Source organism: Streptomyces sp. NPDC052236 (genome assembly GCF_044548015.1).
GTDB lineage: Bacteria > Actinomycetota > Actinomycetes > Streptomycetales > Streptomycetaceae > Streptomyces.
This window is the reverse complement of record NZ_JBIUBL010000006.1, coordinates 112861-169872: the sequence shown is the minus strand read 5'-3', so window position 1 is coordinate 169872 and position 57012 is coordinate 112861. Positions and strand designations below refer to the sequence as shown.

Genomic DNA, 57012 nt, shown 5'->3' with positions numbered 1-57012 from the left:
GTCATCAGGCGCACGTCGCCGGTCTCCAGCCGCACCATGCGCGGGGTGAGTGCCTTGTCACCGGTGAGGACGTCCTTGTCCAGCCAGGCGAGCGGGATGCGCTCCCCACGGGCGGCGAGTACCTTGCCGCTCTCCAGGTCCAGCACCGTGGTGCCGGTCCACTTCTGGTACGCCTTGCTCAGGTCCGACAGAACGCGCTCGGGGTCCGCCGGACGGCCCGCGTTCAGCGCGGTGGCGGTGCGTTCGAGGTCCGTGACCCGCTCGTCGATCGAGGCGCGCAGGGCGATGGCGCCGTCCTGGGCGAAGTACTGCTGCGAGGAGAGCACCGCCTTCGGCACGACCGGTTCCGTGTCCGGCCCCAGCACCTTGGCCGTGAGGCCCGCGAGGGCGAGGATCAGCACGCACAGCAGCGCGATCGGCGGCCGGATGCCGCCCAGCAGCGGCATGTCCGCGCGTCTGCGGTTGCGCCGTCGGCCTTTCGGCACGAGGGGCGCGGCAGGAGTCGATGTCACCGGTCTTCTTCCTTGGTCGCTGCGGGTGCTCAGCGCCCTGAGGAGAACCGCTGTCGCTCGGCTGTGAGACGCCGTCACAGAGCAGACTGATAAACGCCGACAAGCTTGTATCCGTCGGCACGCAGGGGGTGTGTGGGCCTGGTCACTTCTCCAGCGACAGCCGCTTCAGGCCGTCGCCGCCCGGCGCTCCCCGGTTGTAGAGGAAGCCGCGCGTGCGGTCCTCGGCCAGCCGGTAGCGGGCGATCCGGTCGTCGGACAGCCCTTCGGGGTTCTCCAGCGCCTGCTGGACGTCCACCACCCGGAGGTCCTCGACTGCGCCCTTGATCGCCTTCTCCCCGGCCTCGATCTCGGGCGGGATGTCCACCTGTGTCGTGCGGTAGCGGGCGGAGACGTCCCAGCCGTCGGCGGTCTCGCGGAACTCGAACCAGCCGATGGCCCCCTCCTCGGTGAGGCCGGTCGGCGAGGAGTGCCGGGCCACCTGGTTGCCGAGGCTGTAGGCGATCCAGGTGCCGTTGACCTTCTGGATCGGCTGGACCACGTGGGCGTGGTGCCCGATCACCAGGTCGACCCCGGTCTCCTTGGTGATCCGCTGGGCCATGTCCAGCTGCGGGACGCTCGGCTCGTTGTAATGTTCCAGGCCCCAGTGCATGGAGAGGATCACCACCTCGGCGCCCTTGTCGCGGGCCCGCTTCTCGGTCTTCTTGACCTCGTCCGTACTGGAGCGGTTGAAGGCCCAGCGCTCCTTCTTGGGCGTGGGGTTGAGGAAGGACTCCCAGGAGTAGGAGAGGTGGGCGACCTTGACGCCGTTGACGTCACGGATGTTGATCTGCTCTGCTTCCTCCGGCGTCCGCGCCGACCCGGTGTGCCCGAGGCCCACCTCGTCCATGGCGTCCAGCGTGCGCCGCACAGCTTTCAGTCCGTGGTCGTAGGTGTGATTGGAGGCCGTCGAGCAGGTGTCGTACCCCACGTCTTTCAGGGTGGTCAGGATCTGCGGCGGAACCAGGAACTCCGGGTATCCCTGGAACGGTCCTTCGGGCTTCCCGACGGGCGTCTCCATGTGACAGATCGCCAGGTCGGCCTTGCTGATCACGGGCTTCACCCCGGCGAGCAGCGGCCCGAAGTCCAGTCCGGCCTCTCCCTGCCCGTTCTCCTCGGCATCCTTGGCGGCCTGCTCGACCAGCTCGGGGTGGATGAGGACATCGCCGGCCGCGGCGACGGTGAAACTGCGGCCGCCGGCCTTGGCCTGGGGCTGCACGGCCTCGGAGCCGCACGACACGGTCAGGCCGGTGGCTATCGCCAGTACTGCCAGCGAACGACCTTTACCGAGAGATTTACGGAATGTCACCGAGCCATAGTTACACGAGTAATTACATGAACCTTACAAGCGACCATGGGGTTTTCGTCACGGGATGGTCACGTTTTCTACGATTTTTCGTCCCGGTAGGTTTGCTGCTGACTCTGGTCGGTTGCCAGGCCGATACGTCCCCGACCTCGGAGAACTCCGTTCCGCGCGCCCGGGAACTGGTCGACCTGCGCAGCCGCATCCTCGGATACACAGCGAAGTTCCGCGCCGACTCCCCCTACGCTCCGCCCGGCAAGGCACAGCGCGCGCGGCTGGCGAAGGCCGTCGGGAGCCTGTTGTCGGGCGACGTCCAGGAGGCGGAACGGCAGCTCGCCCCGCTCGGCCTCGGCCTCACCCGACTCACCGACACCGACTCCGGCCGCCGCTACGACGAGATCGCCGCCACCGGAACCGGCGAGAGCACCCGCTGGGGCCGCCTGTACCTGAACGCCGACTCCGCCGTCCGCTGGAACGTCCAGGTCCCGCACCCCGTCTCCGACCGCGACACCGAGGCCCTCGGCATCCGGCTCCTGGAGCAGAATCCCGGCGGCGCCCTCGTCCTCGCCGGCACGCACCGCCGGGCCGGCGAGGACGACGCGGCCGATGTCGCCCACCGCGAGGACAGCGCCTTCCATACGGTCGTCGTGGAACTGCAGAAGCGCGGGGTGCCCGGCGTTCAGCTGCACGGTTTCACCGACTCCTCCGACCGCCCCTACGACGCCGTCGTCTCCACCGGCGCCGTCGAGACCGCGCCCGCCGAGGTGGCTGCCATGGCCGACCGCATGGACAACGACGGGCTGCGGGTCTGCCGGGCGTGGGCGGCACGCTGCCCGCTGGAGGGCACGACCAACGTCCAGGGCCGCTCGGCGCAGCGCGAACACGCCGGCTTCGTCCACGTCGAGCTGGCCCGGCACGCCCGCGCGGACGACGGCCGCGACACCGAGGAGGCCGCCGACGCCCTTGCCGGGCTGGTCACGGCGTGGAAATCCAGTAGTCCGTCATGGGGTTAGCTGTCGGACGCTCGTTTGACGCTCCGAGTGTGGGATGTCGCAGAGGGCGACGGTTCCGGGCGGCCGTGATCGCCCGGACCCCGGCGGAGAGGGGATCGGCAACAAGGGCCTCGGTTTCCGCAGCGTGCTGCAACTGACGGACTGGCCGCGGGAGGGGACGAGGAAACGTCCCTGTTGGAAAGCGGCGGTACGCGGGTCACTGGCCGGTTGAGAAGCGCTTGGGCTCCGCCAGAACAGCGCGTGCGCCGTCGAAGTCGGTGAGTCGCGCCGACAGGGTGGCCACAGCCAGTCGTTGGGGGAGCGCTGCTGAGAACTTCAGGCCGCGTACCGCCCGCTGGTCGACGTCGGGCAGGACGAGTGCCGGCCCGGCCTGTGCGGCGTCGAGTGCTGCGCGCCACATGTCCGGGCTCAGATCCTCCCGTAGCCGCAGGTAGCAGTCCGTCGGCCGCTGGACCGGGTCGGCGATCGAGGACAGTGTCGCGCCCAACGTCGCATTGGCCCGGTACCCCGCCCACGTCCACCAGCGGACGTCGTTCCCGCGCCGCGCGATCAACGTCCCGCCGGGATGGACGAGGTGCGGGGCGTCCTCGTCACGCCACTCCTGGAGGCAGACCTGGGCTCGTCGGGTGAGTGTGACTGGCGGGTCGGCGCCCAGGAGGACATCGCGCATGGCTCGCGTCAGCGCGTACGAGAGTCCGATGAGTGTGCCTCCGGACCACTTGGCGATCCCGCCGCTCTCGACCGGCTCCACGAAGACCCGCTTGCGCCCCCAGTCGATGAACGTTACCTGCCAGCTGCGGCCCGCCAGCAGCAGTCGTCGCGGGCCTGGACGCTCCTCGGTGAGTACGGACGGGTCCATCCGGCCGATCTCGGTGCGGCCGGACAGGACGGTGAACTGCGGTGGGGCGGTGAAGGATGCGGTCAGCTCGATGAAGTGGCGTCGTCCGAAACGGCGTTCGGCCTCGGGGCCGATGAACAGCATGCCTCCGTCGGTGTCGAGGAAGCCTTCCTCCGTCAGGTGACGCAGGATGGGAGCGGCGGAGCGGTCGAAGGGCGCCAAGCCGTTCCACTGCTCAGGCCACACCTGATCGCCCAGCTTGTGCTCCTGGAGCGTGGCGGCGAGCAGTTGCTGTGCGACGAGATGGCGTGGCTCGGGCGGTGCGACGACCGGTTCGACCCAGCCGCGGCCCCAGAGCAGCAGCAAAGCCGCGGCCTGCAACAGGGTGTCCTTCCGGGTGGCCAGGAACAGGCAGTTCCGGGGGCTTCCCGCCCGACGCCCTGTACGGCCGATGCGCTGGAGGAACGAGGCGACGGTGCCGGGCGCGTCGATCTGGACCACTCGGTCGAGGTCGCCGACGTCGATTCCCAGTTCCAGGGTGGACGTGGCCACGATGACACAGTCACGCGCCTCGGCGAACGCCTGCTCGGACCGGGCCCGCTCGTCGGCCGAGAGGGAGGCGTGCGAGAGGAACACCGTGACGTCACGTGCCCGCAGTGCCGCGCCCAGCTCTTCGACCTGCCGCCGGGAGTCGCAGAACACCAGCCGCTTCTCGCCCTTGTGCAGCGCCGCGATGACCTTGGCGGCGTTGGACAGAGAGCCCACGTAGTCGAGTTCGATCTCTCCGGGTGGAGGCCCGGTCGGGTCGTCCGCGGGCGCCCGGCCGGACGATTCCCCCGAGGGGGCCATGGGTTCCGGGGTGACGACCTGCCCCGTGCGCCGGCTGGCGCCGGACCCTTGCAGCCAGGTGAGCAGTTGTTGGGGATTGCCGACGGTCGCCGACAATCCGATCCGCTGAATGGGATGCCCGGTGACCCGTTGGAGGCGTTCGAGGACTGCCAGGAGATGCCAGCCCCGGTCGTCGCCCGCGAACGCGTGCACCTCGTCGACGACGACCGCCCGGACACCCCCCAGCAGGTGCGCGTGATCCGTCTTCACCCCGATCAGCATGGCTTCCAGCGACTCGGGCGTCGTCAGCAGGATGTCGGGCCTGTCGGTACGGATGCGCTGACGCTGCGACTCCTTCGTGTCCCCGTGCCACAGAGCCGCGCGGCGTCCCAGCCATTGCGCGTAACCGTCGACGCGGGTCACCAGGTTGTTGAGGAGCGCCTTGAGCGGGCAGAGGTAGAGGACCGAGGTGCCGGTCCAGCCCTGTGCGGACATGGCCGACAGGATCGGCAAGCAGGCTGCCTCGGTCTTGCCGCCGGCGGTGGGAGCGAGGAGTAGGACGTCCTCGCCGTCCATCACCGGGTTGATCGCGGCCCGCTGCAGGGGCCGCAGATCCGGCCAGCCGAGCGTGTTGACCACATGGTGCAGGATGACGGGGTCGAGCCGGTCGACGGGGTCCGTGGCCGACGTCATCACAGCTCCAGGTCGACGTCATCGGCCGACGACGATCCGGCCAGGTTCCGCTCGACGTCGGTGAGTTCACTGCCGCCCACCGTGAGCCGGTAGTGCTGTCGCGGATCGAAGTCCGGGAACTGGTCGATACGGTCGAGGACGTCGCCGACCAGCTTCTTGAGGAAGAGCCGGGGGGCGACACCCACCTTGCCGCCGAGGGCACCGCCCACCGCACGGGCCAGATCGGCGACGTACGCGTCGTCCGCCAGCGCTTTGATCCGGTCGGGTGAGTCCGCCCCGGACGCGTAGAGATCACGGATGGTCACCCCGAGGCCGGTCAGCGATTCCAGGGTGAATCCGGACAGGCGCAGCTGGACCGCCCGCGGGTTGTCGAATCGAGGATCGGTCGTGAAGTCGGTGGCGAGTCGTTGGGCGAGCGGCGGAAGTCGCTGCACGCCCTGCTGGCCGTCGTAGAAGGCGGGTGTGCCGGTGATTTGCCGGGCAAGCTGGTTCACCATGCGGCCACGCCGCAGCGTGGGGGCAGGATCGCCGAAGACCGCGGTGAACCTCTGCCGGGCGGCCGACCAGTCCTCCTCGGAGGGCAGCGGCTGGCTGCGCAGCGCGTCATGGTCCTTGATCTCGTTCAGCGCGGGTGCCGGGTCGAGCGGCGTCCCCGCGCGCACCCACACCCGGTCGTCCATCTCGGCGAACGAGGCCACGACGAGGCGGGCGAGGAAGCCCGGCAGACCGCGCGGTGTGGGCCGGTCCGTCCAGTCGGTGAGGGTGATCAGGCTGAGGTCGCCGGTCACGCCCTGCCCGCTGGCGAGCTGCCGGAAATGCTCCGCCCAGTACTCCGACACCTCGAAGTACGCCTCCTTCTGCTGTCCCAGCCGCAACGGAGTGGCCACCCGGCGCATCAGGTTCCGGTCGGGGGCGGGGACTTCGGCGCGTCCGTCGCGGGCCTCGGCGGCGGCCCGTACGTGCGTGAACACCTTCTTGGCGTCGGCGGGCCGGACGACGCTGCCGTTGCCGTCGGGGTCGAGATTCGGGTGGTCCGGGTACTGGCTCGCGAGCAGTTTGCCGGCGATGTGCCGGATGCCGTCCCGCAGCGACTGGCCGAAGGACAGGGTGAGACCCGCGACCTCGCGCAGCGACTGCAGATGGTCGCCGAAGCCGAGCTCCACGTCGGTGGCCTTCTTGTCCGACAGGCCGTACGCCTGCTTGAAGGCGGCCTTCACGTTCTTGAGCAGCGACTCCCGCTGGGTCTCCAGGAGTCCCTTGGCGCGGGCCCGGTTGTCGGGGCTCAGGTGGCCCGCGTACTGGCCGTCGAACCGCTGGCTGTCGGACAGGGCCTTGTCGATGACGACGAGGCGGCGGAAGTCGCCGTACCGCTGGCTGGAGAGGTGCGTGGGCAGCCAGGCGACGCTGCGGGACGGCTCGCCCTGCCGCTCCCGCAGCCGCTGCATCCGCATGGCGTCCTCGCGCGGCCCCCACTCGCTCTCGTCGAAGGGGAGGTCGATCACGATCCGCCAGTGCCCGTCCTGCTGGGGCATGAGGTCGTGGTCCGGCAGCGCGTCCTCGTCGGCGACATTGCCGAACACCACCTCGACACCGCGCTCCGTGCCCCGCCACGCGAAGCGCAGCTCGTTGATCAACTGCTCCTGGTCGATGCCGAGTTCCTCGACGAGGAGCCGCTTGGCGAGGGCCTCGCGGTTGCCGGGGTTGTCGTTGACGTTGGCGTTGGCGATCACCGAGTCGACGTCGACGCCGGACAGTTCGAGCCGGACACCGAGGTTGGTCTCGGTGCCGGTCTCCTTGATCTCTGGGAAGCGGCCCGCCCACTCGCCGATCTTGCTCTTCAGGATGCCGTACTCGCGGCCCGGGATCGGGGCGACCACCGAGCCGTAGTTGAGCGCGGACAGGCGGCGGATGGTCAGGTCGGACAGGGCGGGGACGCTCGGGGCGAGCGCCGACAGCAGCAGCGTGCCGACGATCCGGTTGTCTCCGACGAACTGTTTGATCCGGGTGCGCAGGTCCGGGTCAGTGATGCTCTCGGGCCGGTGGGCGTACTGCTCGATGACCTCCTCCGACACGTTGTGAGTGAGGATGAGGTACGGCCGCAGCTTGGTCCGGTACAGCTTGTCGGCCGCCTCGAAGACCACCTTCAGACTGTCGGTGAACGGCTTGTCGCCGCCCGCAGTGATCAGCGGGTACAGGTCGCCGACCGGGATCAGGTCTCCCAGCCGCAGCTCGGCCCGGTGGTCGGCGAGCAGCTGCCCCATCAGCTTCATGCCGGTCCTGTTGCGCTGGAGCGCGGACGACACGTGCACGAGGGTGTCCATGAAGGCCGGCGAGAAGGGGTACGTCAGCCGGAAGCTCTCCTCGTCCGCGCCCACGCCGTCCGCACCGCGGTCGGAGCCCAGGAGCGTGTCCCACACCTCCTGACGGATCCTGCGGGTCTTCTCGAACTCGGCGTCGACGAGGGCGGCGGCCTCCTCGTTCTTGGGCCGGAGCAGGCGGGCGTGGGCGACCTGCGGGAGGTTGCGGTCCTCCAGCGTGATCTTGTCGAACCGGCCCGAGGCCAGGTTGAGGGTGTCCTGGATGGACGACTCGGCCGCCCCGGACACCTCCTCGCCGACCAGCTCGCGCAGGTCGCGCTGACGTGCGATGAACGAGATCACCGGCACAGCACGGCGGGCGTCGCCGCCCTCCACGAAGTTGGTGATCTTGCCGGCTTCCCGGGCCACGAACTTCTGGTCGTGGATGAGGGTCGCGAGCCACAGGATCAGCTCGTCCATCCGATATCTAGCGAGGGGACCCGCGCCTTTAGGCGTGGGGGGAATCGCTTCTCTGGGCTGCTCTGACCTCAACTTTGCCTATGGATCCGCACTGTTGGCCTGGCTATATGTGCGCCGCGTGTATAGTGATCGCGTGACTGCGACGCGTAAGGTTCGCCGGTACTCCGGTGGCGTGTACGACTTGGGGCTGCACGTGGTGTGGTGCCCGAAGTACCGCCGCCGGGTCCTCGGCGGCCGGGTCGCAGTCCGACTGCGTGAGCTGATCGAGCAGAAGGCCGCAGAGAAGGGCTGGGAGATCATCGCCCTTGAGGTGATGCCCGATCACGTGCACCTGTTCGTCAAACACGAGCCGAAGGCGTCCGCCTCCTACGTGGCGAACCAGTTCAAGGGCTTCACCTCCCGCGTGCTCCGCTCGGAGTTTGCGCACCTGAAGTCGCAGATGCCCACCTTGTGGTCGTCGTCGTTCTTCGTCGCCTCGGTCGGCGCGCTCAGCGCGGACACGGTGGAGAAGTACATCAACACCCAGTTCGAACGCCCCTGGACGAAGAAGCAGAAGCAGCAGGAGGAGGCCGAGCGTGCACCACGCGTATAAGTTCCTCCTGCGCCCCACCGTCCGCCAGGCCGCCGCGCTCGGCGAGATACTGCGGGATCACTGCTCCCTCTACAACGGCGCGTTGCAGGAACGCCGCGACGCCTACCGGCACGTTTCGAAGACCACGGTCCGGTACGGCGACCAGTCCGCGCAGCTCAAAGAAATCCGCGCGTTCGACCCCGAGCGGCAGGGCCGCTGGTCGTTCTCGTCGCAGCAGGCGACGCTTCGCCGTCTCGACAAGGCGATGCAGGCGTTCTTCCGCCGGGTCAAGGCAGGGGAGAAACCCGGATACCCGCGCTTTCGGGGGGTGAACTGGTTCGACACGGTGGACTTCCCCAAGGACGGGGATGGCTGCCGGTGGGACTCCACCCCCAACGACCCCGTCAGCCGCGTGCGCCTGCAAGGTGTCGGGCACGTCCGCGTGCACCAGCACCGGGCGGTGAAAGGCCGCGTCAAGACCGTGTCCATCAAGCGTGAGGGGCGACAGTGGTACGTCATCCTCGTCTGTGACGACGTGCCCGCCGAACCACTTCCCGCGACTGGGGCCGTGTGCGGCATCGACATGGGCACAGCCCACTTCCTGACCACGTCCCAGGGTGAGCACCTGCCCAGCCCACGGCACGGCAAGCGCAACGCCGACGCCCTCGCCAACGCTCAGCGGGCGCTCAAGGAGTTCCCGCGACGCAAGCGGGAGAACCGCACCGCCAAGCATGGCCGGGCGGTGGAGAAGGTCGCCCGCCTGCACCGCAAAGTCAGGCGGCAGCGCACTGACCACGCGCACAAGACCGCGCTTGCGATGGTCCGCACCTACGACGTGATCGCACACGAGCGCCTGAGCATCGCGAACATGGTCCGCGCACCCAAGCCCAAGCCCGACCCCGAGATGCCCGGCAGCTTCCTGCCGAACGGCGCCGCCGCCAAGGCCGGGCTGAACAAGAGTATTCACGACGCGGGTTGGGGGGTGTTCCTGGGCATCCTCGCGCACAAGGCTGAAAGCGCCGGTCGCAAGCTGATCCCGGTGGACCCCCGCAACACCTCCCGCACCTGCCCCGCGTGCGGGCACGTGTCCGGTGAGAACCGCACCACACAGGAGAAGTTCGAGTGCGTCCAGTGCGGACACACCGCCAACGCCGATCAGGTCGGCGCACTCAACGTCGCTATCAGGGCCGGGCTGGTCCTTCCCGACGTGGCCTAGCCACGACAGGAGAAGCCGCCCGGATTCATCCGGGGGGAGGAGTCACGAAGAGGATCAGCCCGTCGTAACCGAGCGCACATCGGTGCGGAGTCGGCCATGACGGGGCGGGTGGTGCCGGCGGAGTGGTGACGTTATCTGGGCTGGCGTCGACTCCGGGCGTTCACTTCGGCGACGAGGGCGCTGAGCAGCTCGTCCTGGGTGAGGGGGCGGAGGTGGCCGGGATCGGCGTCCCATTCGCGGCCACCGGCGAGCGGGCGGAGTTGGACGTACCGGCCTTCGCGGCCCATGACGCGTCCGATGCGGTCGCGGGCGGCGTCGTGGACGGCCTCGCCGAGGGTGGGGATTTGGTCGGCTTCCTCCGTCACCTGGCGGTCCCTTTCGTGATCACGTCCGCGAGCATGAGGGCGATGGGGGCTGAGCACACGCCGAGGTGGACGAGGACGTACTGGGCTTCGTCCTTGCGGTCGTCTGCCCAGGGGGTGCGGATGTTCATCGCGGGGAGCTGGATGCCGGCCCGGGTGAGGGCGGTGGCGAGGGCGTCGCGGGCTTCCAGGGCTTCCAGGGCTTCCTGGATCTTGGGGGTGCGGGGAGCGTGAGGTGTGGGGGTCATGTGGGTCCTCGTCGGCGGTGCGGTTCCGGTGATTCCATGACGGGGCTGCACTGGCTGAATTACGCTGCGTAGTCTGGTCGTTACGAGGATGCGGCCGGATGTGGGCGACCGGGTTGTTGACGGGGCGGAGCTTCCCCGCCGCGCGAAGGTGGTTCCACACGTTCCACTTCGCTCACGCGCACGTCCCGGAGGGAGCAGCGGTATGCCGCAACGACGCGTCATCACCGGCCGCAGTCAGGAACCCCGTCAGCGGTTCGCTGAGGAGTTGCGGACGTTACGGGCCGGGAGTGGGACGAGCCTGCGGGCGCTCGGCGAACGGCTGGGCTGGGACTGGTCGTTGTTCGGGAAGATGGAGAAGGGCGAGACGCTGGGGAGCCCGGAGGTCGTCCAGGCGCTCGACACGCACTACGGGACGCCGGGGCTGTTGTTGGCGATGTGGGAGGTGGCGGCCGGGGACCATACGCAGTTCAGGGAGCGGTACCGGCGGTACATGGCGCTGGAGGCGGAGGCGGTGAGCCTGTGGCACTTCGCGGTGAGTGTGCTGCCGGGGTTGTTGCAGACGCCGGGGTATGCGCGGGAGGTGCTGGCGGCGGGCGGGCTCAAGGGTAAGGAGCTGGAGCAGCAGGTCGAGGCGCGGATGGGGCGGCGGGAGTTGCTGGAGGGGGAGGACGCGCCCCGCTTCCGGACCATTCTTTCCGAGGCGGTCTTGCGGACGGCGTTGCTGGACGCTCCTGAGTGGCGCGGGCAGTTGGAGCACCTCATTGCGGTGACAAAGCGCCGGAACGTCGCCGTCCAGGTGTTGCCGTTCAGCGCTGGCCCCTACGGGCTCGATAGCACCGACGTGTGGTTCCTGCGGTTGCCGGGCGGACGTACGGTGGCGTACACGGAGAACGCGCACCGTGGCGACCTGATTGAGGACAGCGCGGCGGTTGAAAAGCTGCAAGATGCTTACGATGCAGTACGTGACCTGGCCCTGTCCCTGGCCGAGTCAAGGAAGTTGCTCCTGCGCATGTTGGAGGAAGTACCGTGCGATCCATCGACCTGAGCGTCGTGACGTGGCGCAAAAGCTCGTACAGCAACTCGGATGGTGGCGCCTGCGTCGAGGTCTCTGACGACGTTGCCGCTGCCGTCCCAGTACGGGACAGCAAGGTTTCGCAGGGCCCGGCTCTCGTGTTTCCGGCTACCAGCTGGGTCTTCTTCGTCTCGGCGCTCAGGGACAGGGAGTTGAGCGCCTGACCAGGCAGGACAACGGCCCCGCAGTTTGTTCGGATCGCGGGGCCGTTGTTGTAGCCGGTGGGTTGCTTCTGGCGGTACGGCGCCCTCGGGCCGCGGTGATTGGACGTCAGCGTAGGGCTCGTGCCGCCCGACGCCGAGGCGCCACGGAGGGAACTCCAGCGCCGTCGGCCGATCGTATTCTCTCGCTGCGTCGGTGCAGCCTTCAAGTGGTTCGGGGCTGGCTACGATCACCGCATGGGTATATCTGATCTCGCTCAGAACGCGGCGGAGTCCATATCGAACGCCGAGCAGGAAGCGCGCGTGCTCATATGCCCGGCGTACGGGAGCAAGGAGTCGCGCAAGCACTGGAACGACACCCTCGAACGAGAAGTGCCCTTCCTCCAAGGGGAGCTGGCGCGGCATCTGACGCGCCAACAAATCGAGCGACTCACCCACCTCCATCCTGCGGGCGCGGCCCGTTTCTGGGGTGCCAAGCCGACCCACGACAAGGCGATGGCCAAGGTCCGCACGGGCGACGTGGCGCTGTTCACCGGGATGAAGAAGGTGCTGGCTGTCGGCGAGGTCGGCGCGATATTCGCCAGCGGGGAGTTCGCCGACGAGCTGTGGCCTCCCCATCCGGGAGGCAAGAGCTGGCGAACGGTTTACAGCCTGCGTGACTTCGTGCCGGCCGACATTCCGTACGAGGTGCTGGCCAGGCTGATCAAGTATGCCGACAACTATGGATTTCCCGGTCAGCTGGTGCTGGAGGGCGACAAAGCACGCTCTGCCATAGAAGGTCTGCGTATAACCACCAGGACAGTTCTGGAGCAGCTCGGTATTGACGAGCCGCCCGCCCCCGGCCCAGTTCCGACCCGGCGAGCCGAACTGGAGCGGCAACATACCCCGACCGTCAGCTTCGATCGTGCGGCGGTGACGACCCTCTACCGGCGTGAGGAGCAGCCGCTGGTCACGGAGTTCTGTGGCACACTCGCCACCGCTGCCGGGCGCTTCCGCTCTCCTGCGGGTCTTTGTGACATCTACTTGGAAGGGCCCGACGGTGTCGAGGTGATCGAGGCGAAAAGCCGCACCGGGCACGCGTATGTGCGGGATGCCCTTTCCCAATTGCTGGACTACGCCCCGCACAGTCCACTTCCCGCAGACCGGCTTGCCGTGCTGGTCCCCGGCCCGCTCGACGAGCGGGAGCTGTCGCTTCTCCACCGATACGGTGTCGACTGCATTCACCGGATCTCCCCAGGCGTCTTCCAGCGGGTTCCGGCACCAGATCATAAACGACGCATGATGAAAGAGCTGTGGACGGCGAGCTGAGGCGCCGGCGGCAAGGTGGCCACCACTGGGTGACGGCGATCGCGTACCGCTCGGCGTGCGAGTCGTACGCGGTGCGGGTCAGGGTGCCGATGAACGGGTCGAGGTAGCCCTCGGTGCCCGCCTCGTAGTCCTTCGCCGGGTAGCCCGCCAGCGAGAAGTCGATGAGGACCAGCTCGCGGGTGCGGTTGGGGCGGATGCGGATGGCGATGTTGTCCGGCTTGATGTCGCGGTGCCAGACGCTCTCGCCCTCCAGGAAGTCCACGGCCCCGAACAGGTAGTCGCCGTACGCCTCCAGCTGGTCCATCTTCAGCCGGCCCAGTTCGCGCAGCTGGCGCGCGACCGTCTCCTCGCGGCGGCGGGATCGTGTGCCCGTGGGGGAGCCGGACGCTTCGTCGGTGTCCTCGCGCTCGTCGCCCACGTACTCCAGGGCGAGGGCGGTGCGGGGCCCGATGCGCAGGGGTTCCGGCTCGACGAGCCTGATCACCCGGGAGTCGGGGCGCAGCCGGTTCATCACCTCGGCCTCGTAGAACAGCACCTGGCCCCTGCTGTCCGAGAGGGCCACCTTCAGGACGGCCAGCGGCCGGGTCTTGCGCGCTTCGGCCTGGAGATCGCGGACGAGGAAGGCGCGGCTGGTGGACCCGGTGCCGAGGCGGCGGCGGACTTCCCAGCGGCCGCCGAGCACATCGCCGGCCACCGCTTCGAGGGCATCCTTCTCGGGGTCCTCGGCCGGTTCGGGGTCGGGCGCCGAGGTCGGCGCGGTCAGGCCGTCCTCGACGATCTCCAGCATCTCCAGGAACTCGTCCACCGAGGACAGGCGTTGTTCGGGCCGGTAGGCGGTCGCCGCCTGCACCAGGAAGTCGATGTCCTCGGAGAGGTCGTCGACCAGCGAGCTGGGGCGCAGTCCCTCGCCTGCCTCCAGCCGTGCCAGCAGTTCGGCCTGGCTCGCGGCCGGGGCCTTGCCCGTGAGCAGGAGGTAGGTGAGGACGCCGAGCCCGTACACGTCCAGGTACACCGGGTCGGCCTTGAGGGCGGTCAGCTCCGGGGCGAAGTAGGGGTCGGAGCCCTCCGCCAGGTGCATCGCCGAGAGTGCCGTCGGTGCGAAGCGGGTCATGCCCTGCCCGCTGTCGCCGTCCGTGCCGGAGGCGCGCTGGGTGGCGATCTGCCAGTCGGAGATCTCCAGGCGTGGGGTGAGCCAGGCGGCGTCCTCACCGACCGTCTGCCCGCGCCGCCCCCGGTCGCGGGGGATGACGTGAACGGCACGGGCGGCCAGCGCCCGGTGGTGGATGCGAGCGGAGTGCGCGGAACGCATCGTCTCGGCGAGCTGGCGGAGCAGCGCCATCCGGCCCAGGATGTCCAGGCCCTTGCCGTGCTGGAGCAGGTACTCGTCCAGCCTGAGTGTGCGCGGGTCGTAGTCGAAGATCAGCGCGGGGCCCGCGGAGTGCCCGGATGGGTAGTACTGCTTGAGCTGGACGACGCCGGGGTGCTTGAACCGCTGCAGTACGGCCGCCTCACGACGGGCGGCGTTCTCCACCGACCGCCGGAGCGACGCGTCCGATCCGCGCTCACTGAGGTAGACGCGGACGCGGGCCACCTCGGGCAGCTCGCTGTGGCTCGCCTTGTAGTCGGCCCAGGTCGGGCCGGAATCGAAGGACTTGCGGTCCAGCTGGTACGGGCCGACCTTGTACTCGGCGTCACTGCGCCGGATGCCGATCCGTTCCAGCGCGGTCCTGATCTCGCGGGATTCGATGGCCGTGATACGGCGCCGCTCGTCGCGCGGCCGCTCCTGCAGCATCGCCACCAGCTCGTCGACGGTGTGGACGCCGTTCTGGTCGTGGGCGGGCAGGCGGACGCGCAGGCCGCCGTCGGTGAAGCAGACGGCCTCGCCGACCCACACCCGCCTGCCGTTCTGGCCGAGCAGGGTGGCCAGCTCCTTCGCCTTCTTGTTGACGAGATGGAGCGGGTTGCCGTGGGGGCGACGGTGGCCACCGGGAGTGGTCTGGACCCAGGTGCCGTTCTCGCTGGTCACGGAGCCGTGCCAGTCCTTGAGCTCGATCATGTAGACGCCGCCCGGGGCGACGACGAGGAGGTCGACCTCGCGAACGTGACCGGTGTGGGCGGTGAAGGTGAAGTTCGACCAGGCCCGCCAGGGATCGGCGTCCGGCAACTTCTCCCGGATGGCTTCCAGGCCACGGTGTTCATGGTCGAACTCGGACTCGGTGACCGTGGTCCACCGGCCTTGCCGCATGCGCTGTCCCCGCCTCTTGGTTCCGTCCCCAGTCACTGCCGTGTGACGTTGCGTGGCTTTTCCACCACGTCACGGACCTGGTGAATCCTAGCCGTGGCCGACGACAGGGGTAAGCCGTGCGCTGAGCCGCAACCGTCGGCCCGGTCGCTTCGCCGACCCCGACCGGCGGTGCCGTCCTGCACTCCGGCAGCCGTGAACGGCACTGCGAGCGGCAGGCCGACCATTCACGGATTCTTCGCCCAGGCGTCGCCCTTCCAGCCCTCCGCACCCATGGCCCCTCGCCAGCGCCACCGGGCTCGCCACGCTCGGCCTTCCCTGGCTGGTGGGCGGCTACGAGTACGGCGGGGTGCTCGACCAGCTGATGCATGGCTGGCTCGGTGACATCCGGATCGTCGAACGGGCCCTGCCCGTACGCGAATTCATGATCGCCTGAACCTGCGCAGCCCTTCCCCGGCAGCAGCACCCCCTGCCCCGGGCAACTACCACCCCTGCCTCCGGCACCCCCCAGCGCCTCTTTCGTCGCAGCGGTCAAGGGCGGGCAGTTGACCGCCTGAACCCTGGCGGCGCCCCGAAGGAACCGGCTCCCGTGATCGGCTGATCATGGGAGCCGATGGCGTCCTCGGCGGGAAAACTTGAGGCTGGTTCTCGCCTGGACGCCCGCTCTAGGTCTCCCGCCGCCGACCTGCTGCGTCCGGCGACACTTCTGCTTAGGCTGTGCAACAGCACACAGCATGTTGGCCGCAGCGGCCCGATCACTGGGTGACCTTCAGTGGTTCGGCCGCCAGGGGCAGTCACCGGGGGAACACCATGGGGGAACGAAGTGGCGGAACGCAGCGCGCGAACGCGGGAGAGCATGCGGGTGAGCACGAGATGTCCGTGTTCGGCGTCTCTGCCGCCGAAGAGATCATCTACCGGCACTTCCTGCGCAACCCGGACACGTCGGCCGATGACATCCACCTGCGCCTGCACATCGACCGGGACAGCGCTCGGCGCTCCCTCGACCGGCTGCGCGATCTGGGGCTGCTGATCTCCACAGGCGCGGGCCGACTGATATCCCCGGCGGATCCCGGGGTTTCGCTGGCCCGGCTGGTGGACTCGCGGCTGCACGAACTCCACCAGGAGCTCCAGCGCGTCACCCAGTCCCGGCATGTGGTAGACAGGCTCCGCGCCGAACTGGGTACGCAGAAGCACTCCCCGCAGGACATCGACCAGTTGGAGGGCCTCGCCGAGATCCGCGACCGGATCGACGATCTCGCCTTCTTCGCCCGCGAGGAAATCCTTTCCGTGGAGCCGTACGCCAAGCTGTCGCCCGAGAACATCGAACGGTCACGGCCCTTGGACCTGCGCTGTCTGCGCCGCGGCGTACGCATCCGCAATGTCGTCCCGCGCAAGGCTCTTCAGGACGGCCCGACCGCGAACTACCTGCGGGAACTGGCGTCCCAAGGGGCCATGATCCGGGTGGTCGAGAACACCGCGGAACGCATCCTCGTCTATGACCGCAAGACCGCGCTGGTGCCGCTCGATCCGCAGAACACCGCGCGCGGAGCGCTCCTGGCGCACAAGTCCGGGCTCGTCGCCAACATCATCGCCCTGTTCGAAAAGATCTGGGACGAGGCAGAGGACTTGGAGCCGGCAGGAGGCAAAGCAAGTGAAACCCCGGATTCCGGTCTGTCGGAGGTAGAGCAGCGGGTTCTCGCCCTGATGTGCTCGGTCGGCAAGGACGAGGCGGGCGCGCGTGAGCTCGGGGTCTCGGTACGCACCTATCGGCGGTATGTCGCCGATCTCATGCAGACGCTCGGCGCCGCCAGCCGGGCGCAAGCCGCGCTGCTGGCGCGCGAGCGCGGCTGGGTCTGACCGCACACCGGCCCGACGACGGGCACCCCGCCGCCGGTCAGTCCTCCTGGATCCAGCCACGCAGCGCCGTGTCGGCCAGTACCTCCCGTACGGCACGGCACACCGTTTCCCGGTCGGTCCGGCCACCCAGCTCGATGCTCAGCCGGACCCGGTCGGAGCTGACTTCGGGGGTGGTGCAGGACCAGCCCGCCGGGAGAAGTCCGATCAGCCGCACCACCGTTGTCTCCCCGGAAGGGGCCGAGCTGTGACGGCGGACAGCCACGACATCCACCGCCTCGGGGGTGTGACCGGGCTTCAGCATGCTTACCCTCCCCAGGGCGACCGGGCGTCGAAGGCGTCCAGCGCGGCGCCCGTCATCGCCGCTATGCCGGTCGGCAGAGCGGTGCGTACGTCCGGGGCGAATCCCGGCGAGTGGTTCGACGGCAGCGGCTCGCCCCCGGCCAGGGCGGTCCGCCACTGCCGGACGCCGGTCACGCCCAGCATCCAGTACGCCGTACGCACCCCGTCCCCGCCGGCGCCGAACCACGGGAAGTCCTCGGTCGCGGTTGTGGCCGGCCAGTCGGCCACCCGGTGCGCGCCGAACAGTTCCTCGTGGACCCGGCGTACGGCGGCCGTGGTGTCCGCGTCGGGTACGAGCACGGGCGAGCGCGCGGTGACGATGAACTCGGGGTCCTTCGGGCAGCCGGAGGCCGCGCACTCGGCCCGTACGATCCGCTCGACAGCCGCCGTGACGCGTTGGAGCGCGGCGTCGGAGAAGGCCCGTACGCACAGGCTCAGTTCGGCGTCGTCGGGGATCACATTGCCCCGTTCTCCCGCGTGGAAGGAGCCGACGGAGAGGACCACCTGTTCCGCCGGCGAGGTTTCCCGCGACACGATCGTCTGGAGGCGCAGCACCGCCGCGGCGCCGGCCAGTACCGGGTCGACGGTCAGCTGCGGAGTGCCTGCGTGTCCGCCGCGCCCGTGAATGATCACATCCATGGCCGTACTGCCGGCCATCAGCGGTCCCGGTCCCCGGCCATGCGCGACCGTTCCCGCGGGCATCGGGGCGGTGTGCTGAGCCAGCACCACCTCGGGCGTGCCGAAGCGTTCGTAGAGACCGTCGGCCAGCATCGCCCGCGCCCCCAGGAGGGTCTCCTCCGCGGGCTGGCCGACGACCAGGAGGGTGCCGCGCCAGGTGTCGCGGGCGCGGGAGAGCTGGGTGAGTGCGCCCGCGGCGGCGGCCATGTGCAGGTCATGGCCACAGGCGTGCATGACACCGGGCACGGTGCTCGCGTACGGCAGACCGGTCCGTTCCGTGACCGGCAGCGCGTCGAGTTCGGTACGCAGCATCACGGTCGGGCCGGGGCCGTTGCGCAGTACGCCGACGACACCGTGGCCGCCGACTCCGCGGGTGACCGTGCAGCCGTGCTGTTCCAGGTGGGCGGCGAATCGGCCGGCGGTGCGGCTCTCGGCGCCCGAGAGTTCCGGGTGGGCGTGCAGGTCGAGATAGAGCTCGACGGCTGGCCGCAGCACGTCGCGCGGGACCGCAGAGGTGGTTCCGGTCACTTCCCTCACCTCCTCGTTGTTCCGATCTTTTCTTCGTCGTCCGCTTTGCGAGCGTATGGTCCAGATCCTCCAGACCTCCGTCATGTCACTGTCATGGGGTGTCAGTGCTTTGACAGCGAGAGCCGGGGTGATGTGACAGCGCCCTCCGCTGGAATGGGGTCATCGCAAGGGAACACCGCCGGAAAAGCCGGAGGATCCCGGTGGATGAAGGAGAACGCCATGGCCCCGAAGACTGAGCTCGCCACCCTCGCCAACGAGATCCTGGAGCTGGAGTCGGAGACCTTCGAGATCTCGGACTACTCGGACGCGGCCGAGGTCGTCCTCGCCGGTTGCACGTCGTCCTCCTCGACGTCGACCTGCTCCAGCACCACCAGCACCACCTCCTGCAGCGCCTGATCCGGCGACTGCCTGATCGGCAGCCCCTTCTCCTACGGGAAAACTCCCGCAGGAGAAGGGGCTGCCGGGCGTCGCGGTGCGTGCGGGCCCACGTACGACCCGACACGACCCGCACGACACCTCACGCATCACGCATCACGGGAAAGGGTGCGGCACGGCTTTGATCTCCGTCTCCGGCAGATCGTCCGTACGCCGTCCCGCCGCCCGCAGCCCCGTCCGCAGCCGGGGCATCAGCAGCGCCCGCTGCCGGGTCCAGCCGAAATCGATCGGCAGCAGCCCCGGAACAGTCGTGGAGACCGTGTGCAGTCCCATCCGATGCTGCTCGGGCGTCGTCTGGTCCACGGCGATCACATCGTGTCCCGTGCGGACCAGCTCGTCCCGCACCATCCGCAGATCGTCCAGCAGATCGCCGGTGCGCGGCCGTCGGGCCTCCCAGTCCCGGTACGTCTCCCCGAGCGTCAGCACCCCGGTGGGCTCCAGATACTCGCGGGCGTGTTCCGCCATCTGCGGCAGCCCGTAGAGCTGGGCGTGGTCCTTGAGGTGCAGCACCTTGCTGAAGTCCCCTGCCATGTCCTCCAGTTCGCTGCGCCGATCGGCGACCTGGTACGGCAGATGAGGGATGTACGTCAGCACTTCGGAGAGGGCGGCGCCGACCGTCTCCTCCGGGTCGAAGCCGGCGGCGGCGCTGAAGGAGAGCGTGCCGTAGCCGCCGTCGCGGCGGACCGCCAGGGCCGTGACCACCGGGATCGCGGTATCCATCCGGGTGTCGAAGGCGTGCACGTCGTAGCCGTGCAGAGCGGCCCGGTCGAGCAGGGAGCGGATGGTGCTGCCCCGGCAGGAACCGAGGTCGATCTCGGTGAGGCGGGCCCGGCCGTACCAGGTGAGCAGGAAGGCGTCGCGCTCGATGAGTTCGAGCAGCCCGAAGAGGACCGCCTCCTCCAGACTTCCACCGGTGGCACAGCCGTTGGAGCATTCGAAGACGAAGTTGTCGGCGTCCTCGCCCGCGCCGTAGTGCGCCAGCCGGGACGGGACGAGGATCGGCCGGTCGTCGCGCAACGAGTGCCCCCACACCCAGGGGATCTCCCGGTCCGGGTCGAAGGGGCTGACGAGATGGTCCGTCCTGTATGTCTCGGGGGCGTAGAAACCGCAGTCGGCGGGGTTCAGCGCCTGGTCCGCGAGTGCGTTGTACGAGCCGAGAACCGGCGAGGTCCCGCGCCGCCGGTGCGTCCCGGCGTAGCGTTCGAGGCCTTCCAGGTAGGCGAGCGTGCGGCTGGTGCCAAAGCTGTTGGCCTGGCCGCTCCACGTGACGTCGTTGAGCCCGGCGTATCCGCGCACGAAATTCGTTCCGGCCACCGGGGCCGTCGTGGTCGATGCCGGGTTGATCCAGGTGCTGGAACCGAGCGTGCCGCACACCGGGTTGGCCAGGGCGGCGGTCGGCAGCGGGTACGAGTCCAGGGACCGCAGCCGGTAGCTGTCCGCGTCCGGCTTGGGGGCGGGGCCGAGCAGCATCCGGGCGGAGCCGGCCGTGTCGGGGCGCGGTTCCACGCACGCGGGGCACAGCGGTTCGGGCAGCAGGGGGAAGGTCGCGGTCGTGAGGGTGCCGAGGTCGACCCGGGTGATCTGCGGCAGTTCGCGGTCGGCCGCCGTGTCGGCCGTGGCCTGGCAGCCGCCGGTGAGGACCGCGCGGTACACCGCCCAGATCGCGTCGACGGCGTAGTCGGTGAGCACCGGCCAGTTGGCAGCGCCGTGCGGTGCGTAGCCGAGTTCCAGGGTCTCGCGCTCGGAACGGCTGCGCAGCCGCTGCCAGCGCATGGCGAGGCACTGTCCGCAGGCCTCGTTACCACGCTCACCTCCCCAGGGTCCGATCAGCGCGGCGCGGGAGGTGAGCTGGACGGTGGCGGCGGGCCGTATCGCCCCATACGGGTCGGGGATGCCGAAGCCCAGCGTGTCGGCGGCGCCGAGCGGCACGACCAGCGGCGCGGGGAGAGCCCCGCCGGCGGGTCCGTACTCCGCCCCGTACCGCGCGGAGAGCGCACGCTGCAGCACGGCGCGGCCACCCTCCAGCGGTGTGGTCGCGGGGACTTCGGGCAGGGCGGTGACCGTCGGCGTCATGACTTGTCGCTCCAGCGGAAGGTCTTCAGCGCCACCGCGCCGAAGACGAGGGCGAAAGCGGCGAGCACTCCGCAGGCGAGCGCGATGCCGCCCGCTCCGTCGGATCCCGTGAGCGCGGCGGAGATGCCGTCGTTGAGGTAGCGCAGCGGAAGCACCCTGGACAGGTTCTGCATCCAGTCCGGCATGGCGTCGAGCGGGAAGAACGATCCGGACAGGAACGCCATGGGAATCATCAGGCAGTTCGCGACGGCGGCGACGGCCTCGGGAGTCTTGGCGTACGAGCCGACGATGACGCCGACGGCGAGGAACGCGGTGATGCCGAGCACCAGCACGGGCAGCGCCAGCGGCCAGCTGGCCGACAGGCTCAGGCCGAAGAACGGCAGCAGAGCGACGGCGACGAACAGCACCGCCTGGACCGCTCCGATGAAGAGGGCCAGAACATAGCGGGAGGCGAGCACGGCCGGCAGCGGGGTGGGTGTCATCCGGATGAGCCGCAGGATGTCGTCGCGGCGCCACTGCATGAGGACGAAGCCGACGCCGAAGACCGCGGCATTGGCGACGCCCCAGGACAGCACGCCGGGGGCGATGTAGTTGATGTAGGGCTTTCCGCTCTCCTCCACCTCCTGCCCCTGGAAGATCAGCCCGAAGACGATCAGGAAGAGAAGGGGGAAGGCGAAGGTGAAGAAGAGAGTGGTCTTGTCGCGGGTGTAGGCCCGGTACCCGGCCTCACTCAGCGCGGTGTATGCGCTCATGGTCGTGTCTCCGTATCCGGTGGAGCGGTGGAGCGGCGGATGCTTGGCGCCGGGGGCGCCCTAGGGCGTGTTTGAGAAGTAGCGCCGTCCGCCCGGTAGGGCGGGCCCTGCGGCGTCTGGTGCGTGCAGTCGCAAGGCGGTGGGGGCACCCCCAGGCGGAGCTCTGGGGGAGTACTTGGGCGACTCCGACAACACCGCGAGTGTGCGTGCCAGGCGTCGCGGGGCTGGGGGTCCTCCCCCTGGCTTCTCCCCCGTGGCTTCGCACGGGAGGTGCCCCCAGGGGACCCCCACCGGACGAAGTCCAGGGGGAGGGACTTCTCAAACACGCCCTAAGACTGGGAGGCGCCGGTGAGTTCGAGGTAGACGTCTTCGAGGCTCGCGGTGCGGGTCTGTACGCCCTGGAGTCCGGCGATCTGGTCGATCGCGGCCAGCACGGGCCCGGACTGGAGGGTTTCCAGGATGATCGAGTCGGCCTCCTCGGTGGCCCGGTCCACACCGGGAATGGCTTGCGCGGCTGCCAGCGTCAGCCGCCCGGAGGGGACCAGCAGCCGGGTCGTGGGGCTGCCCGCCGCCACCAGTCGGCTGGGGCTGTCCAGCGCGGCGATCCGCCCGTGGATCATGATGGCCACCCGGTCGCACAGCGCCTCGGCCTCATCGAGGTGATGCGTGGTGTAGACGATGGTGCGGCCCGCCTTCTTGAGGTCGCGCAACACCTCCCACAGGGCGCGGCGGGCCTGCGGGTCCAGGGCGGCGGTCGGCTCGTCCAGGAAGATCAGTTCCGGGTCGTGGCCCAGGGCGGAGGCGATGGCCAGCCGCTGGCGCTGCCCGCCGGACAGGTCGTCCACCCGGATGTCGCCCTGTTCGGTCAGGCCGACGCTCGCGAGGGCGCGCTCGGCCGCCTCCCGGTCGGTCCGGTAGAGGGCGGCCATGGTCCGCAGGTGTTCACGGGCGGTCAGCCGCACGAAGAAGGCCGAGGCCTGGGTCTGTACGCCCAGCTTGGGCAGCAGTGCGACATTGCGGGGCCAGGGCTGGTGGCCGAGGACCGAGAGCGAGCCGGAGTCCGCCTGCCGCTGCCCTTCCATGATCTCGATCAGCGTGGTCTTGCCCGCGCCATTGGGACCGAGCAGTCCGAAGAACTCGCCACGTGCCACGGTCAGTGAGACCCCGTCGACGGCCTGGATGCTCCCGTAGCGCTTGTGTACGCCGTCGAGGACGACGGCCGGGCCGTCCTGGGATGTGGTGGTGCGGGTCATGGAACGCTCCTTGATCGTGGTGTCCGCGGTGCTGCTCATGGTGCCGTCAACAGGAAGTGGGTGAGGGACACAGCGGCCGCGACGAGTGCGCCGAGGACGAGCAGGTAGCCCAGTACGTAGGCGGGGTAGGCGATACGGGCCCGGCGCGGATAGCCGGCCGCGGCCGGGTCGCGGCGGATCAGCAGACGCAGGTACGTGCGGCTCGACGTGGCCAGTTCCGTCGTGCCGAGGAGCTGGCTGACGATTTTGTATCCGTCGAGTGGGGGGACCGGGATCAGCATGGCGAACGCCTGGACGCTGCCGAGGAACAGCAGTGCTCCCAGGGCGCTGTGGGTGGCATCGTCGAGCGGGGCCAGCAGCCACAGGGCGAAGAACGGCAGCAGGAACAGCAGGTTCATCACCGCGCCGGCCAACGCGGTCGCGATCCGGTGCCACCGGGTGCGCAGATAGAGGTAGTTGTCCACGGTGCAGTACATGATCACCGCGGGCAGCCGCCAGCGCAGGCCGATCTCGGCGACCCGTCCGCCGTAGTGCTGGGCCACCACCCCGTGCGCCAGCTCGTGCAGGGCCGTGCTCAGCCACAGCAGGGCGGCCGTCGCCGTCAGCAGCACCGGGTTCCCGAACGTCTCCCGGGCGGCCAGGGCCAGTTCGCCCGTGTGCAGGGCCGCGACGGTCTCCATCGCGGCCACCACCGCCAGGAGCGGCACCATCCACCAGGGGGACAGCAGGAAGCCGACCGCGCGGTGCAGCCGGGCGGTGGTCGCGTCCGCGTCGGCGACGAGGGGGAGGGTGCCACGCAGCAGCCGGCGCCCGGGCTCCGGCGCCTGCCCCGGTACCGGGTGGTCCGGGTCCGAGGCCGGGTCCGGGGCCGCCGCGGGAGCGTCGGTCAGCAGGCCGCGCGTGCCCAGCATCCGCAGGAGCTGCTGCCAGTTGGTGTCGGCCAGTCTGCGTCCGTACTGGCGCGCGTACTCCGTGCCGATCTCCTCCAGGCTGTGCGAACCGTCCATCCGCGAGATGAGGAAGTGCTCCTTGACGCCGACCTTGAAGGACTGGCCGCTGTCCGTGTTCTTGATCAGGTGCACGGTTCCGGCGCCGACCAGCAGCCCGTCGCTGATCAGCACCTGTGGCCGCAGCGCGGGGCGGTACTGCTCCAGGGAGGAGGCCGGGCCACTCATGTCGCGGCTCCCGGGGCCGGCTCGCGCAGGCAGCGGCCCAGCACGTGCGAGAGATACGCCTCGTCCCGGATGGTGACATGCAGCCTGTTGTTGGTCATGTGCATGTACGGGGAGAGGAGCAGCGGCAGCGCCACCGCCGGATCGGTGACCCGCTCGTCCCGCTCACCGTCCCAGGACCGGAACACCAGGTCGCCGCCCACCGCCAGCGCGTGGGCCCTCTCGCGCAGTTCGGCGCAGTGCTCGGCCCAGCCCGCGAGGAAAGCGGGCAGCTTTCCGGGCTCGTCCCGCGAGACGGCGGCGCGGATGCCTGCGAACCGGTCGGACAGGCCGGGGGCCATCGCCGCGTAGTTGCGGTCGTACTCCTCGCTGCCGATGAACCCGGTGCCGGGGAAGGACCGGTGCCAGAACTCGTAGTAGCTGTCCAGGTAGTCGGTCAGCTCCTGGTCGCCGGGCAGGAAGCACCCGGACATCACCATCATCAGCTGGGCCGCGGTGCCGAGGAGGACCGTGCGCAGATGCAGGTTCTTGGTGCGCAGCGCGTCGATGACCAGATCGCTGGAGTGGCGGAAGTGCCACTCGGCCAGCTCGATTCCGGCCGGGCCGCCGTATTTGCCGTACTCGGGTTCGTACGGCTCCGCGCTGCGGGAGTTGTTGGGCCGGAGGTTCATCCGGCCCTGCTCGTCCTGGTAGTGGCCGCGCTCCGCGCCCGGGAACTCGATCTCGAAGAGCGTGTTGTAGAAGTCGTTCAGGAAGCCCGAATCCACCTCGTACAGCGCGGGGCGCGTGGCGAGGAAGGTGTCGATCGCCTGCTCGGTGCGGCGTCGCACCTCAGGTTCGGCTGCGGGGGAGGACGGCTTCACGCGCAGCCGTACATGCGGGCCCTCCAGCCAGTAGTTCATGAAGAAGTAGTTGGCGAGCAGGCCCTCCGCCTCCAGCTCGTCCACCAGCGGGCGGATGCAGTGGATCAGCAGGGGGCGCGGGTTGGCGGCGTAGAAGACGTGCGTCGCCTGCCATGCGCCGGTGCCGCCGGCCGTGGTGCCGGTGACGGTGGTCCCGGTTGCCGTGGTGCCGGTGACTGGGGTCGTGGTCATGATGCGTTCCTCCGTCGGGTGGAGACAGCCGTCTCCACGGCCAGTTCGGCGACATGGCGGCCACGGCCCGAGACGGCGTGCAGACCGTCCTCGTCCGGCAGCATCTCCCGGAACACCGCACGGGCCTCCGAGCTTTTGAGCATGGCCTCGAACGCGCCCAGCGACAGCGTGCTGTCGAAGTCGAGGTACTGCGGCTTGGCGCCGGTGGCGCCCCGCGCCCCGCTGTCCGAGACGGTCACGAAGACCCGGTCGGGCAGCCGGTGCGCGCGCCGGAAGCGGTGCCAGCCCAGGAACCAGTCCTCGTCCGGGACGCCCGGCGCGTGCAGGGGCAGCACGGACGCGGGTGCGCTCCAGCTGCGCCGGCTGAGTACGACGCTCCCGTGCCGTACCCGAGGACGCCCGGTCACTCCGTCCACCGGCTCGCTCTCCGGGACGCCGCCCCAGACGTTGAGCGGGGCCATCGACGTCGGGGAGAGCAGCAGCAGGGTGCGGGGGAGCTCCGGCAGGGCCAGCGGCACGAGGTAGCCGAGGTAGACAGGGATCACCTCACGGCCGAGGCGCACCGAGCGCAGTACGAGCCGGTCCTGAGCCTCGTCGTGCTCGATGTACAGGTCATCGAGGTGGAGGCCGAACTCGTCCGGCAGCGTGCCCGTTTCGCCGGGGCAGACGATCTCGTACTCCGTCAGCCTCCCGTGCAGATTGAGGTTGCTGGTGACCGGACCGCCCGTGACCTCCGCGAAGACGGCGCCCTCCGGCTGTATTCCGGCGGCGCTCCTGAGCAGGAGCTCCTCGATGCCGTCGAAGCAGTGTGTGAAGCGGCTGAACGGGAACGAAAGACCGCCGTAGGAGCGGTTCAGCACGACCAGCGGCTCCGCGCTGCCGCCGGCCAGCTGGACGTGATGGCTCATCGGCGCGAACCCCGGCGCCACGGGGTCGAGTTCGTCCGCGACGCTGCCGAGGAAGCCGTCGTCGATGACGATCTCCCCGCTGCCGTCCGGCGCCGCCGCGTCCCCCGCTGCGTCCGCGTCCCACATTGCCCACAGCGCCCGCATCCGCTCCACGAAAAGCTCGCGCGCGCTGTCGAGGGACTTGAGCTGGGGCAGGCCCAGCCAGTTCACTTCCGGCTGGTACTGCTTCTCCGCGTCGAAGACGGTACGTCCCGCGGTGAACGAGATGTACTGGTCGAAGAAGTCCTCATGGAAGTCGTGCACCAGCTTGAGCAGATCGTCGCAGCGCCCGCCCTGCCCGTACCGGGCGAGGAAGAACCCCTTGAACGTGATCCGCTGCGGCAGGGTCAGGTCGAACGCGGGCAGAATCCGCTCCACCCCGCTCAGCGACCCGGCCGCCAGCTCCGTCCAGGCACCGAGGCCGAGAGTGACGTCCCGGCCCGCCGCCGCGTCCTCGTACAGCACGGTCTGCGGCACCTTGGCACGCTCGGTGCCCAGCTCCTCCTGGATGGCACGCAGCCCGTCACGCAGCTCGACCAGCAGCTCCCTGCGCCCGGCCGGGCCGGCGGTCGCGAAGCCGTCGACACACGCGACCGGTCCGTCGAGGCGGTCCGCCAGCTGCCCCGCCCAGGGGCGCCCCAGGGCGCGCAGCGACTCCTGGAAGGCGCGCAGCGGGTCGGTGTCGTGCACCTCCGTCCGCAGGCACGGCGCCTGCACCATGCCGAGGTCGAGCAGGGCCTCCAGGTACTGATCCGCCTGCTCCTCGGTGGCGTCCTGGTCGGCGGTGAGCCATGCGGAGAGCTCGCCGTAGCGGAGCGTCCCGCGCTGTTCGAAGAGACCGAGGAGCCGTTCCAGGGTGCCGCTGCGACGGAGGAAGAACAGCCGGTCCTTGACGGCGTCGAAGGTGACCGCGGTGTCGTCGTCGCCTGCGGTCACCCACCGGCGGACATAGCGCACCCGGTCGTTGTCACGGCCCCAGCCGGAGGCGAGGGACACCGGGAGATCCGCGCGGCGGCCCGGGTCGGCGATCACGGCCTCGGCGAGCCTCGCGACGGCGACGACACTGAGCCGCGCGTGGCTGGTCCACTCCTCGTCGATCCGTACGTCCAATCCGCCTTCGGAGGACTCGGAGGACTCGGCGAACTCGCCGAGGGCGACTCCGGTGAAGGTGCTGAACGGGCTGGTCTTGCAGACCGTCCGGTACAGATACGACAGCAGCGAGCGTTCGATCTTGCGCTGCCTCTTGTCGGGGCGGGCCGATGCCGTCCGCACGAAGGCGTCGAGCCGCGAGTCCAGGGTGGGCGAGGCCAGCTGAAGTCCCTTGCGCAGCCGTTCCTCACCCACAAGCCGGTGCAGTTCGGCGCGGCTGCGCCCGGTCTCGGCGGCGAGCAGTTCGGCGCCGTCCGCCCTGCGGACCTCCAGTCGGCGGCGGTCGGCCAGCCACTGGGCGAGCCGCTCGCCCAGCGCGGGGTCCAGCGAGCGTACGAGAGTGAGGGCGGCGTCGCCGTCCTGCGGCAGCCGGTTGTTGAACACTTCGCGGCGCAGCTTCAGCAGCCTGCGCCGGGCCGCGTCGTCATCGTCGCCGCCGGTGCCGCTGCCGCCGATGAGACCGTGCAGCAGATCGCCGATGGCCTCACCGGCGGCCTGCGACTCGTCGGTCATGGCAAGGATTTCGTCGGCCCAGCGGCGGCTGTCGAGGCACCGCAGACCCTGCACTGTCTCGATGGGCAGTCCGGCGACCCGGAGTATGAATGGCATCGGGATGTTCCCCCGTCCGGTAGTCATCGGCTCAGGCGATCTCGTACCGGAAGTCGGCCGGGGCGGGCCGCTCATTGCCGATCATCATGATCAGCAGCGGTGCTTCGCCCGTCTCGTCGAGGCCGAGTTCTTCGATGTACGAGATGTTGTCGAAGCCCAGTGCCACGCCACAACCGAGCTCCAGCGCGGACGCCGCGGTGTAGACGGCCTGGGAGACGGCGCCGATGGTGGCGTTGACCAGCCGGTAGCCGCGGTCGCCGACACTGTCGAGGACGGCGTTGGTCCGGACCGTCGGCACCAGGACCGCGCCGGCCTGTTCCAGGTTGTAGTTGGCCAGGAAGTAGTTCTTCTGCAGGAACTCGCCGGGCTTGCCCTCCCGTACCCGCCGCAGGCTGTGGGTGCCGGGGTCGTACTCGTACGAGCCGGGAGCCAGCCCCTCGACGTGGTTGACGAAGGCGTACAGCTTCGCCAGCAGGACGTCACCCGTGTCGCCGCCGAGCCCCGCCCCCGCCACGGCGGCGGCCAGACAGGCGGCCAACTGGTCCGCGGTCACCGGCCGCTGAGCGTCGAAGCGGCCGAAGCTGCTGCGGCGCCGGCGCAGCGCGCTGCGTACATCGGTGTCCAGCGGCCTGGCGGCGGGAAGTGGCACCTCGGCCCGGCCCGCGTCGGCGGGCAGGGCGGCGGCCGGGGCGAGCGCGCCCGGAGCGGGCCGCTCGGTGGCGCACCGGGAGGTGGCTGCCTGCATCTCCTGTACCGCGTCGAAGGTGAGGACGGTACGGGAACGCTCGACGTCCTTGTGCCGTACGGAGCTCTGCACGGGTTTGGCGGGCGGGGCAGAGACGGACGGGGTTCCCTGCCACCTCAGCGGGACGACCGCGAAGATGCCTTCCTCCTCGCCGCGCACCCCGAGCAGCCGGGCCAGCCGCTCCTCGTCGAACCACAGCGCCGGCTCGATCCCGAGGCCCCGCGCCCGCGCCCACATCCGCCAGGTCCCCACGATGGTGCCCACATCCATGGTCACCGCGTGGAAGGAGAAGCTGTTGTACTTGAAGGCGTTCTGCCAGTACTTGACGCCGAGCACCAGGTACTGGTCGGTGGCCGCGCCGGGAGCGTCCTCGCCCAGCGCGTCTCGCACCTCACCCGACACATCGCCGGTCAGCAGCCGCCGCATGGCGTGGTGCCGGGGGGAGTAGTGGTGCACCCCCGGAGCCACCGGCCCGCTCGCCCCGGAGACCCAGTACACGCTGACGGGGTAGAGACCGCCTCCGGAGGCGGTGCCCCGCGACCAGTTGGCGAGCGGGTAGAAGGGCAGCGCGCTCAGGTCGGTGTTGGCCTGGACGCCCAGCCGGCGGCCGATGATCCCGTACGAGTCGCGCAGCATGCCGGAGAGCGCGCCGAGTCCGAACGGTTCGCCATGGCCCGGGACTTCGCGCAGTCCCCGGTCGACGGTCGCATCCGCCGGATAGCCGGTGTCGGGCAGCGGCATGCTGTCCGTGCCGGGGTAGTGCTTGGCCTTGCGCGGGCCGTCGGCCCAGTTCGGTACGAAATCCGCCGGCTCCATCGGAACCCGGCCGCGCTGCAGGATGGCAGCGGCGTAGTCATGGGCGTACCCCATGGTGAACTCCTTGGTCACGTCCGCTTTCGCGGTCACGTTCGCGGTCACGGGAAGGCGCGGTCACGGGAAGGCGACGCGGTCACGGGAAGGGATGGGGCGCGGGGTTGAAGTCGCCGGGAACGAGATCGCGATCCCGCAGTCCGGCCTCCCGCAGGGCGGTGCGCAGCCGCGGCATGCCCAGCGCCCGCTGCCGCGTCCGCCCGAAGTCGATCGGCAGCAGCCCCGGCACGATCACACCGACCGTCGTCAGCCCCAGATCCCGCTGTTCCGGCATCGTCTGATCGACCACGATCACGTCGAACCCCGCGTCCGTCACCGCCCCGACGCAGCGCGTCAGGTCCTCGTGCAGGTCGTCGGAGACGGGCAGCACAGAACCGTCCCCGTAGAGCTCGGCCATGGACCGCTTGGGCGGGCGGGGCGCGCCCGGTTCGCCGATCAGGAAGTGGGCGTGGTCGCCCATCTCCGGAATCCCGTACGCGAGCGGGTGGTCGTGCAGCGCCTCGACCTTGTCGAAGTCGGTGGCCATGGCGCGCAGGCGCGCTTCGTCACGTTCGGCGCGGCCCTGGAGGTTGACGGCGTCGGTGCCGATCTCGCAGAGCGCGGCGGCCATCGCGGACTCCGGGTCCAGGCCGGCGCCCGCGCCGAAGCACATCCGGCCGAGGCCGCCGTCGGGACGTACGGCGACACCCGTGACGACGGGGATCGGGAAGGAGATCCGGGTGTCGAAGAACCGGGCCTCGTAGCCGTACATCTCCAGCCGGTCGACCATCTGCCGGGTGGCGGGGCGCTTGCTGGTGCGCGGGTCGATCTCGGGGAGGGCGGCCTGCCCGTACCAGGTAAGGAGGAAGGCGTCACGCTCGACGACCTCCATCAGACCGCAGTAGACGGCCTCCTCCAGACAGCCGCCGGAGGCGCAGCCGTTGGAGCTCTCCTGGACGAAACGATTCTCCAGGCCCGGTGCGTGGTAGTACGTCAGCACCTCGGGGACCAGGACCGGCTTGCTGTCGCGCAGGGAGTATCCCCACACCCAGGGGATCTCGCGGTCCGGGGCGAAGGGGACGACGTGCGGGTTCGCACGGTGGAAGTCCGCCGAGTACAGCCCGCACTGCCGCGGGTCGAGGGCCCGTTCGCCGCGCGCCCGCAGAGCGGTCAGGGATACGCCCGCGGCCTTGACGCGGGCGCGCATTCCCGCGTACCGCTCCAGGCCCTCCAGTACGCCGATCCGCTCGCTCTGGCGGAAGGTGTCGGCGTGGCCGCCCCAGAAGGTCTCGCGCAGATACTCCCCGGACCGCATGGAGAAGCAGCCGATGGTGGCGGAGGTGGATGTCGACGCCACATCGTGGATCACGGAGGGTCCGAGGGATCCGCACACCGGGTTGGCGTACGGCTCGACGGGCAGCTCGTAGGCGCTGATGTCCCGGACCCTGAAGGCCCCGGGCTTGTGCTTGGGCGCGGGGCGGAGGGTCAGAACCGCCGCCTCGGCGGTGTCCTGCTCGCAGCGCCCGCAGCGCGGGCACTCCGGATCGGGCACCAGCGGGTAGTGACGCACCAGCAGGGACCTCAGGTCCACGAGGTGGATGGCGGGAAACGTTCCGGTACGGGGTCCCGCGCCGCCGAGCCGGGCGGCGATCAGCCCGGCCAGCGCGGCAGCGGTGAAGGGGGTGAGGTAGGGGGACTCACCGGCGGCCCGGGTGCCGGAGCCGAGTTCCAGCGCCTCCCGCAGCGCGACGGAGCGCACGGCCTGCCAGCGCCGCGCGAGACAGCGGGCGCAGGGCCTGTCTTCCGCGTTTCCGTCGCGGGCGGGAAAGGGCCCGAGGATGGCGTGCCGGCCGTAGAACCGCACGGGTACGGAGCCGGGCGCGGCGGCCGGTCCTTCGTCGTCGGCGAAGGCGTCGTCGGCGAAGGCGTCGTGGACGCCCAGGGCCGCGACATCGAGCGGTGCCGGCGTGCCGTGGTCGGCGAGGCCGCGGTGGAGCAGGTCCGCCAGGTCCCGGCAGGACCGCTCCCACGGGGCCTCCTGCGGGACGGTCGTTTCAGCGGGCATCGTCGCCGCCCGCCGCTCCGGTGGTGCCCGCTGTTCCGGTGGTGAGCAGGATCCGGGCCGTGCTGATGCCGCCGGCGGGCAGGTCGGCCGGGGTGGTCGGAACGTACAGGACGTCCCGCCCCGCGTCGCGGAGCCGGTCGAGAACCGCGTCGAACGTGGTGGCCTCCCCGTCCGCGGCGACAGGCCCGCTCGTCACCGCGATCGACTCGGCGGCGAGGTCCGCCACCAGCGGGTCGCCCGTGTCGACGGCCTCGGCCGGATCCTCCACCGCGAGCTGAACCTGCCCCAGCAGGTCGCGCAGCGCCGCACAGGCCGCGCCCCGGCGGGACAGTTCGGCGCCGATCGCCCAGCGCCCGCCGGTCTCGCGGACCAGCACCACCTGGGCCGAGGAGCGCTCGCCCTCGCCGAGGTCGAGCAGTTCCGCCTCGATGCCCAGGTTGACGGCGGACTTCAGCAGGAAGACCAATTCCGGGTCGGCGGCGCTGGTGGTGTCGGCATCGGCGTTGGCGGCGTCGGTGGTCACCTGGCCGACCGCCGTGTCTCCCCGGACCGCGCGCAGCAACGCGTCATGGGCCAGAGCCGACAGCAGACCGCGCCCCGCCGCCTCCTCCGCCGTACCGCCGGCGCCCGTGCCCGCGCTGGTCGCCTGGTGCAGCCGGTCGCGGTTGTACGCGCCGAAGGGACGCACCGCCGCGGCGGGCACCCGTACCGGCTCCTTGGTGAGCAGCGAGGTCGCGGTGATCCAGGCGGTGACTTCCGCCTCCGTGCCACCGGTACGGCCACTCGTCGTCAGCGCGTACGGCTCGAAGACGGCCGCCGCCGCGGGCGAGGGTCCCGAGGACACGAGCGGCACCGCATGCTCGACGTACACCTCGGCCGCCGCGTACAGCGCCCGCATCCGCGCGCCCGCGACGTGATGCACGTCGAACGCGGCGATCTTGCGCCGTACGCCATGGCCCAGCGCCACCTCGACCCGGCTGATCTTCAGCGGAGTCTGCGTCAGCTCCTCGTCGTCGTAACGCCGGAAGACCCCGGTGTACGGGCGCACCAGCGCGGTGCTGACCCGGTTCAGATCCGCGACGACGGCCTCCGCGTCGCGCGCCGTCTCGACGGTCGGGGTGACCGGCACGGTGAGCGGTCCTGGCAGCACCGCCACCGGACCGTCGGCGAGGGAGGCGCAGCGGCGGCAGCGCGGGTGGGCCTGGACAGGCTCGGCCATCACGTCCAGCGACTCCAGGTCCTGGATGAGGACCTGACGGTCCGTCTCGGCGGGCAGCGCGCCCGTCACGAGCCGGAAGATCTCGTAGCCGAGGAGATTGCCCGACATCGCGGCGACCGGGCCGGTCAGCGGGGAGTCGGCGTCCGGTGCCAGCACGACGGCGCCGCCCGCGACCAGGCTCCAGATGTCGGCCGCCGCGCCGGAGTCGACGTTCCCGCCGAGCCGCAGCACCGCGCAGCACAGGCAGCCGGTGGAGGTGGAGGTGGAGAGCGGTCCGGTGACGGCACGGTTGCCCAAGGTCCAGGCGGGGATCACCGTCTTGCCCTGGGGCACGCCCTCGGACAGCAGCCGTTGGGTGCGGGCGGCGGCGTCCGCACCGGTCACGACGACGACGTCGTACTCCGTGAGCGCGTCCCATCCCGCGCCGGGGCCGATCCGGTCGAGCCGCACCTCGCAGCCGTCCTCGGCCGACTCGCGCGCCTCGGATTCCACGTCGGGGAAGCCGGCCGCGACACCGATCCGCGCGGAGCCGTTACGTACCAGGCTCAGCGCGCACCAGCGGGCGACGGCGTCGCCGCCCAGCACCGCGACCCGGGTGTCCCGGAAGCGCCGGAAGCGCTCGGGCGCCCCGTCGACGTAATGGTCGATGTAGGCGATCTGCGCGCCGAACCGCCGCTCGGTGTCCGTTTCCGGGCCCGTCGGGTCCCCGGCCTCCGACTCCGGTATGTCGCGGGCGAACTCCTGCTTGTACAGCGTCTTGACCAGCTCGGCCGCCATGGCCTGCTGCGCGGGGCCGAAGCCCTGGCAGATGTCGGCGAGCCGGTGGCGCCCGGCGAGGTGCGGAACGATGAGGGAGGCGAAGCGGTACGCGGTGCGACCCGTGAGATGGAAACCGCCGTCGGCGTTGTGGAAGAGCACACCGCCCGGGGTCTCGGTGAAGAGCACGTCCCGGCGCATACGAGGCCGGGTACCGGCGAGCGAATCGAACGCTGCGGTGCCTTGGTCAGCCATGGAGGATCACACCTTCTCTGTCGGTCGAAGCGGTCGAAGCGGTCGAAGCGGTCGAAGCGGTCGAAGCGGTTGAAGCCGGTCGCATGCGGTCGGCGGCGTGTCGGCGTGCGTACAGGCGAAGCAAGTCGTGCATCAGATAGGGGCCGGGTGGCCCTTCCTCCAGGAATCCGGCGTCGGCAAGGCGTTCCAGGACGTCCTCGGCCTCGGCGGGGGCTGTCCGGAGCGGCTGCGCGCAGTCCTCGGCCCGGAGCACGTCCAGGGGCAGACCGCCGATCCGCATGAAGGCATTGGCCAGCCGGGGATCCAGCCGGTCGAGTGCGCCGCCGAGTACGTGTTCGACGGACATCCCGGGAGAATCGGCCAGGGACAGCCGGGCAAGCGGGTCGTCGGCCATCCAGCCGACGCCGTCGGAGAGCCGCAGCCCGGGACGGGTCAGCAGCCGGGCCGTCAGGATCCGCAGGGCGAGCGGATAGTGCCCACAGGCCACGGCCAGCCGGCGGGCCGCTTCCGGCTCGGCCTCCACCCGCTCGGCGCCGAGCACGGCGGTCAGCAGCCGGTACGAATCCTCCGGGCCGAAGGCGGAGAGCCGGTGCACCCACCCGCCGTGGGTGGCGATCAGGCCCGCGAGCCCCATCCGGCTCGTGACGATGGCGGCGTCCCGCGGCCCGGCCGGCAGCAACGGCCGTACCTGGTCGGCGTCCACCACGTCGTCCAGTACGAGCAGTGCCCGGTCGCCGGGCCGGCGGCCCCGCAGCGCCGCCGCCACTTCCGCCGCGGCCTCCGACGGGCTGCGCGCGACCCCGTCCGGACGGACCATCCGCACCAGCAGCTGCCCGGCCGGGAAGCTGTCGCGCACCAGGTGGGCGACGTGGTGGGCGAGTGCCGACTTGCCGATGCCGGGCGCCCCGGACACCAGCACGGTCACCGGTTCGCCGGCGCCGTGGCCGTGGCCGTGGCCGTGGCCGTGGGAGGTGAGCCGGGCCACCATGGCGGTGACCTCGGCCGCCCGGCCGGTGAAGGATGGAACGATCGGTACGGGGACCACCGGCGAAGGCACTGAGGACGCGATGGCCACCGGCTGGCGCTCCGCGTGCAGCGCCGGCCGTCCCGCGCCGGACACGGGACCCAGGTTCTCGCCCCGCAGAATGGCCAGTTCCAGTTCCTGGAGCGCCGGCGACGGGTCCACCCCCAGCTCGTCCAGCAAGTACTCCTTGACGCGCCGGTACTCGGCCAGCGCCTCGCTCTGCCGGCCCGTGCGGTACAGCGCCTCGATCAGTTGCTCACGGAACCGCTCGTAACCGGGATGGGCCCGGGTCACGCCCCACAGCTCCACGAGCGCCTCGCCGCAGCGCCCCAGCCGCAGTTCGAGATCGCAGACGCGTTCCACGGCCCGCAGCCGCTCCTCCGCCAGCCGCGGCGCCTCGTCCCGCTGCAGCACATCGGAGCGGACATTGGCCAGCAGCGGCCCCTGCCACAGGGCCAGCGCGTCCTTGAGGATGTGGAGCTCCGCCTCCGGGGTGTGCGCCGACTCTCCGACGCGGGCCACCCCTTCGCGGAACCCGATCAGATCCAGGGACAGCGCCCCGGCGGTGATGCGGTAGCCGCCGGGCACCGCCTCGATCGGAGTCTCGGTCACCCCGTGCTTGGTGAAGAGCTGCCGTAGCCGTAGTACGCAGGTCTGGAGAGCGGCCCTGGCCGTGGCCGGCTGCTCCTCTCCCCAGATGGCCCGCTGCAGATACTCGGCGGAGACCACGCTATTGGGGTGGAGCAGAAGCGCTGCCAGCAGAATGGTCGGTTTGGAGGGCGGGAGTACGACGCTGTCGGAACCGTCCGTGATGCTGAGTGGCCCGAGGATTCTGAACCGCATCGATGCTGCCTAGTCCCAGCCATTGACCAGCTTGCGGACCGGCAGGGGCTGCGAACCAGACGGAGATTCCTCGGCGGCGGACGCCACTGCGGCACCGGCCGAAAGTGCCATGGCGGTGATGGCGAACACCAGCGAGGCAGCGACACGCGCCGGGACGGACGGTTTACTGCACGGCAGACTCCTGATCACACTTTCCCCCTTGAATTCAACGCCTTACCGGATGGCTTCCGGCCAAAAATGACCATGCCAGTGCGGGGCGGCCAAAAAGGGGTGGAGGGGTGTCAGCTTGCTGCCACGGTCTCGCAGCAAGCTGACAGACGGCTGTACCGAGCGGAGTGCGGCCCCGGCCCTGGCCACGGGCCGGGGCCGCGACTCGTGCCGAGGGCCGCCGATCGGTGCCGAGGCCGCCGCGGGACAAAGCTCACTGGAACGCGTTGACGCCCGTCAGTCCGGCGGAGACGGCCCACAGGCGGGCAGCCTGCGCGGGGTCGGTCGCGTAGGCGCGTACGCCTGCCCAGGCGTCGTCGCCGGGCGGGGCGGGCTCGGCGATGTCGCAGTCCTCGCAGTAGACGCCGCCCATGCCGTCCAGTTGCCGGGAGGTGGCGGCCCACACCTGGGTGGCCGCGCCCTGCTGAGGTGTCTTGAAGCTGTCGCTCACGTTGCCGTTCTCGTCGATCCAGCCGCGCTCGATCATCTCCTCGCGGGGCGTGTGACGGACCAGTTCGGTGAGGATTTCACCGGGATGCAACGAGAACGCCCGCACTCCGGACTCCCGGCCCAGCGCGTCCAGGTGGACGGCGAACAGCACGTTCGCGGTCTTCGCCTGGCCGTACGCCGCCCACTTGTCGTACGTACCGCCCTCGAAGTGGATGTCGTCCCACCGGATGTCCGACAGGTGGTGTCCCCGGGATGATACGGAGACGACCCGGGCGCCGCCACGCGCGATGGGTGCCCAGAGGCGGTTGACGAGCGCGAAGTGGCCCAGGTGGTTGGTGGCGAACTGGGCCTCCCAGCCTGCCGGGCCGACCCGGGTCTCGGGGCAGGCCATGATCCCGGCGTTGTTGACGACGATGTCGATGTCCCGGCCCGAGGCGAGGAACCGCTCGGCGAAGTCCCGGACGCTGCCCAGGTCGGCGAGGTCCAGCTGGTCCACCTCGACCCCCTCGATGCCGCCGACCGCCTTCTCCGCGACGTCCCGCCTGCGGGCCGGGACGACGACCCGGGCCCCGGCGCCGGCCAGCGCGCGGGTGGTCTCCAGACCGAGACCCACATAGCCACCGGTGACGACGGCGAGCTTGCCGGTCAGGTCGGTGCCGCGCAGGACGTCCTCCGTGGTGCTCCTGGCGCCGAAGCCGGAGCCGATCTTGTGCTGGGGTGTCGTTGTGGTCGTTGTGTACGTCATGCCTCCGACGCTAGGACTTGGAGGGCGCTCTATCGCAAGGGGCGCAGGTCAGCCCGTCGCGGAGCGCGGCAGCCCGAACCACGGGAGCACGCTGTTCTCGAAACGGGTCAGGGCGCGGATCCGGTCGCCGCGAGCCTGTCGGGCGGGTGCCGTGCGTTCCGATCGGTGGCTATCTTGCGGTGGTGACCGGTTCCGCGGAGCGTCCGCTGCTCTTCCTCGATGTCGATGGACCGCTCATCCCGTTCGGGGCGGCGCCGCACCAGCATGTGGGTGGGCATCCGGGCTCGAACCCGCTTCTGGCGAGGATCAACCCTGAGCATGGGCCCAGATTGGCCGCGCTTCCGTGCGACCTGGTCTGGGCGACGACGTGGATGGCGGATGCCAACGAGTGCGTAGCGCCGCGACTGGGGCTGCCGGAGCTGCCCGTCGTCACGTGGCCTGAGCCGTCCGAGGACGAAGAGCGAGATGTGCGGGCGGGGCTGCACTGGAAGACCCGCGCACTCCTCGACTGGTCGGCCGGGCGGGTATTCGCCTGGGTTGACGATGAGATCACTGACAGGGATCGGGCCTGGGTGTCCGCTCGTCGTGGCGAGCGAGCTCTGCTCCACCGTGTCGATCCCCGCTGTGGTCTCACGGACGCGGATTTCAGGCTCCTCGACGAGTGGTTGGGCCGCTGGTGAAGCCCCGGGCGAACCCGGGCTCCGCGCGGCGCGGCCGTGCTACGCGATCTTGGGGCCGCAGCGCATGCCGATGTAGACGCAGCCCGTGCCGTCCTGCAGCGTGGCGAAGACCACGGGCATGTAGTCCTCGCTGAACGCCGCGCCCACCCCCGTACCGGCGAAGACCGTCTCCGTCACCGGCACCAGGTCGATCTCCAGGGGCTCGGAGAAGTCCTTCATGCCGTCGACGAACTCGTACACCGCATGCCCCGCACCGTCCCGCTCGGTCACGGTGATGACCACGCCCTCGCGCCGGTACGTGCCGATGAGCGGCGCGAAGTCGATCACGGGCGGCATGGCCGGCGGGGCGAAGGGCTCCGGCATGACGCGGAGCCGGACGACGGGCGGCATGGCGTCGAACTCCCAGGCGGGTAACCTGAGTCACGATCTTCTCGGGGGTGGGGAAGGCGACGGGAGGCCTCATGGGGGAACGGCTCTGTTTCAGGATCCTCGGCCCGCTCACGGTGACCTCAGGAGACCGGAAAGTCGCAGTCGGCGGGGCCCGGCAGCGCACAACCCTCTCGCTGCTGTTACTCAATCCCGGTCGGATCGTATCGGTGGACACACTCGTGCACGAGGTGTGGAACGGGAAGCCGCCCGCAACCGCCCGCACCCAGATCGCCATCGTTATTGCCGCGCTGCGTAAGGCATTCAAGGCGCAAGGAGCCACCGAAGACACGATCGTCACCGCCCACCCCGGCTATCTCCTCAACACCGAGGGCCACTATGTGGACTCGGTGGACTTCACCGAGCTGATCACGCAGGCCGAGCTCGCGACCAGGGAGCAGCGGCTGGAGGACGCCGACCGCCACTACACGCGGGCGCTCGCACTGTGGCGCGGCCCCGCGCTCACCGGTGTCTCCGGTCGGGTGGTGGAGGAGGAGGCGAACCGGCTGCGAGAGCACCGGCTCAATGCCTACGACGACTCGACCGCCGTACAGCTCGCGCTGGGGCGGCACTATGAGCTGGTACCCGAACTGAGCAGTGTGGTGCGCGAGCATCCCCTGCGCGAGTGCACCCGGCACCATCTGATGCTCGCGCAGTACCGTTCGGGCAGACGCGCCGAAGCGATGGAGTGCTACCGCGACGCCCGCGAGCAGTTCATCGAGGAACTCGGTCTGGAGCCGGGGCCCGATCTGCAGGAGCTGCACGATCTGATCCTGCGCGACGACCCCTCGCTCATCCCGGCTGCCGCCCCCCTGCCGGCGGCCGTGGCCGCTCCGCTGCCGGACGTCGTCGTCGTACCGTCCGAACTACCACCGGACGTACCGGGGTTCACGGGTCGCGAGCGCGAACTGGCCGTGCTGGACGGCCTGGTGGTGACGGGTGCGAAAGGCGGCCGGCAGACGCCCACCGTCGGCCTGATCACCGGAGTCGCGGGCGTCGGCAAGTCCGGTCTGTCGGTGCACTGGGCGCACCGGGCAGCCGACGACTTCCCCGACGGGCGGCTCTTCGCCGACCTGCGTGGCTACGACGGGCAGCACGCCCCTGTCTCTGTCAGCGATGTGCTCAGCCGCTTTCTGCGGTCCCTGGGCGTGCCGGGCACGCAGATCCCGGACGTACTGGAGGAGCGGATCGCGATGTACCGCAGTCTGCTCGCCGACCGGCGCGTACTGATGGTGCTCGACAATGTGCGCACCTTCGCCCAGCTGCGTCCGCTGCTGCCCGGCAGCGGACGCAGCTGTGTGCTGATCACCAGCCGCGACCAGCTGGAGCAGCTGGTGACCTGGCCGCAGGAGGCCCGGATCCATCTGGGCGTGCTGCCGCCGGACGAGGCGATCGAGCTGGTCGGGAAGATCGCGGGCAGGAAACGGATCGTCGCCGCCCGCGCCGATGCCGCCCGGCTGGTCGAGCTCTGCGACCGGCTGCCGCTCGCGCTGCGTATCGCCGCCGCGCGGCTTGCCTCCAAGCCGCACTGGTCGTTACGTCACCTGGTGGTCCGGCTCAGTGACGAGCGGCGCAGACTCGACGAGCTGAGCCAGGGCGATTCGCAGGTGCGGGCCGGGTTCGAGCTCAGCTATCGGTATCTGTCCCGGGACGTGGCGCGACTGTACCGGCGGCTGGGACTGCTGGACGTACCCGACTTCACCTCCTGGGTCGGCGCGGCGCTGCTCGACATGGACGTCCTCGACGCGGAGCTGCTGGTGGAGGACCTGGTGGACGCGCAGTTCCTGGAGGTCGTCGGCACAGACACCACCGGCCGGCTGCGCTACCGGTTCCAGAACCTGCTGCGGCTGTACGCGGCGGAGCGGGCCAGGGACGAGGACTCGGCGGAGGAGCGGCGGGCCGCCTGCGAGCGGGTGTTCCGTACGCTGCTGACGATCGCGGAGGAGGGCCACCGGCGCGAACACGGCGGGCACTTCTCCATCATCCACAGCGATGTGGAGCGCCGCCCCCTCGACCCCGAGTTCATGGAAGAACTGCTGGCCGACCCCCTGGAGTGGTTCGAGGCCGAGCGGCTGTGCCTGGTGGCGGTGGTCGAGCAGTCCGCCGCGCTGGGCATGGCGGCGCTGGCCTGGGACCTGACCGTCTCCTCGGTCGTGCTCTTCGAGACGCGTAATTACGTCGACAACTGGCACACCTGCTGCGAACGGGCGCTGGCCGCCGCCCGGTCCGCAGGCGATCTGCTGGGCCAGGCAGTGGTTCTGGACCACATGGGCACGGCGGCGCTGCGGCTGCGCACCCTGGATACCGCGGCGGAGCTCCTCGAAGAGTCGCTGACGCTGTTCCGGGCCGTCGGCGAGGATCTCGGACGGGCCCTGAGCCTGCGGAGTCTGTCGATCGTCTACCGCATGAAAGGCGAACTGGACCTGGTCGAGGACTGTCTGTCCGAGGCGCTGCCGATCTTCCGAGCGGCGGGCGACATCTCGTCGGAGGCGTCAACGCTGCAGAACATGGCGCAGTTGGCGCTGAGCCAGGGCGATGCGGAAGGGGCTCTCGCGTTCGGTCTGGACTCGGTGCGGGTGTCGGAGTCGATGGGCCCGAGGTCCTCCCGCAATCTGGCCCAGGCGCTGTACCGGGTCGGCAACGCGCAGCTCGCGCTGGAGCGGTTCGAGGCAGCCGAAGAGACCTTTCTGCGGGTTGAGCGGCTGGTCAGGGCGAAGTCCGACACACACGGGCTCGCCCATGCGCTGTTCGGTCTGGGCCAGGCCAGGGCGGCAATCGGCGGGGTCGAGTCGGCCGAGGCGCTGTTCGTCGAAAGCCGCTCACTGGCTCAGCTGGCGGGAGCCCCCGCGCTCGAGGGGGAGAACCGCCTGCAGCTCGGCGTACTGCTGCGCGACCTGGGGCGGGACGGGGAGGCCCGCAGCGAACTGCGGGCGGCGGAGGAGCTGTTCACCCGGATCGGCGCGCCGCCGTGGCAGGAGAAGGCGGCGCGGGCGTTGGAGAGCCTGGGAGCCGAGCACGCGTGAGGCGGCCGTGGTTGGCGTGGCCGCTGCGCGGGGCCTGTTCCCCACCCCGCCCGTTTCCTCAACCAAGGGGCTTCACCCCTCGGACCCTCCCCCTACGCCCTGGCGGGCGTGGGGGAGGGTCCTCAAACGCCGGACGGGCTGGAAGTAGATCGGCTATAGAGACGTGGGGGACGCTCATCTCGATGCCATTGCCCCCGGAACCGCACTATGGAAGGGACTGGTCGCACGTGATGACCGAGATGAGCCGTCGTTCCCAGACTGACAACGGCTACAGCACCGGCACCCGGGGCCATGCCCTGCGCTTGGCCGACGTGACCAAGGTGTACGGCAAGAACGGCCGCGGCGTCCGCGCCCTCGACGGGGTCTCGGTGAGCATCGAGCGAGGTTCCTTCACCGCCGTGATGGGCCCTTCGGGCTCCGGCAAGTCCACCTTCCTGCACTGCGCCGCGGGCCTCGACCAGCCGTCCACGGGGTCGTCCTACATAGGCGACACGCAGCTCAACGACCTGAATGAGACGGCGCTGACCAAGTTGCGCCGCAAGCGCATCGGCTTCGTCTTCCAGGCCTTCAACCTCATCCCCTCGCTGTCGGTGCTCCAGAACGTGGAGCTGCCCCTGCGCCTGGCGGGCGAGAAGCTGGACAACGCCTGGCTGAACGAGATCCTGACCCGCGTCGGCCTCGGCGGACGCGCCGCCCACCGCCCCGCCGAACTCTCCGGCGGCCAGCAGCAGCGCGTCGCCATCGCCCGCGCCCTGATCACCCGGCCGGACGTCATCTTCGGCGACGAGCCGACCGGCGCCCTGGACACCGTGACCGCCAAGGAGATCCTCTCCCTGCTGCGCTCCTGCGTGACCGACACCGGCCAGACCGTCGTCATGGTCACCCACGACCCGGTCGCCGCCTCCTACGCCGACACCGTGCTGTTCCTCGCCGACGGACGGCTCGCGGGCCGGCTGGACGCCCCGACCGCCGACCGTGTCGCCGAGCGCATGACACACCTGGGAGCGTGGGCCTGATGCTGCTGCGTTACGCACTGCAGACCCTGAAGGCCAGGAAGGGCGGCTTCATCGGCGCCTTCCTCGCCCTCTTCTGCGCCGCCGCCCTGGTCACGTCCTGCGGAATCCTCCTGGAGACCGGGCTGCGCGGCACCATCGGCACCGAGCGCTACGCGGCCTCTCCCGTCATCGTCGGCGGCGACCAGAACGTCCACCAGACCACCGTCAAGAAGAAGAAGGGCAAGACCAAGACCAAGCACAAGGCCAAGCCGCTGGCGGAGCGCGTCTGGCTGCCGGCCGCGACCACCGGCAAACTGGCCGGGCTCCCCGGCGTCGAGCGGGCGGTCCCCGAGCTCACCTTCCCCGCGTACGCGGTCTCTCCCGACGGCCGGGTCGTGCCCGGCGTCGACGACAAGCCGTCCTACGGGCACGCCTGGACCTCGGCCGTCCTGACCCCCTTCACGCTCACCGCGGGCACCGCGCCCAAGAGCGGCGACGAGGTCGTCGTCGACCGTGAACTCGCGGACCGCGCCGGGCTCAAGCCCGGCAGCGAGCTCGTCATCCAGTCGACCGGCGCCCCCGCCACGTACAAGGTCACCGGCATCGCCGCGGCCAAGGGCGGCGATCTGAAGCAGCAGACGGCGCTGTTCTTCTCCGACGAGGAGGCCCAGGCCCTCGCGGACCGCGAGGGCCTGGTCGCCGCGGTCGGCGTACTGCCCAAGCCGGGCGTCTCCACCAAGGATCTGTCCGGACAGGTGAAGGAGGCCCTGAACGGCACCCCGTACAAGGTCGCGACCGGCGGCGAGCGCGGCCCGGTCGAGTTCCTGGACGCCGGCAAGGCCAGGATCAAGCTGGTCTCCATCGGCGGCGCCATGGGCGGTACGTCCCTGCTCGTCGCCATCCTTGTCGTCGTTTCCACCTTCGCCCTCTCCATCCAGCAGCGCTACCGCGAACTCGCCCTGCTGCGCGCCATCGCCGCGACCCCCAAGCAGGTCCGCCGGCTCATCGGCTGCGAGGCCCTGATCATCGGCGCGCTCGCGGGCGTGGGCGGCTCGATCGCCGGACTGCCTCTCGGGTACTGGCTGCACAGCGAGTTCATCGACCTCAAGGCGATCCCGAACACCCTGGAACTGACGTACGGCGTCGTCCCGTTCTTCGCCGCCATCGGCGCCTCTCTGCTGGGCGCGTGGGCCGCGGCCCGTATCTCCGGCCGGCGCACGGCCAGGATCCGCCCGGCCGAGGCGCTCTCCGAGGCGGCCATGGAACAGCGCCACTTCGCCTGGGGCCGGATCCTGGCCGGCGTGGCCGTCCTCGGCGTCGGTGTCGGGCTTCTGGTGCTGCTCGGCTTCCTCCGTACCGAGCCGGCGTCGTCGCCCGTGACCTTCCTGGCCGTCATCGTCCTGGCCGTCGCGGTCTCGCTGCTCGGCCCGGTCATCTCCCGGGTCGCGGTCGCGATCCTCGGCGTCCCGCTGCGCTTCTCGCGCGTCGGGGGCCACCTCGCCGCGGCCAACGCCCGCGCCAACGCCAAGCGGATGGCCGCCGCGGTCACCCCGCTCGTCCTGCTCATCGGCATGACCTGCACGGTTCTGTTTGTGCAGACCACGATGGGCGACGCCGCCAAGGCGCAGGCCAAGGACGGAAACAAGGCGGACTGGGTGGTCGGTTCGAGCGGACCGGGCGTCCCCGGCGAGGCCACTGCCGCGCTGCGGCAGGTCCCCGGAGTCACGGAGGTCACCGAGGTCGTACGCACCACGGTCCGCGTCGGCCTGGAGAAGTACCCCGCACAGGGGCTGACACCGCAGGGCCTGACCACGAACTTCGACCCGGACGTCTCCCGAGGCACGATCAAGGGCTTCGGCGACCAGAGCGTGGCGCTCAGCGACGTATCGGCCGACAGCCTCGGCAAGAAGCCGGGCGACGAACTCAAGCTGACTCTCGGCGACGGCACCCCCGTCACCCTGAAGGTCGTCGCCGTCTACGAACGCGGTCTCGGCTTCGGCGACCTGACCATGTCGCACGCCCTGGTCTCGCGGCACGTCGACAACCCGCTCGCCTCCTCCGTACTCGTCAAGACGGCGGGCGACGGCAGGGCGGGACGGGAACAGCTGGCCGCCGCCGTCAAGGGCTTCCCCGGCATCGCGGTCCTCGACCGCGATCAGGTGGACGACCTGGCGGCCGAGGCACAGCAGTCCAACGCCGAGGTCAACTACCTGGCCATGGCCCTGATCATCGCGTTCACCGCGATCGCCGTGGTCAACACACTGGCCATGTCGGTGACGGACCGGACCCGTGAGTTCGCGCTGTTGCGGCTCATCGGCACGACCCGCCGCCAGGTGAAGTCGATGCTGCGGATCGAATCGGCGCTGGTGATCCTGGTCGCCGTGGTACTGGGCAGCGCCATCTCGGTCGCCACGCTCACGGCCTTCGCCATCGGCATGACGGGCTCGTCATCGATCTCGGTCGACCCGGTGATGTACGCGGGTGTGATCGGCTTCGCGGCGGTGCTGGCGGTGCTGGCCACGGTGATCCCGGGCCGGGTCGCGCTGGGCGGCCGTCCCGCGGATGTGATCAGCTCGGGCGAGTAGCGGCGAGTAGCGGCGAGTAGCGGCGGGTTCGCTTGAGGGGCGTACGGGAGACTCCCGTACGCCCCTCAAGCGTTGTAGCGCGTCAACGGCCGAAGGACCCGCCCTTCGGCTTGTGGACGCTCACCGGATCACTCACCGGATGATTCACCGGACCGCTCCGGCGTTGTCGTGCGTGCCCGCCGACGCCGCGTACAGAAGCACCAGTTCGTGGCACCGGTACAGCGGCAGCCCCTGCGGGTCCAGGCCGGACAGGTCCAGCAGCGCGGCGTCCACCAGCGACTCCAGGGCCCGTTCGGCGTCGTCCTCCGACAGCGCGAGCCGTGTCGCCGCGTCCCGCGCGGAGAACGGGTCGGTGCCGGTGCCCGCCAGCGCCACCAGTACGCTCCGCCCCTCGGGCGCCAGCCGGTGCACCGAGGGCAGCAGCGCCCCGGCCACATCGAGGTCGCCGAAGGACAGCTCGGCGAGCCTGCCCGCCGGGTCCGCGAGCCGGTTCGCCAGCCGGGCCGCCGGCCAGTGCGGCCGGGACGCCAGCCTGGCGCCGGTGACGGCCAGGGCGAGCGGCAGCCCGCCGCAGTACGCCACCAGGTCGTCGGCGGCGTCGGGATCGGCCGTCAGCCGCTCCTGGCCCGCCGCGGCGGCGAGCACCCCCAGCGCCTCGTCGTCGTCCAGCGGGGCCAGCGCCACCGTGTCGGCCCCGGCCACCCGCACCAGCCTGGCCTGGCTGGTGATGAGCACGGCCGACTCGGACCCGGCGGGCAGCAGCGGCGCGAGCTGAAGATCGCCTGCGGCGTTGTCCAGCACCACCAGCAGCCGCTTGCCGGCGGTCCGGGTGCGGAAGAGCCGCACCAGCTCCTCCCGGTCGGCGACGAGCGCCCCGCCGCGTCCGGGCTCCGGCTCACCGAGCGCGCGCAACAGCCGCACCAGCACCTGGCCGGGGTCCTTGGGGGTGCCGTCGGGGTGGCACAGCTCGGCGAAGAGCTGCCCGTCGGGGAAGTGCCGCGCACTACTCTCCGCGGCCCGGACCGCGAGCGCGGTCTTGCCGATGCCGGCCATACCGGTGATCAGCAGCCGCCGGGGCTTCCCGGTCGGCAGGGCGAGCCGGTCCGTCAGCACGGCCAGTTCGTCCTCCCGCCCGATGAACTCCCCGTCGGCGGCGGGCAGCATGGCGGGAGCGTCGGCCGCCGGCTGTACGGCCTGGACCGCGGGCTCCTGTAGGGCCAACCCGCCGCCGAGCACGGCCTGGTAGGTCGCGCCGAGCGTCTCACCGGGGTCGACCCCGAGCCGCTCGACGAGCACCCGCCGCCCCTCGTAGTACGTCTGCAGGGCGTCGGCCTGCCGCCCGCACCGGTACAGCGCGGTCATCAACTGGGCGCGCAGCCGCTCCCGTACGGGGAACTCCGCGACAAGCCCGGTCAGCTCGGCGGTCACCTGCTCATGCCCGCCGAGGGCGAGATCGGCCTCGATCCGGTTCTCCAGCGCGAACATCCGCGCCTCCTCCATCCGCGGCAGCTCGGCCTCCAGCAGGAACTCCGTGACATTCGACAGGGCGGATCCGCGCCACCAGCTCAACGCCTCGGTGAGCAGGGCCTGCGCCTCGGCGTAGCGGTGCTCACGCAGTGCGTCGCGGCCGAGCCGGTCGAGGCGCACGAACTCCACGACGTCGATACGCGCACCGGGGGCCCGCAGCACATAGCCGGGCGGGCGCCGGACGATCTCGACCTCGTCACCCAGATGCTTACGCAGCCGGGACATGTACGTATAGATCTGAGCGCCGGCTGTGACGGGCGGGTTCCACCCCCACAGCAACGTACGGAGCCTGGCGTCGGCGACGAGGCGCCCTCTGGCCAGCAACATCGCCGCGAGGACCGTGTGCAGTTTGGAACCGGACAGGGCGATCCGTTCTCCGCCCCGCCGCGCCTCCACCGGCCCGAGAATCCGGAAGTCCATGCGGCACCCCCTTTCTGATGTGAGCGTCCTGCATGGACTCAGAAGGTAGGCAGGGGCTTTATCCACTCGTTATCGCCTCACCACCGATGCCAACTGCGAGCCGGAGACCGGCACATCGTGGGAGCCCGCGGCCGTAGCCGGTTAGGAACAAATCTCGCCAACATCGAGATTTCTGGAGAAGGAGTCCCTGGAGGGGGAACATCCGTGCGGTGAATGTTGCTGTCCGTGCATGAGCGCGGACAGAACCGACTGGATAGCCAACGTCACCGGACAAGCCTGGTTCGGTGGCGCGGTGGCGATCGGCCTTTCCGTGTTGTCCGCGCTCGCGTACGCGGTCGCGGCGGTCCGTCAGGAGCGCGTGGCGAGCCGCGTCCGCTCCGCCCCCTCTGTCTCCTCTGTCCGTCGCACCGGGTGGGCCGCCACATTCACCTCGTCCGCCTGGTGGCTCGCGGTGGCGCTCAACGGCGTTGGCGCCCTTCTGCATGTGATCGCCCTGCGGTACGGCTCGCTCACCCTGGTACAGCCGCTCGGCGCGCTCACACTGGTGCTCGCGCTGCCCCTCGGCGCCAGGTGGGCCCGGCGCCGGGTCTCCGCGGACGAGCGCCGCGGTGTCGTACTGACCCTCACCGGGCTGGCGGGCGTGCTGCTGCTCACGGCCACGCAGGACGGGATCGGCGCGCTGACCGCGTCGCAGGTCGACCGCGTACTCGTCGCCACGGCGCTGCTGCTGGCCGCGCTCTGCGCGACGGCTTTCACGTACGCGGTGCGCAGGCCGACCGTCCACGCGCTCCTGCTCGCGACCGCGTCCGGGGTGGCGTTCGGCATGGGGTCGGTCCTCAGCCAGACCGTCGCCGTACGCGTGTCCGCCGCGGGCGTCGGCGAACTGCTCGGTGTCAGCACCCTCGCCGTGGTCGCCCTGTCGGTCGGCGGTCTGCTGCTGTCCCAGTCGGCCTACCGCTCCGGTGGCCTCGGCGCGCCGCTGGCCACGGTGACCCTGGTCAACCCGCTCGCGGCGGCGGCGGTCGGCCTGACCCTTCTCGGCCAGGGCTTCGCGGCGGGCACGGCGGGCATCGCCGTCGCGGTCGCCTCGCTGGGGTTCGTGGCGGCCGGAGTCGTGCTGCTGACCCGGCCCGCCGCCGCGCCGTCGTCGGTGGTGCCCCTTCAGCGCCGGGCGGGCAACCGGCAGTTGCCGCCGGGGTTCGGCGCTGCCGCCTGAGCGGAGTCGTTCAGTGGCCCGCCTGTCGTGTGCCGTGGCCGCCTCCGGACGCGTACCGCTCCGGCCTGCGGGTACTCGCCTCGGGCAGATCACAGGAGAACCGCAGGGGGGCCATAGGAACCGCAGGGAGATGAAACGAGATGATCTCCGACATGGTGATGGTGCCTGCCGGCAAGGCGGTGCTGACCGGCGATCTGGTCGTACCCGGTCCGATCCGGTCGGTCGTGCTCTTCGCCCACGGCAGCGGCAGTTCCCGCCACAGCGCGCGCAACCGCGCGGTCGCCGCCGAGTTGCACGCCAAGGGACTGGGCACCCTGCTGCTCGACCTGCTGACCGAGCGCGAGGAGCGCGAGGACGCGGTGACGACCAGGCACCGCTTCGACATTCCCCTGCTGGCCGGGCGGCTGGTGGCCGCCATCGACTGGCTGCGGGAGGAGCCGGACACCCGCGGCGTGCCGGTGGGCCTGTTCGGCGCCAGTACGGGAGTGGCAGCGGCGCTCGTGGCGGCCGCCGAGCGGCCGGAACGGGTGTACGCGGTGGTCAGCCGCAGCGGTCGGCCCGACTTGGCGGGCGATGCGCTGGAACGGGTACGTACGCCCGTCCTGCTCATGGTCGGCGGCCACGACGAGATTCTCCTGCGGCTCAACAAGGAGGCCGCGGGGCGGCTGTCCGGGCCGCACAAGGTTCACATCGTGAGGGGCGCCACGCATCTGTTCGACGAGCCCGACGCGCTGGAGCAGGTGGCCGCCGCCTCCTGCGACTGGTTCCTCGCCCAGGCGATGAGCAGGACGAACGGGATGGGCAAGGGGGCCGCGGTATGACCTTGGCGTCCGGAGTCTCCGCCGCCTCGGACATGGCTGCCGCTTCGGACATGGCTGCCGCCTCGGACACGGCTGTCGCCCCGGACGTGGCGGCGCGGATCCGTGAGGACGCGCTGCCGCTGGCCGGGCCGGAATCGCTGGACGCGCTGCTGGAGCGGATCGGCGACGCCCGTTATGTACTGCTCGGCGAGGCGTCCCACGGCACCGCCGAGTACTACCGGTGGGGGGCCCTGCTGACCCGGCGGCTGATCGAGGAGAAGGGGTTCTCCTTCGTCGCCGTGGAGGGCGACTGGCCCGACTGCATGGCCGTTCACCAGTGCGTGACCGCCGCGCCGGGCGCCCCCGACGATCCACTTGAGGTGCTGGAGGGCTTTACCCGCTGGCCCGCCTGGATGTGGGCGAACACCGATGTGGCCGCCTTCGCCCGCTGGCTGCGGCAGCACAACGCGTGCCTGCCGCAGCGCCGCCGGGTCGGCTTCTTCGGCTTGGACGTCTACTCCCTGTGGGAGTCGCTGCACGCCGTGCTGAACCATCTGCACACCCACGACCCGGGCCAGGTCGAGTCGGCGCTGGAGGCGTATCGCTGCTTCGAACCGTATGCCGAGGACCCGCAGGCGTACGCCCGTGCCACCCAGCTGATCCCGGCCGGCTGCGAGCCGGAGGTCCTCTCGCTGCTCGTACGGTTGCGCCGACAGGCGAACGAAGCGGCGGAAGCGGCGGGGGCGGCTGAGGCGGCGCCGCACGACGGCGATCTGGCGGAGTTCGCGTTCCGGCAGAACGCCGAGGTGCTGGCCGGGGCCGAGGCGTACTACCGGGCGATGGTGCACGGCGGCCCGGCGTCGTGGAATATCCGCGACCACCATATGGCCGACACTCTCGACCGTCTGATGGAACACCACGGCCCTGAGGCCAGGGCGGTGGTCTGGGAACACAACACCCACATCGGCGACGCCCGCGCCACCGACATGGCCGACGCCGGGATGGCCAACGTAGGACAGCTGGTGCGCGAACGCCACAGCGCCGAGGGTGTGGTGCTGGTCGGCTTCGGCGGGTACGAGGCACGGTGATCGCCGCGGACTTCTGGGGCGCGTGTCCGCGTGTGAAGCGGGTACCGCCCGCGCGGCCCGGCAGCGTAGAAGACGTGCTGCACCAGGCACTGCGGGCACGGCCGTCCGAGCAGGACGCCCTGTTCGTCTTCCCGCCCGCGCGCCACGGTCTGCACCGCGACCGCGAGGGGTGCGAGTGGTACGCGGCCGAACGCGAGCACCGGGCGATCGGTGTGGTCTACCGGCCGGGTCGGGAGCGCTGGGGCAACTACGTACCCACCGTCCTTGCCGAGCGCTACGACGCCTTCTGCCACCTCGACCGTGCGACGGCCCTGAGCCCGCTGTATACCCTGCCGCCGGACACAGACGAGGACGAAACCTGGCCCACCGGTCTGTGAGTCTCAGCGAGTCTCAGCGCTGGTAGACGGCCACCAGAGTGCCGCTGGCGAGCTCCCTCTTCTCGATCGCCTGATGCACCTGCTCGGCGGACGGCGCATCCGGGAGCGCACACGGCTCGGACAGAGCGTAGAGGTGGAAGAAGTAGCGGTGCGCCTCATCGCCGGGAGGCGGATGCGGCCCGCCCCAGCCACGCTCGCCGAAGCCGTTGACCAGCTCGGTGCCGCCCGGCGGGCACTGCCCGGCCTCCGCGCCGCCGCTGCGGGGGTCGATGCCGACCACCACCCAGTGGACGAAGGTGCCCGAGGGGGCGTCGGGGTCCTCGCACAGCAGCACCAGTTCGACCGCGTCGTCCGGCACGCCGGACCAGGTCAGCGGTGGTGAGGTGTTGTCCCCCTCCCACGCGTAGGTGCGCGGGACGGGGGCGTGGTCATTGAATGCGGAGCTTCTGAGATCAATTCCAGCCATGTGGGGCGGGGTACCCCTGAGAGACCGCCCTAGTCTCGTGGTCGCTGCCGCTCAGTCGCTCAATCGCTCAGGTCGGCTTTTCCGAACAGCACGGCATAGCCGGAGGGCAGCTGGCTGATGATCTGGTTGAGCTCCCCCGGGGAGACGGCGTCGGCGAGCGTTGACAGGACGGCGCTCGCATCCCATTGCGCGGTGCGGTCGTGTGCCCCGGTGCGCTCGGCGATCCGCCGGTAGAACTGCTCGACGCCGTACGACTCACCCCGCTCCTCCATATCGACCTCCAGGGCCTCCTTCAGCGGCGCTGCCAGCTGGGAAGCCAGGTCCTTTGCCTCACTGGGCGTGATGCGGTGGGCGAGCACCTGCAGGACGGCCTTCGCGACCTGCGCGGCCTCGTCCTGGTTGGCGTACTCGCCGCGCTCTCTTACGCGTGCCAGGAATTCGTCATACCTCATGAGTCTCCTCCTGGATCGAAACGGATCGACCGAGAGTGTGACGTGGGTCATTGTGTACATCAGGCGATATATGCCCACCATGAGGGACGATCCCGGGAAGAATCTGCCCCTGCGAAGAGCGGTCCCTATGAGTAAGCATGTGCACGTCCGCCTCAATCGAGGCATGTCCGTCTCCGATGACGGCGAACTGATCGAGCAGTTCCACTGCCGGTGCGGAGCCACCTGGACCAAGAAATACCAGACCGAGGGCCCGGAGTCGGAGTAGACGTGGCCTCCCGCGGGCTCAGGGCCCCGCGGCCGTCCCAGGGCGCCCCATGGCGATTGACGCAGCGGATTACGCCGTCTCGCCGGTGATCTGGCGCTTACCGCCGATCGTGATCTTGCGGCGCTTCGCCTCCGCCGTCTTCGGGATACGCACGGTGAGAATGCCGTCCGTCAGGTCGGCGTCGATATTCTCGGCGTCCGCACTGCCCGGCAGGCTGGTGCGGTAGGGGATTTCCCGGTCCGGCGGCTGAGCACCTTGCCGCGCTTTTCCTCGCTCATTTCCCCGCTGATGGACAGCTCGTCGCCTTCGAGTTCGATGTCCACGTTCTCCGCGGGAATCCCGGGCAGTTCCGCCCGCACGATGTATGCGTCCTCGGTTTCTTCCTCCTCGGCCACCGGCAGCCATGCCGCCACAGCGCCGGCTCCCATCGCCGTGTCCGGGCAAGCTCCTTGCCACCGGCGGGTAACCGCCCCCTGGGCTGCTAAACAGGCTCTTTGGATGTGTGTACGCCCCGCGTCGACGCGTTACGCGGCTACGCGGGGCGTACATCAGGTGGGTCCTGGTCAGGCGGGGGTGACGCGCTCTGCCTGCGGTCCCTTCGGTCCTTGGACGACGTCGAACTGAACCTTCTGGCCCTCAGTGAGCTCGCGGTATCCGCTGCTTTCGATGGCGGAGTAGTGCACGAACACGTCCGGGCCGCCGCCGTCCTGCGCGATGAAGCCGAAGCCCTTTTCCGGGTTGAACCACTTCACAGTGCCGGTAGCCATTCTGATCTCCTTCAAGGGGCGGGAGCGCGGAGCGCGTCCCGCTTTGTGCGGTTGTGGTGCGATAGTCACGGGTTCCCACCGACAGCGGCGGCAGACACGCCCATACGGACTCAGTACAAGGTGATCGGGTGAACACGCGGCGACGGTGGCGACGGCGGTGACGGGCCGGCTACGGGGCGGTTACGGCCCGATGGCCGACTGCCTCAGAGCGCGGCGTTGAGCAGATCGAGGGCGCTGTGCTGGCGGGCGGCATCCGCCCGGTCCAGCGGGCCCGACCAGCGGAGACCGTACTGGTCGAGGGCATTGCGGTCCCGCGCGTAGGCGCTGTCGGCCTGGCGCTTCAGATAGTCGCTGTACGGCCGGCCGGCCAGTACAGCATTCAACTTGCCCAGGCCCCGGACGTGCGCGCCCTTGAAGGAAGGACCGTCGGCCGCGCAGTCACCCGACTCGCACGGCTCGCGGAGGATGCCCGCGGAGGTGTGGAGGGAGGAGGCGGTGGTGGCCGCGTCGGCGATCTGCCGGGCGGTGGTCAGCGTCGGGGCATCGCGGGTGGCGCGGTAGAGCTCGGAGAGGCCTCCGAGGAGCACGCCCTGGTTGTACGTCCAGGCGGTGCCGCCGTTGTTGCGGCAGGTGGACAGATCGATGCCGTCGTTCACCAGGCGCGAGCTGTTGATCATCCCGGTTCCCTGGAACCATGACCAGTCGGCCGTGGCGCGCTGAAGATGGACCGTATCGCCCGCGATGCGGTTGTGCAGAGCGGCGTTGAGCTGGATGTAGAGCGAGTTGGTGATGGCGTTCTTGTATGTCTTTCCCGTGGTCCACCACACCCCGCCGCCGCAGGTGGTGTCCCAGTACGCGGCCATGTGGTCGGCGTCGGCGCGGGCGGTGTTCAAATAGCGGGTGTCGCCGGTCAGGTCGTACGCGGCGATCCAGGCGAGGCCCCACCAGCCCGTGTCGTCCAGGTATTCGTTGCGGAACTGCCCCTGTAGCACGTTCAGTTGGCGGTTGTAGGTGTTGGCGATGGCGTACCGGTAGCTGTCCATGCCGCTGACCCTGATGTTGTCGATGACCGCGGTGAGGGCATTGGCGGCGTTCCACCAGCCGGTGGTGTCGAACAGGCCGTTGCCGTTGTTGTAGAACATCATCTGCGTGGTGGCCGCGGCGGTGCGCGGGTCGCTCGCGTTCGCTGTGGCGCGCGCCCACTGCGTACAGGCGATCTCGGGGCGGCCTGTGGCCTTGCCGCAGGCGCGCAGCGCGCCGACGCCGTGGTTGGCCCGGTCGTCCACGTTGTACATCAGCGTGCGCCAGCCGCGCTGCCCCGTGGGTACGGTCGTATCGCCGAGGCGGCTGCCGGAACTCCAGGTGCGCCCGCCGTCGAAGGAACGGTCCAGCCATACGCCGTCACCCGGGCTGCCATTGTCGATCGAGGCCCAGCCCATGGCGTCCGGGTCGTCGAAGTGCAGGGTGATGGTGCGGGAGAAGAGGGTGGCGGTGACGGGGGTACGGTCCGTAGGCGAGAGCGCCGGGTCCCGGCCGTCGCAGTGCGTGTTGCAGATGGCTGCTGCGGGAGAAGCGGCTGCTGGGAAGGTGGCTGCTGGGAAGGTGGCTCTGCCCGCTTCCGCGGCTTCGGCCGGTACGGAGGTGAGGAACAGCAGCGTGGCCGCAACCAGTGCCGCCTTCACCGGGCTCGGTCCTGATCCAGCCATGCGGAAGACATCAAACTGCCCCGGGGTGTTGGTCCATACCTTGTCGGGGGGAAGTGAACTCCCCGGGTGATGCCCTGTCAATGACCGGTGCGCTCCCCGCGAGTTGATGGGCAGTGCGGCTCAACGACCGCACTGCCCATCAGGTTTTGCTCTGTACGGGTGTTCTTTTCAGGAGGGGGTGGGGTGCCTCACCGACTCCTCACTGCACTGACTCCTCACTTGTTGAGGGTGCAGGGGGCGAGGCTGTCGAGGCCCTGGGGCTTGGCGGCGGTGCGGCCGATGGCGGTGGCCATGCGGTTGATGGTGGAGACGCGCTTGTCTGCCAGGGGGCCGAGGATGGCGTTCTGGATGAAGTTGGGTCCGCCCTGGCCGACGGTGTCGATGAGGCGCTTGTTGGCCTCGGCGATCTGGGTGTTGAGGAGGGCGAGGTTGCGGTCGATCTCTGCCTTGGCGGAGGCCGGTACGGCGGGGAGGCTCGGTGCGACGGCGGGGCAGTTGACGGTGCCCGGGGCGCCGGCGCCGTTTCCGGCGCCCGCGTTCGCCCCATTGCCCGCCCCGTTGCCCGCCCCGGCGTTACCGCCCTGGTTGGCGGGCGGGGTGCTGGGGTTCTGGGCTTGACCATTGCCCGCATTGCCCGCCGCGCCTGTGTTGAGGGTGCAGGGGGCGAGGCTGTCGAGGCCCTGGGGTTTGGCGGCGGTGCGGCCGATGGCGGTGGCCATGCGGTTGATGGTGGAGACGCGCTTGTCTGCCAGGGGGCCGAGGATGGCGTTCTGGATGAAGTTGGGTCCGCCCTGGCCGACGGTGTCGATGAGGCGCTTGTTGGCCTCGGCGATCTGGGTGTTGAGGAGGGCGAGGTTGCGGTCGATCTCTGCCTTGGCGGAGGCCGGTACGGCGGGGAGGCTCGGTGCGACGGCGGGGCAGTTGACGGTGCCCGGGCCGGCGGCCTTCGTGGTGGCTGTGCTCGTGCCCTTGTCCTGCCCGGCCATGGCCGAGCTGACGATCACGGCTCCGGACAGTACGAGCGCGGCTGCGCCGCCGCCGATGATGACACGCCGCTTGCGGTACTTCGGAAGAGCCCTGGACATCGCAGAAACCTCACTCGGTCAGTGTGGGGAAGCCGACCGGCGAGTGATCGGACAGCTTCCGTTACGGGGGGTGGGAACGAGGCGCCTGCGTTCGGATGGGATTACGGAGACGGTCGGCCCGATGTTCATCCCTCAACGAGATTTTCTGATCACGGTGACCGCCCCTGCTCTTGATCTCAGGCGATCTTGGGTAATAGGTGCATATGGTGCATGCATATAAATCGGGCAGTGCAGGCAGCGCATATGAGGAGCAGCCGTGACGGAGCCCTGTGTCACCTGGCTCTACGCCGTCGCTTTCGGCGATGGGCGGGACCCTCTCGCCGGCATCGGCATGACCGGAGTGGCCGGTGAGGAGGTGCGCGCCGTCGAGGAGACAGGTCTCGTCGGCATCGTCGGATCGGTGCCGGTCAAGGACTTCCGCGACCCGGGTCGGCTGGAAGGGGCCGTCGAGGCCCACGACCTGGTGATCCGCACACTGGCCCGGACGAGAAACGTCGTCCCTCTGCACTTCGCGACGGCCTGCGAGGACGACGACCACGTCCGCTCCCTCCTCGCGAAGCGGCGCACGGAGTTCGTGTCGGCGCTCGACCGGGTCGCGGGGCGTACGGAGTGGGGCGTCAAGGCCTACGTCGGCACTTCGGCGGAGGGCGCAGCCGACCACCACCACGACAGACGGGACGACCAGGACGACCAGTCTTACGTCGGCGAGGGTCCTGGCACCGCGTGCCTCGTACGCCACCGGGTCCACCAGGAGCGACAGGCGCACGGCCAGCTCCAGAGCCAGGAAGCGGCTCTCACGGAGGAGGCCGAGGAGATCGACGCCGCCCTCCAGGAGTTCGCGGTGGAGTCGGTGCCCAGCCACCCCAGGCCCGCGGGCACGATGATCCTGGACACCGCGTATCTCGTGCCGGACATCCGTGCGCAGGAGTTCGCCGCCACCGTGGAAGCGCTCGGCAGGCGCTTCCCCGACGTACGGATCGAACTCCTCGGCCCCTGGCCCGCGTACACCTTCACCGGCGGCGACATCACCGGCATCACACCGGAGGGCGGTGGTGCTCCCTCAGTCCTCGCCCCCGGCGAACTGGAAAACGAACCCGAACACCCCGGCCGCCAGAATGCCGAGACCGATCAGCGCCAGCCATAGGCCGTAGACGACGCCGACGGCCAGTACGGCACTGCCTGCCGCGGTCAGCACGGGATAGGCGCTGTGCGGCGCGAAAAATCCCCGGGAGCCGAAGCTCTCGCGGATCTCGGCGTCCCTGCGGTCCTCCGGCCGAGCGCCTTTCGCCCGGTAGTTCCTGCCGAAGAAGAACGAGACAAGGCACGACATGATGAAGGCGACGGTGAGCGCTGCGATACCGGCGGGCTCTTTCGACCACACCCCGTACAGCACGTCCGTCACCAGAAAGAACAACGCCACCCCGGCGAACAGGTATGCCTCGGTCCTCATGCCGTCACCTCACCTCGCCTCGTGTTCCGTGCGCTGGATGGGGCACCGTCGCCACCTCGGGATGGTTCAGGTCGAAGGCCGGTGAGTCGGTACGTACGCGGGGCAGGGCACGGAAATTGTGCCTCGGCGGCGGACAGGAGGTCGCCCACTCCAGGGAGCGGCCGTACCCCCACGGATCATTGACTCCCACCTTTGGCCCATGGCGAGTGGTGTGCCACACGTTGTAGAGAAACGGCAGGGTCGAAAGCCCCAGCAAGAAGGAACCGATGGAGGAAATGGTGTTCAGGAGAGTGAAACCATCGGCGGCTAGATAGTCGGCGTACCGCCGGGGCATCCCCATTTCGCCGAGCCAGTGATGGACCAGGAATGTGGTCTGGAATCCCAGGAACAGCGTCCAGAAGTGCACCCGCCCAAGCCGCTCGTCCAGCATGCGCCCGGTCCATTTCGGCCACCAGAAGTA

Annotated in this window: 44 protein-coding genes and 5 pseudogenes (2 of these 49 cut by a window edge); 16 read left to right on the top strand and 33 right to left on the bottom strand. The window is 70.1% G+C overall.

The window, feature by feature from the left end:
• Positions 1-446 (bottom strand): annotated as a pseudogene (locus ACIHCQ_RS12980) (HAMP domain-containing protein); it reaches 1809 nt to the left of the window's first position.
• A gap of 208 nt (positions 447-654) precedes the next feature.
• Entirely contained in the window at positions 655-1857 is a 1203-nt protein-coding gene (locus ACIHCQ_RS12975; RefSeq protein WP_399661177.1) for a CapA family protein, read from the bottom strand.
• A gap of 101 nt (positions 1858-1958) precedes the next feature.
• On the opposite strand from ACIHCQ_RS12975, the gene ACIHCQ_RS12970 reads away from it, so the two are divergent.
• Positions 1959-2864, top strand: coding sequence for a hypothetical protein (locus tag ACIHCQ_RS12970; protein ID WP_399661175.1), 906 nt, complete (start codon positions 1959-1961; stop codon positions 2862-2864).
• A 196-nt stretch (positions 2865-3060) separates the two neighbouring features.
• Here the strand turns inward: ACIHCQ_RS12970 and ACIHCQ_RS12965 are convergent, their stop codons facing one another.
• The 3 genes and pseudogenes from ACIHCQ_RS12965 to ACIHCQ_RS12955 all read right to left on the bottom strand — a co-directional run.
• Complete coding sequence (locus ACIHCQ_RS12965) at positions 3061-5223, bottom strand: DEAD/DEAH box helicase (RefSeq protein ID WP_399661173.1); 2163 nt, start codon at positions 5221-5223, stop codon at positions 3061-3063.
• A pseudogene (locus ACIHCQ_RS12960) lies at positions 5223-5696 on the bottom strand (BREX system ATP-binding domain-containing protein); the annotation flags it as partial. The pseudogene ACIHCQ_RS12960 and the gene ACIHCQ_RS12965, both read right to left, overlap by 1 nt.
• Positions 5691-8000 (bottom strand): annotated as a pseudogene (locus tag ACIHCQ_RS12955) (phage resistance protein); the annotation flags it as partial. The pseudogenes ACIHCQ_RS12960 and ACIHCQ_RS12955, both read right to left, overlap by 6 nt.
• Positions 8001-8133: 133 nt before the next feature.
• Between ACIHCQ_RS12955 and tnpA the strand changes: the two are divergent.
• Positions 8134-8592, top strand: coding sequence for an IS200/IS605 family transposase (gene tnpA, locus ACIHCQ_RS12950; protein ID WP_399661171.1), 459 nt, complete (start codon positions 8134-8136; stop codon positions 8590-8592).
• Complete coding sequence (locus ACIHCQ_RS12945; protein ID WP_399661170.1) at positions 8576-9787, top strand: RNA-guided endonuclease InsQ/TnpB family protein; 1212 nt, start codon at positions 8576-8578, stop codon at positions 9785-9787. Before tnpA ends, ACIHCQ_RS12945 begins: the two co-directional genes overlap by 17 nt.
• 131 nt (positions 9788-9918) lie before the next feature.
• Here the strand turns inward: ACIHCQ_RS12945 and ACIHCQ_RS12940 are convergent, their stop codons facing one another.
• Positions 9919-10152 (bottom strand): hypothetical protein, encoded by a 234-nt coding sequence (locus tag ACIHCQ_RS12940; protein ID WP_399661168.1) that lies wholly within the window; start codon positions 10150-10152, stop codon positions 9919-9921.
• Positions 10149-10397, bottom strand: a complete 249-nt coding sequence (locus ACIHCQ_RS12935) for a hypothetical protein (protein WP_399661166.1) — start codon at positions 10395-10397, stop codon at positions 10149-10151. The genes ACIHCQ_RS12940 and ACIHCQ_RS12935 overlap by 4 nt, the downstream gene beginning before the upstream one ends.
• A gap of 202 nt (positions 10398-10599) precedes the next feature.
• On the opposite strand from ACIHCQ_RS12935, the gene ACIHCQ_RS12930 reads away from it, so the two are divergent.
• Complete coding sequence (locus ACIHCQ_RS12930; protein WP_399661164.1) at positions 10600-11442, top strand: helix-turn-helix domain-containing protein; 843 nt, start codon at positions 10600-10602, stop codon at positions 11440-11442.
• Complete coding sequence (locus ACIHCQ_RS12925) at positions 11424-11633, top strand: DUF397 domain-containing protein (protein ID WP_399661161.1); 210 nt, start codon at positions 11424-11426, stop codon at positions 11631-11633. The genes ACIHCQ_RS12930 and ACIHCQ_RS12925 overlap by 19 nt, the downstream gene beginning before the upstream one ends.
• Positions 11634-12966: 1333 nt before the next feature.
• On the opposite strand, the pseudogene ACIHCQ_RS12920 reads toward ACIHCQ_RS12925, so the two are convergent.
• Positions 12967-15183 (bottom strand): annotated as a pseudogene (locus ACIHCQ_RS12920) (NERD domain-containing protein); the annotation flags it as partial.
• An 870-nt stretch (positions 15184-16053) separates the two neighbouring features.
• Here ACIHCQ_RS12920 and ACIHCQ_RS12915 point away from each other — a divergent pair.
• Positions 16054-17037: a helix-turn-helix transcriptional regulator gene (locus tag ACIHCQ_RS12915; RefSeq protein WP_399661454.1), complete on the top strand. Its 984-nt coding sequence runs from the start codon at positions 16054-16056 to the stop codon at positions 17035-17037.
• 37 nt (positions 17038-17074) lie between these two features.
• Here ACIHCQ_RS12915 and ACIHCQ_RS12910 read toward each other — a convergent pair whose 3' ends face one another.
• Together ACIHCQ_RS12910 and ACIHCQ_RS12905 are read right to left on the bottom strand one after the other, a co-directional pair.
• Entirely contained in the window at positions 17075-17338 is a 264-nt protein-coding gene (locus ACIHCQ_RS12910) for a hypothetical protein (protein ID WP_399661159.1), read from the bottom strand.
• A gap of 2 nt (positions 17339-17340) precedes the next feature.
• On the bottom strand, positions 17341-18591 hold the full coding sequence (locus ACIHCQ_RS12905; protein WP_399661157.1) for an amidohydrolase: 1251 nt from the start codon (positions 18589-18591) through the stop codon (positions 17341-17343).
• 210 nt (positions 18592-18801) lie between these two features.
• On the opposite strand from ACIHCQ_RS12905, the gene ACIHCQ_RS12900 reads away from it, so the two are divergent.
• Positions 18802-18978, top strand: coding sequence for a thiazolylpeptide-type bacteriocin (locus ACIHCQ_RS12900; protein WP_399661155.1), 177 nt, complete (start codon positions 18802-18804; stop codon positions 18976-18978).
• Positions 18979-19113: 135 nt separating this feature from the next.
• Here ACIHCQ_RS12900 and ACIHCQ_RS12895 read toward each other — a convergent pair whose 3' ends face one another.
• The 12 genes from ACIHCQ_RS12895 to ACIHCQ_RS12840 form a co-directional block, all read right to left on the bottom strand.
• Positions 19114-21090, bottom strand: coding sequence for a TOMM precursor leader peptide-binding protein (locus ACIHCQ_RS12895; RefSeq protein WP_399661153.1), 1977 nt, complete (start codon positions 21088-21090; stop codon positions 19114-19116).
• On the bottom strand, positions 21087-21842 hold the full coding sequence (locus ACIHCQ_RS12890; protein ID WP_399661151.1) for an ABC transporter permease: 756 nt from the start codon (positions 21840-21842) through the stop codon (positions 21087-21089). The genes ACIHCQ_RS12895 and ACIHCQ_RS12890 overlap by 4 nt, the downstream gene beginning before the upstream one ends.
• Before the next feature lie 329 nt (positions 21843-22171).
• A complete protein-coding gene (locus tag ACIHCQ_RS12885) occupies positions 22172-23095 on the bottom strand; it encodes an ABC transporter ATP-binding protein (protein ID WP_399661452.1) in 924 nt (307 codons plus the stop codon).
• 35 nt (positions 23096-23130) lie between these two features.
• On the bottom strand, positions 23131-24270 hold the full coding sequence (locus tag ACIHCQ_RS12880; protein ID WP_399661149.1) for a site-2 protease family protein: 1140 nt from the start codon (positions 24268-24270) through the stop codon (positions 23131-23133).
• Positions 24267-25361, bottom strand: coding sequence for a lantibiotic dehydratase C-terminal domain-containing protein (locus ACIHCQ_RS12875; RefSeq protein WP_399661147.1), 1095 nt, complete (start codon positions 25359-25361; stop codon positions 24267-24269). The genes ACIHCQ_RS12880 and ACIHCQ_RS12875 overlap by 4 nt, the downstream gene beginning before the upstream one ends.
• The gene (locus tag ACIHCQ_RS12870; RefSeq protein WP_399661144.1) at positions 25358-28066 is read right to left on the bottom strand and encodes a lantibiotic dehydratase; all 2709 of its coding nucleotides are present in this window, start codon (positions 28064-28066) and stop codon (positions 25358-25360) included. Before ACIHCQ_RS12870 ends, ACIHCQ_RS12875 begins: the two co-directional genes overlap by 4 nt.
• Before the next feature lie 31 nt (positions 28067-28097).
• Positions 28098-29681 carry a SagB family peptide dehydrogenase gene (locus ACIHCQ_RS12865; protein WP_399661450.1) on the bottom strand — a complete coding sequence of 528 codons (1584 nt, stop codon included), beginning with the start codon at positions 29679-29681 and terminating at the stop codon, positions 28098-28100.
• Between the two features lie 79 nt (positions 29682-29760).
• Positions 29761-31725 (bottom strand): TOMM precursor leader peptide-binding protein, encoded by a 1965-nt coding sequence (locus tag ACIHCQ_RS12860; protein WP_399661142.1) that lies wholly within the window; start codon positions 31723-31725, stop codon positions 29761-29763.
• The gene (locus tag ACIHCQ_RS12855; RefSeq protein ID WP_399661140.1) at positions 31715-33955 is read right to left on the bottom strand and encodes a TOMM precursor leader peptide-binding protein; all 2241 of its coding nucleotides are present in this window, start codon (positions 33953-33955) and stop codon (positions 31715-31717) included. Before ACIHCQ_RS12855 ends, ACIHCQ_RS12860 begins: the two co-directional genes overlap by 11 nt.
• Positions 33948-35822 (bottom strand): BTAD domain-containing putative transcriptional regulator, encoded by a 1875-nt coding sequence (locus ACIHCQ_RS12850; protein ID WP_399661138.1) that lies wholly within the window; start codon positions 35820-35822, stop codon positions 33948-33950. The genes ACIHCQ_RS12855 and ACIHCQ_RS12850 overlap by 8 nt, the downstream gene beginning before the upstream one ends.
• 9 nt (positions 35823-35831) lie before the next feature.
• Positions 35832-36011, bottom strand: coding sequence for a hypothetical protein (locus ACIHCQ_RS12845; RefSeq protein WP_399661136.1), 180 nt, complete (start codon positions 36009-36011; stop codon positions 35832-35834).
• Positions 36012-36243: 232 nt separating this feature from the next.
• Complete coding sequence (locus tag ACIHCQ_RS12840) at positions 36244-37224, bottom strand: SDR family NAD(P)-dependent oxidoreductase (RefSeq protein ID WP_399661134.1); 981 nt, start codon at positions 37222-37224, stop codon at positions 36244-36246.
• A gap of 182 nt (positions 37225-37406) precedes the next feature.
• Here ACIHCQ_RS12840 and ACIHCQ_RS12835 point away from each other — a divergent pair, with 182 nt between their 5' ends.
• On the top strand, positions 37407-37904 hold the full coding sequence (locus ACIHCQ_RS12835; RefSeq protein WP_399661132.1) for an HAD domain-containing protein: 498 nt from the start codon (positions 37407-37409) through the stop codon (positions 37902-37904).
• Between the two features lie 39 nt (positions 37905-37943).
• Here ACIHCQ_RS12835 and ACIHCQ_RS12830 read toward each other — a convergent pair whose 3' ends face one another.
• On the bottom strand, positions 37944-38294 hold the full coding sequence (locus ACIHCQ_RS12830; RefSeq protein WP_399661130.1) for a hypothetical protein: 351 nt from the start codon (positions 38292-38294) through the stop codon (positions 37944-37946).
• Positions 38295-38365: 71 nt separating this feature from the next.
• Here ACIHCQ_RS12830 and ACIHCQ_RS12825 point away from each other — a divergent pair, with 71 nt between their 5' ends.
• The 3 genes from ACIHCQ_RS12825 (at position 38366) to ACIHCQ_RS12815 (ending at position 44933) form a co-directional block, all read left to right on the top strand.
• A complete protein-coding gene (locus ACIHCQ_RS12825) occupies positions 38366-41353 on the top strand; it encodes a BTAD domain-containing putative transcriptional regulator (RefSeq protein ID WP_399661128.1) in 2988 nt (995 codons plus the stop codon).
• A 239-nt stretch (positions 41354-41592) separates the two neighbouring features.
• Positions 41593-42369, top strand: coding sequence for an ABC transporter ATP-binding protein (locus tag ACIHCQ_RS12820; RefSeq protein WP_399661126.1), 777 nt, complete (start codon positions 41593-41595; stop codon positions 42367-42369).
• Positions 42369-44933 (top strand): FtsX-like permease family protein, encoded by a 2565-nt coding sequence (locus tag ACIHCQ_RS12815; RefSeq protein WP_399661124.1) that lies wholly within the window; start codon positions 42369-42371, stop codon positions 44931-44933. Before ACIHCQ_RS12820 ends, ACIHCQ_RS12815 begins: the two co-directional genes overlap by 1 nt.
• A gap of 144 nt (positions 44934-45077) precedes the next feature.
• On the opposite strand, the gene ACIHCQ_RS12810 is transcribed toward ACIHCQ_RS12815, so the two are convergent.
• Positions 45078-46880 (bottom strand): BTAD domain-containing putative transcriptional regulator, encoded by a 1803-nt coding sequence (locus ACIHCQ_RS12810; RefSeq protein WP_399661122.1) that lies wholly within the window; start codon positions 46878-46880, stop codon positions 45078-45080.
• A gap of 229 nt (positions 46881-47109) precedes the next feature.
• On the opposite strand from ACIHCQ_RS12810, the gene ACIHCQ_RS12805 reads away from it, so the two are divergent.
• The 3 genes and pseudogenes from ACIHCQ_RS12805 (at position 47110) to ACIHCQ_RS12795 (ending at position 50361) form a co-directional block, all read left to right on the top strand.
• Complete coding sequence (locus tag ACIHCQ_RS12805) at positions 47110-48096, top strand: DMT family transporter (RefSeq protein WP_399661120.1); 987 nt, start codon at positions 47110-47112, stop codon at positions 48094-48096.
• Between the two features lie 140 nt (positions 48097-48236).
• Positions 48237-48917, top strand: coding sequence for a dienelactone hydrolase family protein (locus ACIHCQ_RS12800; protein ID WP_399661118.1), 681 nt, complete (start codon positions 48237-48239; stop codon positions 48915-48917).
• Positions 48914-50361, top strand: a pseudogene (locus ACIHCQ_RS12795) (erythromycin esterase family protein). The gene ACIHCQ_RS12800 and the pseudogene ACIHCQ_RS12795 overlap by 4 nt, the downstream one beginning before the upstream one ends.
• Before the next feature lie 13 nt (positions 50362-50374).
• Here the strand turns inward: ACIHCQ_RS12795 and ACIHCQ_RS12790 are convergent.
• Positions 50375-50827, bottom strand: a complete 453-nt coding sequence (locus tag ACIHCQ_RS12790) for a YbhB/YbcL family Raf kinase inhibitor-like protein (RefSeq protein ID WP_399661116.1) — start codon at positions 50825-50827, stop codon at positions 50375-50377.
• Positions 50828-50886: 59 nt separating this feature from the next.
• A complete protein-coding gene (locus tag ACIHCQ_RS12785; protein WP_399661114.1) occupies positions 50887-51279 on the bottom strand; it encodes a DUF2267 domain-containing protein in 393 nt (130 codons plus the stop codon).
• 127 nt (positions 51280-51406) lie between these two features.
• On the opposite strand from ACIHCQ_RS12785, the gene ACIHCQ_RS12780 reads away from it, so the two are divergent.
• Positions 51407-51544, top strand: a complete 138-nt coding sequence (locus tag ACIHCQ_RS12780; RefSeq protein WP_399661112.1) for a hypothetical protein — start codon at positions 51407-51409, stop codon at positions 51542-51544.
• Between the two features lie 69 nt (positions 51545-51613).
• On the opposite strand, the gene ACIHCQ_RS12775 is transcribed toward ACIHCQ_RS12780, so the two are convergent.
• The 5 genes from ACIHCQ_RS12775 to ACIHCQ_RS12755 form a co-directional block, all read right to left on the bottom strand.
• Complete coding sequence (locus tag ACIHCQ_RS12775; RefSeq protein WP_399661448.1) at positions 51614-51730, bottom strand: hypothetical protein; 117 nt, start codon at positions 51728-51730, stop codon at positions 51614-51616.
• Positions 51715-51957 (bottom strand): Hsp20/alpha crystallin family protein, encoded by a 243-nt coding sequence (locus ACIHCQ_RS12770; protein WP_399661111.1) that lies wholly within the window; start codon positions 51955-51957, stop codon positions 51715-51717. The genes ACIHCQ_RS12775 and ACIHCQ_RS12770 overlap by 16 nt, the downstream gene beginning before the upstream one ends.
• Positions 51958-52107: 150 nt before the next feature.
• Positions 52108-52311 (bottom strand): cold-shock protein, encoded by a 204-nt coding sequence (locus ACIHCQ_RS12765; protein WP_399661108.1) that lies wholly within the window; start codon positions 52309-52311, stop codon positions 52108-52110.
• 203 nt (positions 52312-52514) lie between these two features.
• On the bottom strand, positions 52515-54017 hold the full coding sequence (locus ACIHCQ_RS12760) for a glycoside hydrolase family 76 protein (RefSeq protein ID WP_399661106.1): 1503 nt from the start codon (positions 54015-54017) through the stop codon (positions 52515-52517).
• A gap of 215 nt (positions 54018-54232) precedes the next feature.
• Positions 54233-55102 carry a hypothetical protein gene (locus ACIHCQ_RS12755; RefSeq protein WP_399661104.1) on the bottom strand — a complete coding sequence of 290 codons (870 nt, stop codon included), beginning with the start codon at positions 55100-55102 and terminating at the stop codon, positions 54233-54235.
• 256 nt (positions 55103-55358) lie between these two features.
• On the opposite strand from ACIHCQ_RS12755, the gene ACIHCQ_RS12750 reads away from it, so the two are divergent.
• Positions 55359-56246 (top strand): GvpL/GvpF family gas vesicle protein, encoded by an 888-nt coding sequence (locus tag ACIHCQ_RS12750; RefSeq protein ID WP_399661102.1) that lies wholly within the window; start codon positions 55359-55361, stop codon positions 56244-56246.
• Here ACIHCQ_RS12750 and ACIHCQ_RS12745 read toward each other — a convergent pair.
• Positions 56163-56552 carry a cytochrome c oxidase subunit 4 gene (locus ACIHCQ_RS12745; protein WP_399661100.1) on the bottom strand — a complete coding sequence of 130 codons (390 nt, stop codon included), beginning with the start codon at positions 56550-56552 and terminating at the stop codon, positions 56163-56165. The two genes, ACIHCQ_RS12750 and ACIHCQ_RS12745, sit on opposite strands and share 84 nt — an antisense overlap.
• Before the next feature lie 4 nt (positions 56553-56556).
• Positions 56557-57012: the final stretch of a cytochrome c oxidase subunit I gene (gene ctaD, locus ACIHCQ_RS12740; protein WP_399661098.1), read on the bottom strand. It continues 1242 nt past the right edge of the window; the window shows 456 of its 1698 coding nt (coding positions 1243-1698); the start codon falls outside the window, past its right edge; the stop codon is at positions 56557-56559.

Excerpts from the sequence above, each read along its gene's own strand:
- ACIHCQ_RS12965 (WP_399661173.1), bottom strand. The coding sequence starts at position 5,223 with ATGACGTCGGCCACGGACCCCGTCGACCGGCTCGACCCCGTCATCCTG.
- ACIHCQ_RS12935 (WP_399661166.1), bottom strand. The coding sequence starts at position 10,397 with ATGACCCCCACACCTCACGCTCCCCGCACCCCCAAGATCCAGGAAGCC.
- ACIHCQ_RS12930 (WP_399661164.1), top strand. The coding sequence starts at position 10,600 with ATGCCGCAACGACGCGTCATCACCGGCCGCAGTCAGGAACCCCGTCAG.
- ACIHCQ_RS12915 (WP_399661454.1), top strand. The coding sequence starts at position 16,054 with ATGTCCGTGTTCGGCGTCTCTGCCGCCGAAGAGATCATCTACCGGCAC.
- ACIHCQ_RS12910 (WP_399661159.1), bottom strand. The coding sequence starts at position 17,338 with ATGCTGAAGCCCGGTCACACCCCCGAGGCGGTGGATGTCGTGGCTGTC.
- ACIHCQ_RS12900 (WP_399661155.1), top strand. The coding sequence starts at position 18,802 with ATGGCCCCGAAGACTGAGCTCGCCACCCTCGCCAACGAGATCCTGGAG.
- ACIHCQ_RS12895 (WP_399661153.1), bottom strand. The coding sequence starts at position 21,090 with ATGACGCCGACGGTCACCGCCCTGCCCGAAGTCCCCGCGACCACACCG.
- ACIHCQ_RS12890 (WP_399661151.1), bottom strand. The coding sequence starts at position 21,842 with ATGAGCGCATACACCGCGCTGAGTGAGGCCGGGTACCGGGCCTACACC.
- ACIHCQ_RS12885 (WP_399661452.1), bottom strand. The coding sequence starts at position 23,095 with ATGACCCGCACCACCACATCCCAGGACGGCCCGGCCGTCGTCCTCGAC.
- ACIHCQ_RS12880 (WP_399661149.1), bottom strand. The coding sequence starts at position 24,270 with ATGAGTGGCCCGGCCTCCTCCCTGGAGCAGTACCGCCCCGCGCTGCGG.
- ACIHCQ_RS12875 (WP_399661147.1), bottom strand. The coding sequence starts at position 25,361 with ATGACCACGACCCCAGTCACCGGCACCACGGCAACCGGGACCACCGTC.
- ACIHCQ_RS12870 (WP_399661144.1), bottom strand. The coding sequence starts at position 28,066 with ATGCCATTCATACTCCGGGTCGCCGGACTGCCCATCGAGACAGTGCAG.
- ACIHCQ_RS12865 (WP_399661450.1), bottom strand. The coding sequence starts at position 29,681 with ATGGGGTACGCCCATGACTACGCCGCTGCCATCCTGCAGCGCGGCCGG.
- ACIHCQ_RS12860 (WP_399661142.1), bottom strand. The coding sequence starts at position 31,725 with ATGCCCGCTGAAACGACCGTCCCGCAGGAGGCCCCGTGGGAGCGGTCC.
- ACIHCQ_RS12855 (WP_399661140.1), bottom strand. The coding sequence starts at position 33,955 with ATGGCTGACCAAGGCACCGCAGCGTTCGATTCGCTCGCCGGTACCCGG.
- ACIHCQ_RS12850 (WP_399661138.1), bottom strand. The coding sequence starts at position 35,822 with ATGCGGTTCAGAATCCTCGGGCCACTCAGCATCACGGACGGTTCCGAC.
- ACIHCQ_RS12840 (WP_399661134.1), bottom strand. The coding sequence starts at position 37,224 with ATGACGTACACAACGACCACAACGACACCCCAGCACAAGATCGGCTCC.
- ACIHCQ_RS12830 (WP_399661130.1), bottom strand. The coding sequence starts at position 38,294 with ATGCCGCCCGTCGTCCGGCTCCGCGTCATGCCGGAGCCCTTCGCCCCG.
- ACIHCQ_RS12825 (WP_399661128.1), top strand. The coding sequence starts at position 38,366 with ATGGGGGAACGGCTCTGTTTCAGGATCCTCGGCCCGCTCACGGTGACC.
- ACIHCQ_RS12820 (WP_399661126.1), top strand. The coding sequence starts at position 41,593 with ATGAGCCGTCGTTCCCAGACTGACAACGGCTACAGCACCGGCACCCGG.
- ACIHCQ_RS12815 (WP_399661124.1), top strand. The coding sequence starts at position 42,369 with ATGCTGCTGCGTTACGCACTGCAGACCCTGAAGGCCAGGAAGGGCGGC.
- ACIHCQ_RS12810 (WP_399661122.1), bottom strand. The coding sequence starts at position 46,880 with ATGGACTTCCGGATTCTCGGGCCGGTGGAGGCGCGGCGGGGCGGAGAA.
- ACIHCQ_RS12805 (WP_399661120.1), top strand. The coding sequence starts at position 47,110 with ATGAGCGCGGACAGAACCGACTGGATAGCCAACGTCACCGGACAAGCC.
- ACIHCQ_RS12800 (WP_399661118.1), top strand. The coding sequence starts at position 48,237 with ATGATCTCCGACATGGTGATGGTGCCTGCCGGCAAGGCGGTGCTGACC.
- ACIHCQ_RS12790 (WP_399661116.1), bottom strand. The coding sequence starts at position 50,827 with ATGGCTGGAATTGATCTCAGAAGCTCCGCATTCAATGACCACGCCCCC.
- ACIHCQ_RS12785 (WP_399661114.1), bottom strand. The coding sequence starts at position 51,279 with ATGAGGTATGACGAATTCCTGGCACGCGTAAGAGAGCGCGGCGAGTAC.
- ACIHCQ_RS12780 (WP_399661112.1), top strand. The coding sequence starts at position 51,407 with ATGAGTAAGCATGTGCACGTCCGCCTCAATCGAGGCATGTCCGTCTCC.
- ACIHCQ_RS12765 (WP_399661108.1), bottom strand. The coding sequence starts at position 52,311 with ATGGCTACCGGCACTGTGAAGTGGTTCAACCCGGAAAAGGGCTTCGGC.
- ACIHCQ_RS12760 (WP_399661106.1), bottom strand. The coding sequence starts at position 54,017 with ATGGCTGGATCAGGACCGAGCCCGGTGAAGGCGGCACTGGTTGCGGCC.
- ACIHCQ_RS12755 (WP_399661104.1), bottom strand. The coding sequence starts at position 55,102 with ATGTCCAGGGCTCTTCCGAAGTACCGCAAGCGGCGTGTCATCATCGGC.
- ACIHCQ_RS12745 (WP_399661100.1), bottom strand. The coding sequence starts at position 56,552 with ATGAGGACCGAGGCATACCTGTTCGCCGGGGTGGCGTTGTTCTTTCTG.